Below are 57004 nucleotides of genomic sequence, written 5' to 3'. Positions count from 1 at the left end.
CATGTCGGTATGCAGCCGCAACATCACCAGCATCGGGCCAGTGCCGAGCAGACCGACGGGCTTTGCCGTATAGGCATCGAACGCCTTCACCACCGTGGTCTGCGGATCGGAGGTCACCGACGTGTTGGTGAAGGTCGAGACCATGCCGGGCTCGTCCTTGTCCCAGGCCATATAGAGCAACACACTGCCGCGATGATCCGCGATCGCGGCGCGGCCGATGGCATCCAGGCTGAGCTTCGGCGCGCCGGGCACATGCACATCCATCTTCGGCGCATAGCCGAGCGCCTCGTCGATCTCATGATGAAAGATCAACGGCAGGCCCGTGAGGCACAGCAGCAGCAGAAAGACGGTCGAGACAAGGCTGGTCCATTTGTGGATCAGTGACCAGATGCGGGCCGTACGCGCTTTCAGGGGATCGATCCTTCTTCAGCTACTGAAAATGTCGTCCCCGGCAAGCCGGAGACGACATGGGCAGATCATTTTGACGTGGCGACCGTGCGGCGAGCGGGACGTACGGCGACCTATTGCCGTGCCGTTTCGCTCGCCCGTACCGTTACCACTTGTAGCCGATGCTGCCGGTCACGCGGCGGCGATCGCCGTAGAAACAGGCATTCGCGGTCGAGCAATTCGCGACATAGATTTCGTCGGCGACGTTGTTGGCGTTGACGGCAAAGCGCCAATTCTGCCAGTCGTAGTGAACGGCGAGATCGCCGAGTACGCGCGACGGAACCGAGAGTGTATTGGCCTGATCGGCGAAGGACGAGCCGACGTAGCGCACGCCGCCGCCGAAGCCGAAGCCGCGCAGGATGCCGTCCTGGAAGGTGTAGTCGGCCCAACCCGACGCAAGCTGGCGCGGTGTATTGGTCGGCACCTTGCCGACGATCGTCCCATCGCCGTCCTTGCTCACGAAGAGATTGTAGGTCGTGAACGAGCCAACAACCTTGAGCCCCGGCGCGAGATTAGCGACGGCTTCCAGTTCGAGACCACGCGACGTCTGCTCGCCATTCTGGATCGACTGCAGCGGATTAAGCGGGTCGGCGGTCAGCACGTTTTGACGCTTGAGGTCGAAATAGGCAAAACTGAAGTGACCATCGAAGCCGACCGGCTGATACTTGACGCCGACCTCGGCCTGCCGGCCGGTTTCCGGCAACAACAGCGTGTTGGTGGAGAAATTAAGCCCGATCACCGGATTGTAGCTGGTGGCATACGACACATAGGGCGCCAAACCGTTGTCGAAGTTGTAGATCAGACCGGCTCGGCCACTGAACTTGCTGTCGTCACGCCCCAATACGGCAGCGTTCGGATTGCGACCGACATCGTTGACGTCGACCCAGTCATTGCGGCCGCTCAGCACCAGCGTGAAGCGGTCGAGCTTGATTTGATCCTGCAGATAGACGCCAAGCTGCTGCTGCGTCAGGTTCGAGTTGCGAAACGGCGTCGACGTGATCGGCGGCGCGCCGCTATAGACGGCATTGATCACGTTCAAGTTGCCAGCAGAACCAGAAGCCTGCACGTCGCTGATGGAATAGTATTTCAGATCGAGGCCGAACAGCGCGGTATGGCTGAGGATGCCTGTGGTGAAACGATATTCGACCTGGCTATCCATGTTGGCCTGATCGGCAATGCCCCGCGTGGCGAACGAGAAGCGCGACAAATCTCCGGTCGTTGCGTTTGCAAGACCACCGCCGGTGACACCTGCGTAGTTCACGTCGACATGGGCGAAGCGCGCATTCTGCCGGAAGGTGACGTTGTCGGACAGATGGTGCTCGAACTGGTAGCCGAGCATTTCCTGCTCGCGTTTGAAATGATCGAAGCTCGGCTCACCCGAATAGAAGCTGGTCGGAATCCGCCCAAACGGACCGTTGGTCACCGTGCCCACATAAGGCAGGAAGTTGGCCGGGCGGGTCTCGTTGTAGGAGGCCGAGCCCAGAATGGTCAGCGTGGTATCGACGTTCGGCTTCCAGGTCAGCGACGGCGCGATGAAGTAATTATTGTTCGGCGTGAAATCGGTCTGCGTGCCGCCGTTCTGCACCTGGCCGACGATGCGGGTGTAGAGCTCGCCATTGCCCGGCGCGAGCTTGATCGGCGTATTGATATCAAAGCCGAAATAGGCATTGCCGAAATTATCGACGCCGGTTTCGATGTAACGGATCGGCTGAGCCTGCGGCATCTTGCTGACGACGTTGACGAGACCGCTGGGGCTCGAGCCGCCATAGAGGATCGCTGACGGACCGCGCAGGATTTCGACGCGCTCCATGTTGAATGGCTGCAGCTTCCAGCTCGCATAAGAGGTGTAGAACAGCTGGAGACCGTCGAGGAACACGCTGTTGTCGTCGGACTTGAAGCCGCGGATGAGGAACCAGTCGTTGCGGAAGTCCGCACCGAAGGTGCCAGCCGTAACACCCGGCACATAGCGCAGGACGTCATCGAAGCTGCGCGGTGCCTGATCTCTAATCTGCTCGGCGCCAACCACCGAGATCGACTGCGGCGTTTCGTTGATCGGCGTGTTGGTCTTGGTGCCCGTCGAGCTGCGATTGGCGACATAACCCTGGATCGGACCGCGCGGGCTCTCCACGAATACGTTGCTGCGCGGCGGCTGAGCCACCGGACGCGGCGCAACGGCGGTGCGGGCGCGCGGCGTGCGGCTCGGCGCGGCGGCCGCGCGGCGACGCTGCTGCGGCTGGTTGACGACCACGGGCGGCAAAGGCTGCGCACCGGTCTGCGTGGAACTGGACTGCGCCAGCGACGTATCGAACGTGACGACGCTGAGCGCACAGACCGACGACAGAAGCGCGAGACGCGACAAACGAATGGTGCTGTTCAAGGTGATCCCCAAAATCTCATCCGCATCGACATATTCGATGATGGATGACCTCATATGATGGATCGGGGTTAGAGGGACGGCCGCGTCATCGCCAATAGAAGCGTTCCAAACAACAAGCATTCTGCGGCAGTGTGACATCACTGCCGCAGATTTTAATGGTTCTAAATTCAGCGGGTATTTTTCTCAGCAAGATGCAGTCCAGGCGCGACGGTTATGTCTGCCCGCAAATAGTTGTGGCGCCGTCGCGCGCGATTCTTGTCTTTCCCGGTGGATAGTTACGCGGCGCGCACCGAGCGCAGGAAGTTGCCGACCTCCTGCTTCAGTCGCGTGCTTTCGCTGGACAGCGACTGTGCCGCGGACAGAACCTGCGATGACGCCGAGCCTGCTTCTTCGACGCCGCGCTGCACGTCGGTGATGTTCGCGCTCACCTGCATCGTGCCTGCTGCGGCCTGCTGCACGTTGCGCGAAATCTCCTGTGTGGTGGCGCCCTGCTCTTCAACGGCCGATGCAATGGCGGACGCGATCTCCGACATCTGACCGATAGTCATGGAGATCTCCTTGATGGCCGATACCGAATCCTCGGTCGCCTTCTGGATGCCCGAGACCTGCTGGCTGATTTCACCCGTGGCCTTTGCAGTCTGCTCGGCCAGCGCCTTCACTTCCGCGGCAACCACCGCAAAGCCGCGACCGGCTTCGCCGGCGCGCGCGGCCTCGATGGTCGCGTTGAGCGCCAGCAGATTGGTCTGGCCCGCGATATTGTTGATCAGCTCGACGACATCGCCGATGCGTGCCGCGGCCGTCGCCAGTTCGCCGACGCGGTTGTTGGTATTGTCAGCCTGCGCAACAGCCTCGCTGGCAATGCGCGCGGCGCCCTGCACCTGGCGGCTGATCTCGTGCACGGACGACGACATTTCCTCGGTGGCGGATGCGACCGACTGCACGTTGGTGGCAGCTTCTTCCGATGCCGCCGACACAGCGATCGCCAAAGCCTGCGAGCGATCCGATGTTGCCGTCAATGTGGTGGCCGAACCTTCCAGTTCCTTCGAGGCAGCCGATACGGTCTCGACGATCTGCCCGACGGCGCCTTCGAAATCGGCGGCGAGCTTCATCATATCCGCCTTGCGCTGTTCGGCCGTGCGGCTTTCCGTAGCGATCTGCGCGACCTTCATGCGTTCGACTTCGAGGCCGTTGGCCTTGAACACGCCGAGCGCCGTCATGATCTCGCCAATCTCGTCGGCGCGTCTGCTTGCCGGAACATCAACCGTGAGGTCGCCCTTGGCGAGCTTGTTCATCGTGGTGATGCTGGCCTTCAGCGGACGCACGATGGTGCCGCGCGCCACGAAATAGCTGAGCACGATCGCCAGCAGCATCACCGCAACGGTCGCATAGACGATCGTCCACAGCGTATCATTCGCGGTCTCGAGAAACTCAACCTTCTTGATGCCCACATAGAGAATGCCGATCACGTTGCGGCTGGCGTCGAAGATCGGATCATAGACGGTCATATACGGCTCGCCGAGGATAGCCACTTCACCACGGAACGCGGTCTTGCCGGTGAAGACCGCCTCGTAGGCCGGTCCTTTCGCCAGCTGCGTGCCGATAGCGCGGGTGCCATCCGGCTTCATCACATTGGTCGAGATGCGGGTGTCATTCATGAAGATCGTCACGGTGCCGCCGACCAGCGTCTTGATCTTGTCGACCGCTGCAAAATTGCCGTTCAGCGGCTTGCCATCGGCAAGCAGCTTGCCATCCGCGATGCTGTATTTGTCACCGCTCTCGCGCAGCACGTTCCAGGCGACGCGCATATTGGTCTCGACCCGCTCCGTCGCGGATTTGGCGGCGCCCTGTTCGAGCACATATTTGGCGACTAGCGTGATGCAGATGCCGAGGATGAGAATGCCGGAGACCGTCATCAACATGATGCGCGGGCCAAGACCGAGACCCCGGCGACGGCCGGGTTTGGGTTGGGAGGCGGACAATGGCATTGCGATCTCCTGTCGCGCCGACCCCTCGGTCGTGCGCTCAAAGCCGAACGGCTCCAGACACACTCACTGCACAACGTCGACGAGGTATCCGGACCCGCAATTCAAGAAACAAGTTCCATCATTGTGATTCAGTTCTATCGGCTAGCCGTTCGAAAGCAGTTAATGTTCGCCTGGCGGAAAAGGTATAATCGTCTGATTTTGCGTGTTTTTCGGCATCTAAATACCTGAATCGAGGCTCATTCCTGGCGTCCATTCGACGCATCTACCGATGCGCGCTCCATTGCCGCGCATGGTGCCCGCGCGCCAGCGTGACTTGTGCCACCCGGCGAACTGCCGCCTATGGAAAGCTGCATTGACCATCGAGCCGATGACCCCTTCCGCTCCGCCGCGACCAACGATCGTCGGCTGGTTCGCCAACCAGCCTTATCTCCTGCTCAGCCTCACCTCGCTGTTCTGGGCCGGGAATATCGTGCTCGGCCGCTATGTCGCCGGCCACGTCCCGCCGGTGACACTGGCCTGCGTGCGCTGGATCGGAGCCTTTTTCCTGTTGCTGCCCTTCGCCTGGACGCATCTGCGCACGGACTGGCCGGTCCTCCGCGCGCAGCTTTCTCTCATGACCATGCTGGCGCTGACCGGCTTCGCCGCCAATACGGTGCTCGCCTATTGGGGCCTGAAATACACGCAGGCCCTGAATGCGCTGGTGATCCAGTCGTCGGGCCCGCTCTGTGTCGCGCTGTGGACGCTGATCCTGTTCGGCGTGAGGCTGACGCTGGCGCAACTGCTCGGCATTGTGGTCTCCATGGCCGGCGTGCTGATCATCATCCTGCGCGGCGATCTCACCGCACTGGCCAGTATCCAGATCAACAAGGGCGATGCGATGCTGTTCGCAGCACTCCTGGTGTTCGGCATCTATTCGGCGCTGATGCTGCGGCGACCGGTGACGCACCCGATGTCGCTGATTGCTTTCACCACCGCCGGCGGCGCGATCCTGACCCTGCCGGTCAGCATCTGGGAACTCAACTCCGGTTCACCGCTGATCTTCGACACCGTGACGCTGCTGACGCTCGCCTATGCCATGATCTTTCCGTCGGCGCTGGCCTATCTGTTCTTCAATCGCGGCATCGCGCTGATCGGCCCGAATCGGGCTGCACCATTTCTGCATCTGATGCCGGTGTTCGGCTCCGTATTGGCCATCGCGTTTCTCGGCGAACAGCCGCAACTGTTTCACCTCATCGGCTACGTGCTGGTACTGTCGGGCGTATTTATCGCATCACGGCGATAGACCGAACATCCGCTCCGGCCAGCCTGACATCGGGAGTAGAAACATCACTTGACCGTTTTCTCGCTCGCCCACCTCACCGTGCTATCGCTGGCGCCGCCAGAGATGATCGACGTTGCCGCGCGCTGCGGCTACCGGAGTGTCGGACTGAGACTGATCGCCGTGACCGCGGAAAGCCCTGGCTACCCGCTGATGAACGACAAGGCGATGATGCAGCAAACCAAGGCGCGTCTCGCCGATACCGGACTGCACGTGCTCGATATTGAACTCGTCAAGATCACGCCCGGGATCGACGTCGCGGCGCTTGAGCCGATACTCACCGCTGGCGCGGAGCTCGGAGCCCGCCATGTCATCGTCGCGCCCTATGATCCCGACTTGTCCCGCCTCGCCGACCGACTGGCGGCCATCGCCGATCTTGCGGCGCGATACGGCATCATGCCGGTGATGGAGTTCTTTCCCTGGACCAATGTGTCGAACCTGCACAAGGCGCGCGCCATCGTCGAGACCGCAGGCCGCGCCAATGCGGGTATCCTTGTCGATACGCTGCATTTCGACCGCTCCGATAGCAGCCTCGCCGAACTCGACGACATGCCATCGCGCTTGCTGCCGTTTTTCCATTTTTGCGATGCTCCGGCGGAGAAGCCTGGCACGGTGGAAGGACTGCTGCACACCGCGCGCGCTGAACGGCTGCCACCCGGCGACGGCGGCATCGACCTCTGCGCCATCGCCGCGCACCTGCCGAAGCATATTCCGGTCGCGCTCGAAGTGCCGATGGATGCGCTGACCCGGGAGCGCGGCCCCGAAGAAGTCGCGCGCCGCGCAATCGCCGGCGCGAAGCGCCTGCTGGGAGATTGAGAATCTAGCGAGTAATCTACGCGCACATGCCACCGCCCGGCATAGCACCTGTCTCGCGCGCGTTATGCCAACGTATGAACGATAACCGGCCCGGCTATCGCTGTGGCTGGTCCAATCAGCAAGGGCGCTAGATTCTGTTCGCTCCATGCGAGCCCGCGTCGGTTCGACTCCTCGGCGCCCGCGAAATTGTTGAAGATGCTGATCGCCGTCACCGTATCGTCGGACGCATAGACCACATAATAGGCCATGAAACCTTCGACATCACTGATGATCGGAATGGCACCTTCCTTGATCCTGCGCGTCAGTTCCTCAGCCATGCCGGTCTTTGCCTTGCTCTGACGAATGGCAGCATACATGGGACGCTCCTTTACCCGTAAGCTGCCCGCGATCGCACCTGCCGCGATCATGCATCGCACACACTCATCATCGGCGGGACGAGCAGCAGGGTTTCCCGCGCATAGAACCTACGCCATCCCGCGCAACGACGCCATCTGACGCCTCCCCACCCACTACGCGCCTCCGATCAATATTCCCACCGCCAGAACGATGACGCCGCCAAGCACCACCTGAAAGACGGCCTGCAGGAACGGCGTATCCATATAGCGCGCCCTGATATAGGCGATGGCCCAGAGTTCGAAAAAAACGACAACACCCGCGATGGCCGTCGCGATCCAGAATGCATTCGGCCAGCTGTCCGGCACGAGATAAGGCAGAGTATGGCCGAGACCGCCCAGCGTCGTCATCAGCCCACAGATGCCGCCACGTAGCCACGGCGAGCCGCGTCCGGTCATGGAGCCATCGTCCGACAGTGCTTCGGCGAAACCCATGCTAATGCCGGCGCCGATCGACGCGGCGAGGCCAACAAGGAATGTCTGCCAGTTGTGATGTGTTGCAAACGCGGCCGCAAACAGCGGCGCCAGCGTCGATACGGAGCCGTCCATCAAGCCCGCAAGACCTGGCTGGACATATTGCAGGACGAACATCCGGTGGCGGGTGTTATCCTCGATCGTACGAACGTCGGACGTCAGGATGGCATCCGATAATTTGGCCGCGAGATGCTCGTGTCCTTTTTCCAGCTCGGCCAGATCGCCCAGCAACTTGCGAACGCCGACATCCGTCGCCTGCTCGGCAGCCCTGGCGTAAAAGCGCTCGGCCTCGAACTCCATCCTCTCGGCCTCCTTGCGGATGGTTTCGAGCGACAGGTTACGCGTGAGCCAGATTGGTCGGCGGCGGATGAAGCCCTTGACGTCTTCGCGCCGGATCGGCGGAAGGTTCGGTCCGAAGCGCTCCTCATACATCTGCAACAGCAGATGTCGATGGCCCTTTTCCTCTTCGGCCATCTCGCTGAAGACTTTCGCGGAATCGGAATAGCGCTCTGCCAGATCCTCGGCGAAGCTGAGATAGATCCGGCTGTCCTCTTCCTCGCTGGAGATCGCAACCGCCAGCACCTCGCGTTCGGTAAGCTCCGAAAACGCCTTCATATCAACGCCTTGCTTAGTTTAGAATTATTCTAATTTATATAAGAGCTGCTGTGCATTTGTCAAAGAGCTTTGGGCCTGCGCGGCGCTGAACCTGTCGCTGGTCGGGAAGCAGTAGCAGCGACGAGAAGGACCGCGACGAACCGACCGTGCGTGCTCCGGAGGTCGCCCCGGCATTCGCACCGACCCCGACGTGGAGATGCTGCGGAGATCAGCGGCCGTCTGCAGGTGCTGTCGCTCACGAACGCGAGAAGGTCGACCTGGTGCAGCAGAAGTCGATGCATGGCCTACACCATCGACAGCGCGCTCACCTAAACTGCATACCTTTCCGCTTCCGTGCGTCACCGACCTCCGCTAGTTTGCCCGCAACAAACACGAGCTACCAAGGCCGATTCAGGGAGAAAAGCGGAATGCACGGACTTTCAATTCTTCGCGGTGTGGCGAGCGCATCCTTTATCGGAGCGCTGCTGTTGGCGACCCCGGATGCCATCGCACAAACTGCGAATTATCCAAACCGGGCGATCACGCTGGTGCTCCCTTTCGCCGCAGGCAGCGGCACCGACACCACGACGCGCCTGATCGCCAAGGAACTCGGCACCGCACTGAACGCCAACACCGTGATCGACAACAAGGCCGGCGCCAATGGCTCGATCGCCGCCAGTTTCGTCGCCCGCGCCCCCGCCGATGGTTACACGCTGTTCGTGACCACCAACACGACGCATTCGGCCAATCCTTTTCTGCTCAAGACCATGAGCTATGATCCGATCAAGGATTTCACGCCGATCGCGCGCACCGGCGACCTGCCCTTCATGCTGGTGATCAATCCTGAGATTCCCGCCAACTCCGTGGAAGAGCTGATCGCGCTCGCCAAGAAAGAGCCGGGCAAGTACTCCTACGCATCGGGCAGTTCGTCGGCGATCGTCTCGGGCGCGACCTTTGCCCGCCTCGCCAAGCTCGATCTCCTGCACGTGCCTTACAAGAGCTCACCACCGGCGCTCACCGATGTCATCGCCGGCCGTGTCAGCATGATGTTCGTCGACGTTCCGACCGGCCTGCCGCATGTCAACGCCAAGGCGTTGAAGTCGCTTGCGGTGACCACGAAATATCGCTCCAAGCTTCTGCCGGATCTGCCGACCATGGACGAGGCCGGCGTGAAGGGCTTCGACATCACCTCGTGGCAGGGCTATCTCGGTCCGGCCAACATGCCGAAGGACATCGTCGTCAAGCTCAACGCCGAAATCCGCAAGATCGTCGAACGCCCCGAGATCCAGAAAGACCTTGCCAACCGTGGCATGGAAGCCTTTTCCGGTACGCCGGAAGAATTCGACACCTTCCTGAAGGATCAGCTCAAGGTGTGGGAGAAGCTGATCACGGATGCGGGGATCGAGAAGCAGTAGAGAAGCAGCACCGTTCGCCGTCTCCGCCCCACGCCTGCCTTTGGCGTGCGAGGCGGAGACGATGGCGGAGGGGCTGTGACCTAACCCGCAGCCGCGGCGACCCCATGCCGCAGCTCTTTCCCCCGCTGTCACCCAGTCGTCACGGAACTGTCAGCGCAGCGTAACGCCTGCCCCCCAGAACACCGCGCATGGTCACCACAAAGGAGACAACCATGCGCAGCACATTCCTCTGCTCCGTCGCTTCCCTCGTCATGCTCACCTCCGCCGCTTTCGCCCAGACCGAAGGTGAATTCCCCGCCAAGCTCGCCGGCCATGCCGTGCTGCCGGCGACGTCGACCATCGATGCGCCTGCGGATGCGCCGAACGACCTGAAGACCTCGGGCAAATACACCACCGGCAAGCGCGTCGACGCGCTCGGCACCGTGATGGGCAAGTCCTATGAGCGCGCCACCGGCATCTCGCTGCCGATGAAGGGCCAGCCGCTGCAGGGCCATTCCGGCATCAAGGTGATGCCCGACGGTTCGTTCTGGGTGCTGACCGACAATGGCGCCGGCTCGCGCTACAATTCGGCTGACTACATGATCTATCTCAATCATCACAAGATCGACTGGAAAAACGGCAAGGTCGAGCGTCAGGCCACCGTGTTCCTGCACGATCCCGACAAGAAGGTGCCGTTCCGCATCGTTCATGAAGACACCGCCAAGCGCTATCTGACCGGCGCCGATGTCGACACCGAAGGCTTCCAGATCGTTGGCGACAATTTCTGGATCGGCGAAGAATTCGGCCCCTACATCATCAAGGCCGACAAGACCGGCAAGGTGTTGGCCGTGTTCGACACCGTCGCCGACGGCAAGCCGGTGCGCTCGCCTGACCATTGGTCGGTGCAGTCGCCGGGTGCGCCGGGCGCCACCTACACCACGGTCAATCTGCGCCGCTCCAAGGGCTATGAAGGCTTCGCCTCCTCCAAGGATGGCAAGTTCCTCTACGGCCTGCTCGAAGGCCCCATCTGGGATGCCGAGAAGAAGGACTGGGAAAAGGTCGACGGCAAGGAAGCCTCGCGCATCCTGGAATTCGACGTCGCTAACGAGAAGTTCACCGGTCGCTACTGGCAGTATGTGTTCGAACAGAACGGCAATGCCATCGGCGACTTCAACATGATCACCGCCGACAACGGCCTGATCATCGAGCGCGACAACGGCGAAGGCACCAAGGACAAGGCCTGCGCCGATGGCAAGCGCGGTGAAGACTGCTTCCCGGATCTCGCCAAGTTCAAGAAGGTCTACAAGATCGAACTGAACGACGCCAATGTCGGCAAGCCCGTTCGCAAGATTGGTTTCATCGACCTGATGAAGATCCAGGACCCGAACAAGCTGGCCCGCAAGCCGCTGAATGACGGCGTTCTGACCTTCCCGTTCTTCACCATCGAGAACGTCGACCAGGTTGATGCCACCCACATCATCGTCGGCAACGACAACAACCTGCCGTTCTCGTCGAGCCGCGAGCCGAACAAGGCTGACGACAACGAGTTCGTGCTGCTCGAAGTCGGCGACTTCCTGAAGGCGAAGTAATCAACGCGAGCAGGCCCCCGCCTGAAACGACGAAAGCCCTCCCGCAAGGGAGGGCTTTTTGCGTTAGAGCGTGATCTACTTTCCTCTCCCACAAAGGGAGAGGGGAAGAAGAGCCTCTACGCCGCACGCACCTTGGTCAGGAACTCGTCCACCGCCGTCCGCAACATGCCGGACTGGGTGTCGAGCTCCCTGGCATTCGACAACACCTGCGAGGCCGCCGTCCCGGTCGCTTCTGCTGCACTGCTGACGCCGCCGATATGTTCGCTGATTTCACTGGAGCCCGCCGCGACCGACTGAATGTTGCGCGCGATTTCCCGCGTGGCCTCGCCCTGTTCCTGGACGGCCGAGGAGATGCTGGTGGTGATCTCGCTCATCTGCGCGATGGTCCCCGTAATGGCGCTGATCGAGAGTACGGCTTCGCTGGTCGATGCCTGCATAGCTGCGACCTGGGCGGAGATCTCTTCGGTGGCCTTGGCGGTCTGGCTTGCCAGCGCCTTCACTTCCGAGGCGACGACCGCAAAGCCGCGGCCGGATTCGCCGGCACGCGCCGCTTCGATGGTCGCATTCAGCGCGAGCAAATTGGTCTGGGAGGCGATGCTGTGGATCAACTGAACCACTTCGCCGATCTTCTCCGCGCCGCTGGACAGCAGCTGAACGGTCGCATTGGTGCGTTCCGCATCGCCGACTGCCTTGCTGGCAATTTGGCTCGACTGCGAGACCTGCCGCAGGACTTCGCTGACCGAAGCCGACAATTCCTCGGCGGCGGCTGCAACCGTGCTGACATTGTCCGACGACCGCTCCGACGCGGCGCCGACCGTCGATGCGCGCGAACTCGCATCGCTGGCAGTTGCCGTCATGGATTGCGCGGTGGTCTGCATCCCTGCCGCTGCCGTCGATACCGAGCGAACAATCCCGTTGACGCTGCGTTCGAAATCATCGGCGATGCTCTCCATGGTCGAACGACGCTCGGCAGACGCGCGCGCCTGCGTCTCGGCTTCGATCTTGTCGAGCCCGCGAATCCGGACCGCGTTGTCCTTGAAGACCTGAACGGTCGATGCCATCGCACCGATCTCATCGCCGCGCCCGGTCCCGGGAATGTCGTCTTCAAGCGCACCATCGGCCAGCGTGCGCATCCGCGCACCGAGCTGACCGAGCGGGCGGCTGATGCTGCGACCGATCATCCAGGCGATGCCGCCCGCGACCGCACCAATAGCAAGGATCGCCAAACCGAGCGCCCAGACGATCGGCTTCAACCTGGCGTCGAGGTCTTCCAGATAGGCTCCGGCGCCCACATACATGTTCCATCCCGGGATCGCAGCGGCATAAGCAACCTTACGCAGCGGCTCCGTCTGGCCGGGTTTGACGTAGTCGTAGAACATCGTGTGCTCGCCCTTGGCAGCAACACTGTCGCGCCACTCGCGACCGATCGCCTTGCCATTGGTCACCACATCGAGACGGTTCTGACCGATCTGCTTGGCATCCGGCGACAACACCGTCACGCCGTCCATCATGGAGCCGAACAGGTAGCCCGCGCCGTTGTCGTAGGTCATCGTGTTTGCACGACGACCGAATTCTGCCATCGCGGCTTCCTTGGTGAGCTGGCCGGCGTCGACTTGTTTTTGCAATCCGATCGCCACGCTGCGCGCGGCATCGACGAAGTGGCGAAGCTCCTCGATCCTTGAGGTCATCATCTCGCGCTGAACGAAATATCCCGCGAGAACGCCAGACGCGCACAGACCAAGCAACATGACACCCACCAGAATACCTAGCTTGGGCGTGATCGTCAGATTACTTATCTTCACAATGAGCTCTCCAAAAAAGGTCGCGGGTGCAAATACCAATTGAGGAGAAGAATACCGAACAGACCTTTTTTTGTTCTTTACAAACCAAACCCGCAAATCATCGAGCCTGTGATACTTGATGATGAGCAACGATTGCAGCGCTACAAGAGCTCGCTCTCCGCGAGAGAAGAGGAAAGGCTCTACGCTGCGCGAACCTTCGCGAGGAATTCATCCACCGCCTTGCGCAGGATGCTCGACTGGCCGTCCAGCTCCTTTGCATTCGACAGCACCATGCCTGCCGCCTGCCCCGTTGCTTCCGCCGCTGCGCTGACGCCGCCGATATGAGCGCTGACCTCGCTCGAGCCAGCGGCAACCGACTGGATGTTGCGCGCGATCTCCTGCGTGGCCGAACCCTGCTCTTCCACTGCCGCCGAGATCGTCGTGGTGATCTGGCTCATCTGCGCGATCGTGCCGGTAATGGCGTTGATCGAGTTGACAGCCTCCTGTGTCGACGCCTGCATCGCCGCAACCTGCGCCGAGATTTCCTCGGTCGCCTTGGCTGTCTGGCTCGCCAGCGCCTTCACTTCCGACGCGACGACCGCGAAGCCACGGCCGGACTCACCGGCGCGTGCCGCTTCGATCGTCGCGTTGAGCGCAAGCAGATTGGTCTGCGAGGCGATGTTGTGGATCAGCTGCACGACCTCGCCAATCTTCTCGGCGCCGCTAGAGAGCTGCTGCACCGTCGCATTGGTGCGCTCCGCATCGCCTACGGCCTTGCTGGCGATATCGCTGGAGGCTGCGACCTGACGCAGCACTTCGCTGACCGATGCCGATAGTTCTTCAGCCGCGGCGGCAACCGTGCTGACATTGTCAGATGAACGCGCCGATGCCGCACCGACCGTCGATGCGCGCGAGCTCGCGTCGCTTGCCGTCGCCGTCATCGACTGTGCAGTGCTCTGCATGCCGGCCGCGGCGGTGGAGACGGAACGCACGATGCCGTTGACGCTGCGTTCGAAATCATCGGCGAGGCTTTCCATAGCCGCACGGCGTTCGGCAGCAGCACGGGCCTGCGATTCCACCTCGATCTTGTCGAGCCCGCGAATGCGCACCGCGTTGTCCTTGAACACCTGAACCGTTGCGGCCATGGCGCCGATCTCGTCGCCGCGGTCGACGTCGGGGATCGCTTCATCCAGCGCGCCATCGGCGAGACCGCGCATGCGCGCGCCGAGCCGGCGAAGCGGGATGGTGATGCTGCGGCCAATCATCCAGGCAAGCGCGCCGAGAATGACAATGACCGCGAGTGCCGCGATCATCACGGTGCGCGCACTCTCCCAGAGCTGTACCTGCAAGTCGTCGATATAGACGCCGGTGCCGATCACCCAGCCCCAAGGCTCGAAACCAACGACATAAGACAGCTTCGGCTGCGGTGCGTCCTTGCCGGGCTTGGGCCACAGATAGTCGACGAAGCCGGCCTTCTGCTTCTTCACGACATCGGCGAATTCGACAAACAGCCGCTTTCCGTTCGGGTCCTTGTTGCCGGAGAGATCGCTGCCGTTCATCTCGGGCTTGATCGGATGCATCACCATGCGCGGCTGCAGGTCGTTGATCCAGAAGTAATCGCCATTGCCGTAGCGCAGTTTGCCGATACGCGCCGCTGCGGTCTTGCGCGCGGCCTCGTCCGACACACCGCTACGCTGGATCGTCGCGTATTCTTCCTGCGCGATGCCGAGCGCCAGCTCCGTGAGATGGGTCAATTCGCTCTGGCGCTGCTGCTTGAGGGAGTCGCCGAGGGTGTTCAGCTGCATCCAGGCCAGCCCGGCGAGGCCAAGAAAGCTCAAGCCAATGATGCTGTAGAGGCGAAGGCCGATCGAAATTTTCAAACGATTCATGGGAAGTATCCCTGTAAGGCGCGCTGAAATAAGCGAGTCACCATCGCAGGGTGTAGTTTCGAGTTCGTGAAGTGGTGTGTAGTTCCGTTTTTGCAACCGCGGTTATGGGTTACCTCGAATGCACCAAAAGTCGCGCTACAGGTAGCTGCGCACCACTATGAACTATCATTGTGCAGATTTAAATTCGGTGGTGCAGCGATACGACGCAGCGGCCGAAACTCAATAGTTCAGGCAAGTCCCAGCCCGGTAGCTCCCCGAGCGCAGCTAAGCCGCGCTCGGGGAAGGATTTGACTCAGGCTGCTCTCACCTTGGCGAGGAATTCATCCACGGCGGTGCGCAGCATGCCGGACTGGCTCTCCAGCTCCTTTGCATTCGACAGCACCTGTGACGCCGCGGAGCCGGTGGCCTCGGCTGCGCTGCTGACGCCGCCGATATGATTGCTGATCTCATTCGCGCCGGCCGACACCGACTGAATGTTGCGCGCGATTTCCTGCGTCGCCGTGCCCTGCTGCTCCACCGCCACAGAGATCGTGTTGGTGATCTGGCTCATCTGGGCGATGGTGCCGGTGATGGCGCCGATCGATGCAACGGCCTCGCTGGTCGACGCCTGCATGGCGGCAACCTGCGCCGAAATTTCCTCGGTGGCCTTGGCGGTCTGGCTGGCCAGCGCCTTCACCTCGGATGCCACCACCGCAAAACCGCGGCCGGACTCGCCGGCACGTGCGGCTTCGATGGTCGCGTTCAGCGCCAGCAGATTGGTCTGGGAGGCAATGCTGTGGATCAGCTGCACGACTTCGCCGATCTTCTCAGCGCCGCTCGACAGGATCTGAACAGTCGCATTGGTGCGCTCGGCATCGCCCACCGCCTTGCTGGCGATCTCGCTGGAGGCCGATACCTGACGCAGCACTTCACTGACTGACGCCGACAATTCCTCCGCAGCCGCCGCGACCGTGCTGACATTATCGGACGAGCGCGTCGAAGCTGCGCTGACCGTCGCGGCGCGCGAGCTTGCATCGCTTGCCGTCGCCGTCATCGACTGCGCGGTGCTCTGCATACCGACTGCGGCGGTGGAGACCGAGCGGACGATACCCGTCACGCTGCGCTCGAAATCCGTGGCCATCGCCTCCATGGCGGCTCGGCGCTCCGCGGCGATACGGCCCTGCGCATCCGCCTCGACCTGTTCGAGCGAGCGGATACGCAGCGCATTGTCCTTGAACACCTGAACCGTCTTGGCCATCGCACCGACTTCATCGCTACGGCCAACGCCGGGAATTTCCTCATCCAGCGCACCATTGGCGAGCGACCCCATGCGCGATCCCAGCATGCCGAGCGGCTTGGTGATGCTACGGCCGATCAGCCACGCGATCGCACCCGCCACTGCGGCAATGGCCAGCATGGCCAGGCCGAGCGCCCAGATGATCGGTTTCAGATGAGCGTCGAGGTCATCGAGATAGGCGCCGGTGGCAATGAACATGTTCCAGCCGGGAAGCGCCGCGGCATAACCCATCTTGCGCGACGGGACCTGCTCATTGGGCTTCTGGAATTCGTAGGTCAGAATCTTCGTGCCGTTGGCTGCGACGCCGTCGCGGAATTCACGCGTAATGGCAACGCCACTGACCTTGACGTCCAGCCGGTTGGATCCCGGCTTGAAGCCCGGCAGATGAACCACCTCACCGTCCATCGTGTAGATGAACAGATAGTTGCCGTTGTCATAGGTCATCGGCTCGATGCGGCGTACCAGCTCGGCGGTCGCAGCTTCCTTGGTGAGCTTGCCTGCTGCGACATCCTTCTGGATGCTGGCCGCTACGTTGGTCCCGATTTCGACGATCGATTTCAGCTGCTCGGTTCGCGCGGAGAGCATCTCGCTCTTGACCATATAGGCGGCCAGAATGCCCGCGGCGCAGAGGCCGATCATGGTGACGGCCACCAGAACGACGAGCTTGTACGTAATACGGATATTGGCGAGCTTCACGGCTGTATTCCCCCGGGCGTGCGATTTTCGATCGCTGATTCCTCGGAGTAAAATGTATCGGGGTAGTGTTCCCAAATCCTTACACGTGCGGGGCGGGGGCAAACGTGCCGCGCCGACCTGAATGTGAACATTTTCCGCAAAACGAAAAAATCCCCGCCTTTCGGACGGGGATTTCGGCAATGTCAGTTCGGGTAAGAGACACTCAGAATGTCAGCGCCTTAGCCTGTTTCACCTGCGGCAGCGCCTGCACCTTGCTCAGCACATCGGCCGGCACAACGCCGTCGATCTCCACCAGCGCGATGGCGTCACCGCCCTGTTCGTTGCGGCCGAGATGGAAGGTTGCGATGTTGACCTTGGCATCGCCGAGCAGCGAGGCGAACTTTCCGATAAAGCCCGGCTTGTCCTCGTTGGTGACATAGATCATCGACTTCCCGAATTCGGCATCGACGCGGATACCCTTGATATCAACCAGCCGCGGCTTGCCGTCATGATAGACAGTGCCGGACACCGAGCGTTCCTGCCGTTCGGTGATAACCGTAACGGTGATCAGGCTTTCGTAATCGCTCTGCGCCGCGCGCACCACTTCATCGACTACCATGCCGCGCTCCTTGGCAACGGCCGGCGCGGAGACGACGTTGACGTCGCCGAGCATCGGCCGCAGCAATCCGCTCAATGCAGCAGACGTCAGGGCCTTGATCTTCATTTCGGCCACCGCGCCTTCATAGGTGATCTGCACCTTGGCAATGCCGGTCTCGGTGAGCTGGCCCGCGAACGAGCCAAGCTTCTCGGCGAGTTCGATGAACGGCTTCAGCTTCGGTGCTTCTTCCGCGGTGATCGACGGGAAGTTGACCGCGTTGGAGATCGCGCCCGACAGCAGATAATCCGACATCTGCTCGGCGACCTGCAGCGCGACATTCTCCTGCGCTTCGGTTGTCGATGCGCCCAAATGCGGCGTGCAGATCACATTGGGATGGCCGAACAGCACGTTCTTGGTGGCCGGCTCCTCGACGAACACGTCGAAGGCAGCGCCGGCGACATGCTTGCTATTCAGCGCATCGACCAGCGCCTGCTCGTCGACCAGACCGCCGCGCGCGCAGTTGATGATGCGCACGCCGGGCTTCATCTTGGCGATGGCAGCGGCATCGATGATGTTCTTCGTCTTCTCGGTAAGCGGCGTATGCAGCGTGATGAAGTCGGCACGCTTGAGGAGGTCGTCAAGTTCGACCTTCTCGACGCCGATGTCCTTGGCGCGTTCCGGTGACAGGAACGGATCGAAGGCAATGACCTTCATACGCAGGCCGAGCGCGCGGTCGGCGGCAATGGCGCCGATGTTGCCGCAACCGATCACGCCCAGCGTCTTGCCGGTGATCTCGACACCCATGAAGCGGTTCTTCTCCCACTTGCCGGCCTGCGTCGACGCATCGGCCTGCGGGATCTCGCGGGCGAGCGACAGCATCAAAGTGATCGCATGTTCGGCGGTCGTGATCGAATTGCCGAACGGCGTGTTCATCACGATGATGCCCTTGGCGGTCGCCGCGGGAATTTCGACATTGTCGACGCCGATGCCGGCGCGGCCGATCACCTTCAGGCGCGTCGCCTTTTCGAGGATCTTCGCGGTCGCCTTGGTGGCCGAGCGGATGGCGAGGCCGTCATAGTTGCCGATGATCTCGGCGAGCTTGTCCTTGTCCTTGCCGAGGTTCGGCTGGAAGTCGACGTCGATGCCGCGATCCCGAAAGATCTGCACGGCAGCGGGAGAGAGAGCGTCGGAAATGAGAACTTTGGGGGCGGTCATGATGAGGCTCCTTCACCCTCCCCTTGAGGGGGAGGGTCGGCGCGAAGCGCCGGGGTGGGGTGAAGCAACGGGCTGATCATTGAATGAGAGGACGGGGAGAGGATGTCACCCCACCCCGCCGAATCCTGACGACGCTGCGCGTCGCCAGTCCTCGTCGACCCTCCCCCTCCAGGGGAGGGTAAGAAGCCGCCTTACGCCGCCTTGGCGAGCGAAGCCTTGGTCTCGGCAAAGGCCCAGTCGATCCACTGCGTGAGGATTTCGACGTCCTTGGCTTCGACCGTAGCACCACACCAGATGCGCAGACCGGCCGGCGCATCGCGATAATGCGCGAAGTCGAAACCGGCATTTTCCTTCTCAACAGCCGCGACCAGCTTCTTGGCGAAGTCAGCCTGCGCGTCCGGCGATAGCGCGGTGATCGCGGGATCGATCACCTTCATGCACACCGACGTGTTGGAGCGGATCGCGGGATCGGCTGCGAGGAAGTCGATCCACGGCGTCTTCGCTTTCCAGTCAGCGAGCGCCTTGGTGTTGGCGTCCGCACGCGCGATCAGCGCCTTGAGACCTCCGACCGACTTGGCCCAGCCGAGCGCATCGAGATAGTCCTCGACGCACAGCATCGACGGCGTGTTGATGGTCTCGCCGACGAAGATGCCTTCGTTGAGCTTGCCGCCCTTGGTCATGCGGAAGATCTTCGGCAGCGGCCATGGCGGCGTGTAGCTCTCCAGACGCGCCACGGCGCGCGGCGACAGCACGAGCATGCCATGTGCGGCTTCGCCGCCGAGCGCCTTCTGCCAGGAGAAGGTGACGACATCGAGCTTCGCCCAGTCGAGCGGCTGCGCGAAAGCGGCCGAGGTCGCGTCGCAGATGGTCAGGCCTTCGCGGTCAGCCTTGATCCAGTCGGCATTCGGTACGCGCACGCCGGAAGTGGTACCGTTCCAGGTGAAGACGATGTCCGAGTTCGGATCGGCCTTCGACAGGTCGGGGAGTTCGCCATAGCCGGTATGCAGCTTGGTGACGTCCTTGAGCTTCAGCTCCTTGACGATGTCCGAGACCCAGCCCTCGCCGAAGGATTCCCAGGCGATGGTGGTGACGGGACGCGGCCCGAGCAGCGACCACAGCGCCATCTCGACAGCGCCCGTATCCGATGCCGGCACGATACCGATGCGGTAATCTGCGGGCACTTCAAGCACTTCACGCGTCAGATCGATCGCGAGTTTGAGCTTGTTCTTGCCGATCTTCGCACGGTGCGAACGGCCAAGGGCTGCGTCGGTGAGTTTTTCGGGGGTCCAGCCGGGGCGCTTGGCGCAGGGGCCAGAGGAGAAATGCGGCACGTTAGGCCGCGAAGCGGGCTTCGCTGCAGTCATATTCTATCCTTCCAGATAGCTAGCCTCCCGTTGGGGGGAGGTGTCCCGCTGGCGTGGATATGGGAACCGGCCCGGAGCGTCAAGCGACTTCCGGGCTATCACGCGTCATTGATGGCCGGATGACGTCGCCCGTCCCCGGCGTACCACCACCGGTTTTGCTGATGCCTTGCAATAAATGGCGCCGCGCAGCGTCCGCCCGACGACATGATGATGACGCGTTCTAGAACCGCAACGTCATACCCACATGACTGCCAGCGAAACCGAGCCGTTTATAGAATCGCTGGGCATCGACCCGGGTCTGATGCGTCAGCAGCTCGACGAGTTTGCATCCCCTCGCCTGTGCCTCGCCAATGGCCCATCGCACCAGTTGTTCGCCGATACCCTGGCTGCGCAGCGTCGTCGAAACACGAACATCCTCGATGAGCGCTCGCGAAGCGCCCTGCGAACTCAAGCCCGGCAGGATGCAGAGCTGCAGGCATCCGACCACGCTGCCGTCGCCGCCTTCTGCAACCATCAACCGGATATTTGGGTCATGCGCGAGTTTATCGAAGGCCTCGTAATAAGATTGCGGCAGTGGGTCCTCGATACGCTCGCGGCCACGGCCGAGCGCATCATCGGCCAGCATTACCACGATCGCGACGACGTCCTCGCGGCGCGCAGGCCGTAGCTTGATCTGCGTATTCACGAAATACCCAATGCCTTCTCGCTGTCGGCGATCCAGCGCCTGATCGACGCGTAACCATCGAGATGGAAGCCCCCCTCATGGGCGACGCGCGTATAGGCCAGCAACGACGCGTCGGCCAGCGAGACGCGATCTCCGACAAGGAAACGCGATGTCGTCAGGTGATGCTCCATGCGCACCAGCGCGAAATAGCCGCGCTTCAGCTTTTCGGGATCGAGATCCGAAATCGCCTTGCCGAGATAGACGATCTGATAGCGGCACACCGCGATATAGGGCTCGTGGCTGTATTGTTCCCAGAACAGCCATTCATCCATCCTGGCGGCCTCATAGGCATCGGTCGGAATCAGATCGCTGCCACGGGCGAGATAGCGGATGATGGCATTGGATTGCGCGAGCGGGCGGCCGTCGTCGAGCACGACGGTCGGCACCTGGCCGGCGCCGTTAAGCGCCAGAAACTCCGGCGTCCGGCTCTCGCCCTTGCTCGTGTCGATATCAATCCACGTATAGGGAAGTTTGAGGTGATCGCTCACCCACTTCACCTTCAGGCAATTGCTGGAATTCAGATCGCCGTAGATTTTCATGATGACTGCCCCGCATCCTCAGACACGGTAAGGCAGCATTCGTGAAACGGCATGTCAACAGAGATCAAACTCGTGCCAAACGTACGCGACCTTGGCTGGTCAGAACTTGTAGCCGACGCCGGCTCGCACCGTGTTGATGTTGGTATCGACCGATGAGGTGAAGCGGACGTATTCCCATTCGGCGCGTGCGAACAATCCGCCGATCAGATTGATGTCGACACCGAGACCGGCAGTGTAGCCGTAGATGAGATGGCTGTATTGGCCTTCGGTCCTGCTGTAGTCGAACGGGATGTTCTGGAAGCCCGGCGCTGCGGCTACATTGACGGCAACGCCGTGAATGCGTGCGGACCGAACGATATCGGCCTGTCCGAGCGCGAGACCTCCGAACATGTAAGGCAAGAACGCTCCCACGGCATAGCCGGCGCGGGCGCGCAGCGTGCCCATATCCGTAATCGACATCTTCGCAGCGGCATCATAGGTGACGCCGTTGGTATAGCCGAGAGCATCAATGAAAGAGCGCGCCATCGAGCCGGTTGTGTCTCCGCCAAACTTGCCGTGCAGATAACTCATTTCGACGCCAATCACGACGTCGTCCCACTGGCTGTTGTAGCCGATGAAGCCACCCCAGCCATCGCCTCGCCGCGACGTCTTGCCGAGCAATGGCCATTGCGAGACCTGACCGGCCGATTCCATTGCGAGGCCATCCAGCAGGCTGCCTGCGAGGGTACGCGTTGCACCGGTGAAATTCATGTCGGACTGCCCGACGCCCGCCTGGGCGCCGATGTAGAAGCCATCCCAGTCGGATCGCCCCATGGTTCTGCCTTCGGAAAGCGAGCCGCGCAGAATGGGCAGGTCGGCTGCATGAGCCGCTGACGCTGTGATCGAAAGCACTGCGGCAAAGATAAACTTACGCATCACGACAATTCCTCAACTCACCGAACTGTCCCGATCATCCGCTGTTAACCTTAATCATTGGTTGCGATGATACTACCCGTGCAAAACAAAACGGCGCGGGAAGCTCCCGCGCCGTTAAGGTCTCTTAAGATAGTTGAGGCGATCGGCGCTTGCCTTAGCCCTTGCGGATCAACGGCGGCGGCGCATAGGCCGGCGGGCTGTCGAGGTTCCAGCGCACGCCGAGCTTCAGGTCATGCGAGGTGATGTCTTTGAACTGCATCGCCACGCCACGGGTGAAGCCGTCATAAGTCGAGACCGGCCCGGTCTGGCCATCGCCGAGATTCATGTAGCTGTAGCCGAGTTCGACGGTCATTGCCGGATTGACCTTGTAAGCCAGGCCCGTGTGCAGGGCCCATGCGAAGTTCCACTTCGATGCTGCCGGTGCGCTGGCATAGCTCGGGAACGGGCCGCCGATGAAGGGCACGCCGCCGGCGGAGCCGACATTGATCGCACCGTTATCCGTGTAGTTCCCGATATTGACGCGAGCCATACCGACGCCGGCGCCGACGAACGGGGTCACGCACCACCAGGTACCGAGATCGACGTAACCATTGGCCATCACCACCCATTCGGACTTGGTGGCGTTATAGTTGTTCACGCCGGTACCAACGAGGCCGCTCGACGGGAACGTTACGTGATCGGTGCCCTTGAAATTCGAATTGCCGCGATACTGGCCGGTGATGTCACCGCGGAACCAGTTGTTGAACTGATAACCGACACCGAGCTGGAAGATGCCAGCCGTATCGAAGGCAGTGGTCTGCTGAAGCGAGAGGAGATTGGCGTTGCGACCGTCACCCATCTCGATGTTCTTGACGCGCTGGTTGCTGAAACCAATATCGCCGCGCAGGTACCAACCGCCGAAGTCTTCGACCGGCGGCGGCGCATACATCTGAGGCGGTGGAGCAATGGGCATGTCGGCAGCGAGAACGGCGGTCGACATCAGGGAAGCCGCGCCCGCGGCCAGAATGAATTTAACGCTACGCATTGGCTTCGTCCTTTTGGGCCAAAGAGGCAACTAATGGAGGCCTCACACTCGGAAACTCACAAACGGACGATGACACCAACTCCTTAAGCGGCGCTTAACCCTAACTTTTAAGGTTGATATTTGGTGACGAAAATGCACACAAATTCCATCACGCCACTGCGTCGCCACAGTTACTAACAATGTCTTGCTATCAAAACGCGCTGCAATGCGCCGCGGCGTCGCCAGGTGTTAACGAGGACTTACCTGCCCGGAGCCTTCGGCTCTGACCGGATCAGAGCCGAGGCTCCGGCTTTTTGTTGAGACGCGTTTCCTTGATGCGAACCGGTGCCCACTTCGCTCGAAAGCGCTCCAACGCGAACTATCAAAATGCAAAAGAGCCGCCTCGCCCGGTAAATATTCGGACAAGACAGCTCTTCATGTTCGGCAGTGATCGCGCGCTGGCGCCTCGGCCAGAGCGAATGAACAGGAACCTTACGCCGCGGCTGCGTGGCCCAGCGCGTCAACGATGGAATCCACCACTTCCTCGACCATCACGCGGTCATCGCCCTCTCCCATCACGCGGATGACTGGCTCCGTGCCCGACGGGCGGATCAGGAGACGACCATGGCCGTTGAGGCGCTGTTCACCGGCAGCGATGGTGGATTTCACTTCCGCATCATCGAGCGGCTTGCCGCTGCGATAACGCACATTCTTCAGAATCTGCGGCAACGGATCGAACAGGTGGCAGACTTCCGACACCGGCCGACCGAGCTTGGTCACCACGGCCAGCACCTGCAGCGCGGCTACGAAACCGTCGCCTGTCGTCGCATGGTCCGACATGATGATATGGCCGGAGGGTTCGCCGCCGACATTGTAGCCGTGCTGCAGCATCTGCTCGAGCACATAGCGATCACCCACTGCCGTGCGGATGAGATCGATGCCCTGCCCCTTCAGGAAGCGCTCCAGACCGAGATTTGACATCACGGTGGAGACAATGCCTGGCTTGGCAAGCCGCCCGTCTTCCTTCCAGCTCTGCGCGATAACGGCGAGCAACTGATCGCCATCGACCAGATGGCCACGCTCGTCGACCATGATCAGCCGATCGGCGTCGCCATCCAGCGCAATGCCAATATCGGCGCGCATCTCGCGCACCTTGCGACTCAGCGCTTCCGGTGCGGTCGATCCGCATTCCTTGTTGATGTTGAAACCATCCGGCTCGACGCCGATGGAGATGACGTCCGCGCCGAGTTCCCAGAGCGCCTCCGGCGCCACCTTGTAGGCGGCGCCATGGGCGCAATCGATGACGACGCGCAAACCATCGAGGCTGAGATTTCGCGGCAGCGTGCGTTTGGCAAATTCGATGTAACGATCATGCACCCCGTCGATGCGGCGCGCCCGACCGAGGCTGGCGCTCTGCGACAGTCTCTTGTCGAGATTCTCGTCGAGCAATTCCTCGATCTGCTTCTCGACATCGTCCGACAGCTTGTAGCCGAGCGGTCCGAACAGCTTGATGCCGTTGTCCTCGAACAGATTGTGCGATGCGGAAATCATCACGCCGAGATCGGCGCGCATCGACTTGGTCAGCATCGCCACGGCGGGCGTCGGCATCGGCCCGACCAGTAGCACATCCATGCCGACCGACGTGAAGCCTGCCACCATCGCATTTTCGATCATGTAGCCGGACAACCGGGTGTCCTTGCCAATCACGACACGATGACGGTGTTCGCCGCGTTGAAACACAAGACCTGCCGCCTGCCCGACTTTCAGTGCCAGTTCCGGCGTGATCAAACCATTGGCGCGGCCGCGAATGCCGTCTGTCCCGAAATATTTACGGCTCATGGTAACCCCCAATGCCCTCGCGCCTTGCGCGAGGGCTCAAAACCCTGTCTCAGGCGACTGACCCATTGGCAGCGCCATATATGTGACGGACTTATAAGGCTACGGCCCCTAAAATCGCTTCAAAAAATATGATGAATCATTACCAAGGCCCGGAGCACGCGATCGACGACAAGCCATTGATATTACTTATATACCTTACCTTTCATGTAATGCCTTCGATGGAGCATCGGCTGACCGGAACCCGGTCCGCTCAGCCCTTTCGCTTGATATGCGCGTCCGCCTTTGAATGGGCAGGCTGGGTCACACTGACCGGATCGGAGCCCGGAAAAGTCTCCTCCAACCCTTCGTCCAGCGCAACTTCCAGCTGTCGCTTTTCTTCGTCCTCGGCTGCCTTGCCGGGAGCCTTGCCGGCCCCGTGGCCTGCTGGATTTGTCTTGGAGCCGGACATTCTGGCCTCCTTCAATTTCGACGACATTCCAATGACAAGGATGATATGGCGGACCGCCTAACCATGCTAGATGACACCGAAACAAGCAAATACAAGCAAAGACAAGAACGGCTGGGACATCTCATGAAGCATATCACCTGCATCGAAGATCTTCGCCTCGAGCACAAGCGCAACGTGCCGAAGGCGTTCTTCGATTATGTCGACCATGGCTCCTATAGCGAAGACACGTTCCGTGCGAATTGCGAGGATCTGCAGAAGCTGAAGTTCCGCCAGCGTATTCTGGTCGACATCGCCAATCGCGACACCTCGACGACCATCCTCGGTGCGAAGGCCACCATGCCGCTGATCTGCGCGCCGGTCGGCTCAACCGGCTTGCAATATGGCGACGGCGAAATTCACGCCTGCCGGGCGGCGCAGGCGGCGGGCATTCCCTATACGCTCTCGACGATGTCGATCAATTCGATCGAAGACGTCGCCGAGAATGTCGAAAAGCCGTTCTGGTTTCAGCTCTATGTCATGAAGGATCGCGGCTTCATCAAGGAATTGATCGAGCGCGCCATCAAGGCGAAGTGCAGCGCGCTGGTGCTGACCGTCGATCTGCAGGTGATCGGCCAGCGTCATGCCGACATCAAGAATGGCCTGTCGGTGCCGCCTCAGATCTTGAATGTGAAGAACCTGATCGATTTCATGAGCAAGCCCGGCTGGCTAGTGCGGACGCTGAAAGCCAAGCGGCGCAACTTCGGCAACATCGCCGGCTTCGTGAAGAACACCAACGATCTCGGCTCAGTGGCGGAGTGGACGGCATCGCAATTCGATGCGTCGCTGAACTGGAAGGATCTCGACTGGATCCGCAGCATCTGGCCCGGCAAGATCGTGATCAAGGGCATTCACGATATCGAGGATGCCCGCGAAGCCGTGAAGGTCGGCGCGCAGGCGATGGTCGTCTCCAACCACGGCGGACGTCAGCTCGACGGCGCGCCATCGTCAATCTCGGTGCTGCCAGGGATCGCCGATGCCGTCGGCTCGGAGATCGAAGTGATGTTCGACAGCGGCATCCGCTCGGGGCAGGACGTGATGCGTGCGCTCGCCCTCGGCGCCAAGTCCTGCATGATCGGCCGCGCCTATATCTACGGTCTCGGCGCCTATGGCGGCCCCGGCGTAACCAAGGCGCTGGACATCCTGCGCAACGAACTCAGCGTGACCATGGGCCTGTGCGGCGTGAATTCGATCGCCGAGATCGACAGGCACGTGCTGGTGCAGTGAGGACTCGTCAGATCGCCGCGTCGATCCACGCGGCGATCGTATCGACGACTTTTTGCTCGATGCCGTAATAGCCGTGCGGAGACAGCGATCCGCAATCCGTGGACGAGCGCTGATCTCCGCCTCTGACCCTGAGGACCTTGACGCGCGGCGCGCCACTCATCGCTGCTGCGATCTTGTCGGCGTCTTCCGGCGGTGCGACATTGCAGCGATCGTCTGAATTGGCAACGACGAGTGCGGGCACATTGACTCGTTCAGGATGCGCGTCGAACACCGTCTCGTGGCTGCCACCAAGGCGCGACACCGACTCAGTGAGCACGATACCTGCGATCTGACCGTCACGCAGATTCGCGGCGCCGTTCATCGCCGCAATCGAGCCTTGGCTGGTCCCGAGCAGGAAGACCGGTCCCGGCGCCTGCGCATGAGCTGCAGCGACGAGATCGCCCACAAGTGCTGCATATTGCGGTGAGCTGCGCAGCCCGCGCAAGTTCTGACTATTGACGGCGTCGGGGATCAGCACCGCGAAACCCGCAGCATTCCAGAGCACGCGCGAACGGACGACGAAGTTGTTACCGTGCGCTATTTCGCCATCCCGGGCGATGCCTACATCGCCTGCTCCGCCGGGCAGCATCACGATGGTCGCGCGTGGATGCGATGGACTGGCGTAGAGCGCGCGCTGCCGATCGTCGCCATGAACAGGCAGGTTCAGCACCCGCTCCGTCGTGGAGGGCGCTGTCTGCGCAGCAGCGAAGTGCGGCGCAGACAACAACAGAGATGCGAGAATGAGGCACGGTGCGAGCAATGGTCTGCGCAAGAGCTTCTCCGCTGTTTCGAATTTCTCACATCGGCGGCGTCAACCCATCCAGCCCAACATTGACCCGCGCCGTCTCGAAGGTGCCATCATCCTTCTTGGTAGCGCCCATGATGATGATCTTGGCGCCAGGCTTGAGTTCATCCTTGTTGCCCGGCACGAATGTCACGATGGGCGTGTCGGGCGTCACGGTCACTTTCTTTTCCCCGTCCTTGTACTTCACCGTCACCGTCTGGCCATCGGAGGCCTGGACCTTCTGATCGACGGTGGCGTTGGTCATGCTGCTGTTGGGGCGCAGATCCCAGGGGCGCGAGCCTTCGCCGGTGCCGCGCATCGCTTCCGGAAAGATATGGATCGCGATGGCCTTCTGCGACCCATCGGCCTGCGGCATGCCGGTCACGCCGATATAGGAGCCGGGCTTCACCTCGGCCATTGTCGTTCTGGCAATGCCGGTGACGGTGACATTGTCCGTCATCTTCACTTTGCGCTCATCGCCTTCGCGCGTCTTGATCGTCAGCACAGCGCCATCGACGGCTTCAATGGCACCACGGATGCGCAGGGGTTGCGGCTGCTGCGCTGATGCAGCGGAAATCAGCAATGAACCAGCGAGAATTGAGCCCACGAACAAGCGAGCCGAAGTCGATACAATCTGAACCATAGGGGAATTTCCTTTGAAGGCGGCGCCCACCGCTGCAGATGGAAACCCCAAGGCCAAATAGCTATTCCCCGCTCACGCCACTGTGAGATCGGCTTCGACGAGGCGACGCAGTTCCGGCGTTACGTCGGGGCGCTGCCCGAACCACAGCTCGAAGCCACGCACGGCCTGATACAACAGCATGCCGAGACCATCCGCGGTGCGGAGGCCCCTTGCGCGGGCGCCGGCGAGCAGCGGGGTGTCGAGTGGCACGTAAACGAGATCGGCGACGACCGCCTGGTCAGGCAACAGATCGAGGTCGATGATCAATGGCGGCTGGCCGCCCATGCCGAGCGACGTGGTGTTCACCAGCAAGGATGCGCGCGGCAACATGCTGGCGACATTCTCCCACGCCAACGGCACCACCTGCGAACCGAATTGCGCGGCCATCGCCTCGGCGCGATCGAGACTGCGATTGGCGACATAGACATGTTTGATGCCGCGTTCGAGCAATCCGAACACCACTGCACGCGACGAACCGCCCGCGCCGAGCACCAGCGCGTCGTCGGCGTGGTCCCAGTCGGGCGCGCAATGATCGAGATTGTCGATGAAGCCCTCGATATCCGTATTGGTCGCGCGTAGCGTACCGTGGTCATACCATAACGTGTTGGCGGCCCCGACCGCGCGCGCGCGGCGATCCGGTGAGGTCAGCTTCAGCACACGCTCCTTGTGCGGGATCGTGACATTGGCGCCGATGTAACCGTGCTTGGAGAGGTTCATCACGAATTCGGCCACGCCTTCCGGCGGGATCGACTCGATGCTGTAACCGCCCGGAATATCCATGCTGCGCAGCCAGTGATGGTGGATCAGCGGCGAGCGCGAATGCGCGGCAGGCCAGCCGATCAAACAGGCGGCGCGGGGCGTGGTCTCGTTCGGCATCATTCATCCTTCGCTTCAAGCGGAAGCGTGCGTAGCATAAAAATCATGCAGGGGCTCTTAATCATCAGACAGTTTGCAGCGCACAGCAAGTCCGACAACCATGCAGACGATCAATACTGCAGCTGCGAGCAATTGCCGATGCCATCAGCTCGACGCCTCCTGGATCGCTGCAGCGCGTCGGGTCTTGATCTCGCTGACGGCCGCTGCAACATCAGCACGGTATTTGACCAGTGGCGGTCGCGCGCCGTGGGTCAGCAGCGCCCGGCGCACGCCCTGCGAGGTGCCGGTGAGAATGACGCGGACGCCTTGTCGCTTTGCCTTCTCGGCAATGCCCTTGATCGCATTCGCAGCAGTCGAATCCAGGAAGGGGACCGCGGCAAAATCGATCACAAAAGCCTTGTGGCGATCCGAGAAGCCCTCGAGCACAGATCCGATGGTGGAGGCCGCGCCGAAGAAAAATGCGCCGGTGATGCGATAGACAACGACGTCGGGATCGGCAGCGAGACCGGGATCATAGGGTTTTCGGTCGCCATTGGCGTCGTCGGCCTTGTCGGCCACGACCAGCGGCTTATCCGCCTCAATGCCGGTTGTTTGCGCCATGCGGTTGATGAACAGAATCGCGCCAAGCGCGAAGCCGACCACAATGCCTTCGGTAAGATCGCGGAAGATCGTTAGCAGGAAAGTCGCCGACAGCACGGCAGCATCGCCCCATGATGACCGCAGTAACGTCGCGAATTCATGCTTCTCCGCCATGTTCCAGGCGACCACGGCAAGCACCGCGGCGAGCGCCGCCAGCGGAATGTAACTTGCCAATGGCGCCGCGACGAGAATGAATACCAGCAGGAATACCGCATGCAGCATGCCCGAGATCGGGCCGTGCGCGCCGGCGCGGACATTGGTGGCGGTTCGCGCGATGGTGCCGGTCACGCAGATTCCACCGAACAGCGCCGAGCCGATATTGGCGATGCCCTGCGCCACCAGTTCGCAATTGGAGCGATGCCGCCGGCCGGTCATGCCGTCAGCGACGACAGCTGAGAGCAAAGATTCAATCGCGCCCAGCAGCGCAAAGGAGATGGCGTCCGGCAGAATGGCCTGCAGCTTTGCCAGGGAAATCGCGGGAAGCGACGGCAGCGGAAAGGATTGCGGAATGCCGCCGAACTTGGTGCCGATGGTTTCAACCGGCAGCGCAAAGAACCATGCCGCGACCGCGCTTGCGGCAACCGCGATCAGAATGCCCGGCCAGGAGGGCCGCAGCTTCTTGAGCAGAAGGATGATCGCAATGGTCGCGATGGTGATCGCGGCGGCCGACAGGTTGACGGTGTGGATCGCACTTCCGAGCACCTGCAGCTTCGGGATCAGTTCGCCAGGCTCCTTGCCGGTGAGTGTGAGCCCGAGGAGATCCCTGATCTGGCTGGCGAAGATGATGACGGCAATGCCCGCTGTGAAGCCGACCGTGACCGGATAGGGAATGAACTTGATGTAGGTGCCAAGCCGGAGATAGCCGGCCGCCATCAGAAAAACGCCCGACATCATGGTCGCGAGGATCAGTCCGTCGATGCCATGGCGGCTCACGGTGGCAGCCACCAGCACGATGAAGGCGCCGGCTGGACCGCCGATCTGAAAGCGGCTTCCACCCAGCGCAGACACGAGGAAGCCGCCGATCACAGCGGTGATGAGGCCACGATCCGGCGACGTCCCCGAGGCTATGGCAATCGCCATGGACAACGGAAGCGCGACGATTGCCACCGTCAAGCCGGACAAGATGTCGGCGCGCAGATCGGCGATGCCGTAGCCTTCGCGCAACACCGTGATCAATTTCGGCGTGAACAGTTCGGCGAAGGTCGGCTGATGCGGCCCCCACGCGCGATTTCTGGACATGTCCATTCCCGACTCGCCCCTGTCACCTGCCGCGGATCTCGATCGAGGCCGCGGCCCGTTCTCAATCCGTCAGCTTTGGCTCTTCAAGTTTCGGTGGTGGACCGGGCTGTTTCAGCCTCACCCCTCGTCCGCCGGAATCGCTGCGGACGTTCTCGCCGATCAAATCGACGCCTGAGCGATCGAGGGCATCGACAACCTTGATCAGCGAATCCACCACGCCCCTGACATTGCCTTCGCTCGCTTCCATGCGCTGGATGGTCGGTAGCGACACGCCGGCCATTTCGGCCAGCCGCTTTTGATCGATACCCAGCAGCGCACGGGCGGCCCGCATCTGAAACGATGTAATCAAGGGCGGTTTCCAGTTTCACGAGTCTTATATCATATGTGAGATATCTTCAATGATGTATAAAACATCACTCGATCGGCGAAGCCGCCATGGTCGCCACGAACTGGGCGACAGCGGCGCGCGATGTCAGGCGTCGTTTGACGCCGCCGAAGTCGTCGAACAGCGCCAGGTGGCCAGCGAACGAACTCGACGTTTTGCGCTGCCAGTAGGCCTCGGCCCAAGCCAGAAAATCTGCATGTTCCTCGGCCGTCGCGCCACGCCAAGGGCCCCGGAGAGCGAGGCTATCACGACAAACCTCCGGGCTCATGTCGAGCCAGATCAATGCTGTGGCGCGCGGCAATGCCGCTTCGACCAGCCAACCGTAAACGCCTTCGATGATCCAGTTCGACTTCACGGCAAGGGCGGCCACCAGTTCTTTGGCCTGCCCCTCGTCGCGCTTCACACCGACCCTGTCCAGCCAATGGATATGATCGAGATCTGTGCGTTCGCCGCCGACGCGGCTTTCAAGCTGCCGCGCCAGCGTGCTCTTGCCCGAGCCGCTATTGCCAATGATTACAACCCGCGGTCCAAGCGTCATGGGCCACTGTACTAAGCCGCCACCCGATGCGCCGCAACGATCTGGTCGGCGGCGCGGCCCGAGACTTCGGCCATGTGGTCGAAACTGCGGGTGAAGCTGCCGGCACCGGCGGTGGCCGAGCGCAGTTCAACGATCAGGTCGCCGATCTCCGCTTCCGGCAACATCGCCCGCACCGTGTCCCAGCCCGGCCAGTTGTCACGGGTATCGAAGCCGAGGATCTGGCCGCGCCGTCCTGACAGGATGGCGTTGACCTTGGCCGTGGCCTCGGTGGGACAGACGATCTCCACCGTATGGATCGGCTCCAGCAGCACCGGCTGGCATTGCGGCAGCGCCTCGGTGAAACCGATGCGGGCAGCGGTCCGGAACGCCTGATCGGATGAATCGACGCTGTGATACGACCCATCGGTGAGCGTCACCTGCACGTCGATGACAGGAAAACCGAGCGGACCACGCTGCAACCCGTCGACGACGCCCTCCTGCACCGCGGGAATGTAGTTGCGCGGCACCGCGCCGCCGACCACCTTTTCCTGGAATGCAAAGCCCTCGCCGCGCGGCAACGGGCCTATCTCCAGCACAACGTCGCCAAACTGGCCGTGACCGCCGGACTGCTTCTTGTGCCTGCCGCGCTGGGTGATCGGTTTACGGATGGTCTCCTGATAGCCGATCACCGGCGCATGCGATTTGACGTTGATGCCGAAGCGTTCGTGCAGGCGCTCCATCGCCACGCGCAGATGCATCTCGCCCTGCCCCCACAACACCACGTCATGGGTCTGCGCGTTATTGACCACCGCAAGCGACGGATCTTCTTCGGTCAGCCGCAACAGCGCCTGGCCGAGCTTGACGTCGTCCTTGCGATCGGCGGACGCTAGCGCCATCGCCAGCACGGGCGATGCAGCTATGACACTCACGACAGAGGCCGGCGCAGTCTTGCCGGTCGAGATCGTATCGCCGGTCCTGACATGATCGAGCTTGCCGAGCGCGACGGTCTCGCCCGCTTCGGCCGATGCGCGCTTGCTGTCATGTCCGCCGCTCGCCGCAAGAATGCCGGAGACACGCCCGCTTTCGCCCGACGAGGACAGCAATGTTGCGCCATCATCGAGATGACCACTCAGCACGCGCGCGTAAGACAGCTTGCCGCCATGCTGTAGATGGCTGCTCTTGAACACGTAACCGATCGCATCCTTGCTGTCAGGCACGCCGAGGCGCTTGGCCGTCTCGGCCACGCCGGGTGCCTCGTGGCGTAGCGCCTTCATCAGCCGCAGCACGCCATTCTCGCGCATTGCCGAGCCCAGCAGCACCGGACAGATCAGACCTTCGCGCAATTCGCGCGCGAGATCGTCGAACACGGCGTCGGCCGGCGGCGCGATGTCGTCAAGCAACTGCTCCATCAGCGCGTCGTCATGATCCGCAAGCTTCTCCAGCATGGAGAAACGCGCCTCCTTCTCCCGATCGAGATCGCCGCCTTCGAGCTTGATGACTTCGGACGCCTTGTGCTCGCGATAGACGAAAGCGCGCTCCAGCGCGAGATCGACGAAACCGGCGACCAGATCGCCGTTCCAGATCGGGATCTGCCGCAGCACCAGCGGCACGCGCGAGGCCGGCTGCAATGTCGCCAGCGTCTCGCGCACGCGCTTGTGGGCGCGGTCGATCTTGTTGAGAAACAGAAATCTGGGAATGCCGAGGTCTTCGAGTTCGCGCAGGATCAATTGCAGCTGCGGCAATTTTCGCGCATCCGCCTCGCAAACCACGATGGCTGCATCGACGGCGGGTAATGCCGCGCGCATGTCATGCGCGAATTCCACCGAACCCGGACAGTCGATGAACGTGTAGCTGTCGCCCATGAAGGTGGTGGTCGCAGCCGTCAGGCCGACGCCCATCTTGTGGGCTCTGGCTTCCGCATTGGCATCGCCGATGCTGGTGCCGTTGTCGACGCTGCCGGCCCGCGGGATCGCCCCGGTGCGGGCCATGATCGCTTCAAGCAGTGTGGTTTTTCCGCTCTGGAAAGGGCCCACCAGCGCAATGCACTTTGCGGCATTGCCTTGTGGACCGCGGGGACTTCTCAGGTCTTGTCCCATTGCCGCCTCCTCATGTGGAGCTCGGCCCATGATTGGGTCGGCGGTCAATGCTCCGCCCGGTCCGGATATTTGGCAAGATGGAAAAGTTGCTGCGCTGCGATGAACGTGATCGGATTGCGCCATAAAAAATCCGGCTCCGCCATGGGCGAAGCCGGATGAATTTTTACGAGCGATCGCCGCGGGATCAGCGACCGGGGCGCAACTCCAGGCTCTGCAGGCCGGCGGCGACATTCAGTCCCACCGACCCCTGCAGACTGAGCGGCTGCAGGGAGAAGGCGTTTTGCGAACCGCCAACCAGGACATTCGCGCCGACGCCGACACCAACCGACGCGCTGCCCTGCGCGCCCGCATAGTTGCCGGACAGATCGCCGGGACCGCTATAGTTCACCGGCACGAACACGGCCCAGGATAGCGCGGTCTGTTCGGTAATACCAAGATCGATGCCCACCTTGCGGATCGTGGCGACATAAGGCTGATCCGGACGACCGGTACCGGTGAGCACGCAGCCGAGATTGGTCACCGAGCCCACGACGAATCCGACGCTGGCTCCGCCCCGGCAATTCAAGACACCGACCTGCACGCCTTGCTGCGACTGCGCTTGCGATGCAGTGAAAAAGGCGGCGGCAGCGATACCGAGAACGAGCGATGAGAGGCGGACCATCAGGAATCTCCGGGTGATGAACGGAAGTAAGGATGTGGATCGACTATCCATAGCTAATGATACCGCCCAATGACAGCGGCGCACGCGTAGCGCGCGCAACAAAAAAGGCCCGCTCGCGCGGGCCTTTTCGTTAACCTTGCCGGATCGCTTACGCGATCACAGCGATCGCTGGCGATCGTAGCGATCGCTTAGCGATGGCTGCGATGACGGCGCTTCTTGTTGTAGCGATGACCGCTGACCGGACCGGTCGCTTCCAGTTCGAGCTGAACGATGCCGCTGGCGACGTTCAGACCGGTCTGGCCCTGCACCGAGATCGGCTGCAGCGAATAGGTGTTGCCCGGACCGCCAACGAGGAAGTTGCCGCCGAAACCGAGGCCAACCGATGCGTTGGTACCGACGCCGCCGTAGCTGCCGGCCAGTGCGCCGCGCGGCACGCGGGTGGTCGGAGCGAATGCAGCCCACTGCACCGTGGTGTTTTCGGTGAAGCCGAGATCAAGGCCGAAACGGCGGATGTTGGCGACGTAACCTTCGGCGCGGCCACCGGCGCTCTGGAAGACGCAGTTGAGGTGCGCATTCGAACCGACCACGTAGCCGACGTTCTGGCCGCCACGGCACTCCAGCACGCCAACCTGAACGCTGCCAGGCTGCTGTGCATTTGCGGTCGCAACCGACGCCGCAAAGGCCACGGCCGTCAGGCCGAACATCTTGGAAAGTCGCATAGTGTTACTCCACCTTGGGGATTTTGATAGCGAGGGGACAAGAAGGAAGCGCCGTGTCGAAAACAAGGCGCTTCCCGAAATAAGCCCCGAAACCGTCAAAAGTTTCGGAGCGGGTTTTGTTACCGAAGATTTCCGCAGAAGCGCTGGATGCGCTTGCAGGCATCTTCGAGATCGGACGTCTTCGTCGCGTAGGAGATGCGGAATGCCGGGCCAAGGCCGAAGGCCGACCCCTGCACCACCGCCACGCCTTCGGTTTCCAACAGTTCTGTGACGAAGTCTTCGTCATTGGCGATAACCTTGCCCGAAGGCGCAGTCTTGCCGATGGTGCCGGCGCAGGACGGATAGACGTAGAATGCGCCTTCCGGACGCGGGCAGTTGATGCCCGAGGCCTGATTCAGCATTGCCACCACGAGATCGCGGCGCTCCTTGAACACGGCATTGTTCTTCGGGATGAAATCTTGCGGACCGTTCAAGGCTTCCACCGCCGCCCACTGCGCGATCGACGACGGGTTCGAGGTCGACTGCGACTGGATCGTCGCCATTGCCTTGATGAGCTCGGCGGGACCACCGGCGTAACCGATGCGCCAGCCGGTCATGCAGTAAGCCTTGGAGACGCCGTTCACGGTCAGCGTGCGATTGAACAGGGACGGCTCGATCTGTGCCGGCGTGGTGAATTCGAAGTCGTCATAGACGAGGTGCTCATACATATCGTCGGTCATCACCCAAACGTGAGGATGTTTCACGAGGACATCGGTGAGCGCCTTGAGCTCCGACTTCTTGTAGGCGGCGCCCGTCGGGTTCGACGGCGAGCACAGGATGATCCACTTGGTCTTCGGCGTGATCGCTGCTTCCAGCGCGGAAGCCTGCAGTTTGAAGCCGAATTCTGCGGTGCAGACCACGGACACGGGCGTGCCGCCGGCCAGCGCCACCATTTCCGGATAGCTCACCCAATACGGCGCCGGGATGATGACTTCGTCACCCGGGTTCAACGTCGCCATCAGCGCGTTGTAGAGCACCTGCTTGCCGCCGGTGCCGACGATGATCTGGTTCGGCTTGTAGGTCAGGCCATTCTCGCGCTGAAACTTGCCGATAATGGCTTCCTTCAGTTCGGGAATACCGTCCACGGCGGTGTACTTGGTCTTGCCGGCCTCGATGGCGTGAATCGCTGCCAGCTTGATGTTCGCCGGGGTGTCGAAATCGGGCTCGCCCGAACCAAGACCGATGACGTTGCGGCCGGCTGCTTTCAGCGCACGTGCTTTATCCGTCACCGCGATCGTCGCGGACGGCTTCACACGGTCGAGCGCAGCGGACAAAAACGACATCATCTTCTCCTGAGAAAGGTCGCGGACCCGCGGTCGGCGACGTCAAAATGGCTGATCCTGCTGGGATCGGCGCACCCTAGTGCGTGCGACGTTGCATCGCAAGAAGCTTGGGCAAAAACACATCTGGAAGTGATGCAATTCAGCAAGCGTTAAACGGGGGACGGTAGCGTCAACCGCACGTCGCAATCGACGATTTGGGCCAAAATGCACCCTTAAAATGATCTGGATCTGGCAGCACATTGAAAGCGGCGCATGGCTGCCCCTCGAACGCGTGCGGGCTTACAGCCTGATCGTGCTCGCTTTGGGCACATTGGCCTTCGCCGGCTGGATTGCGGTCTCGGACGGCGTGATCGACCGCAATGGCAAGCCGATCGGGACGGACTTTTCCAACATCTATGCGGCGGGCCGGCTCACCCTCGAAGGCAACCCCGCCGACGCGTATGATCCCGCCCTGCAACACGCCGCGGAACAGCGGGTGTTTGGCCGCGACGTGCCGTTCTACGGCTGGCACTATCCGCCGTTCTTTCTCGGAATTGCCGCGCTGGTGGCCACGGTGCCCTATGGATGGGGGCTCGGTCTGTGGCTCGTCGCCAGCTTCGCCGCCTACCTCGCCGCGATCCGCACGATCCTGCCCCGCCGGGAAACGCTGCTGGTGGCCGCCGCCTTTCCTGCCGTCTTCATCAATGTCGGTCACGGCCATAACGGATTTCTAACCACCGCACTGCTGGGCGGCGCATTGCTTCTGCTACATCGCCGGCCGTGGCTGGCCGGCGTGTTGATCGGGCTATTGGCCTACAAGCCGCAATTCGGTGTGCTGATTCCTCTCGCCCTGCTCGCCGACAGACGCTGGATCACGATGGTATCGGCCGCACTCACCGTCGCTGTCCTCATCGTATTGAGCACGGGGTTGTTCGGCGCCGGCATCTGGCAGGCCTTTGCCGACTCCACTGCTTTCACTCGCGATGTCGTACTCGAACAAGGCGGCACCGGGTGGCAGAAAATCCAGTCGATCTTCGCCGCGACACGGATGTGGGGCGCCGGTCTTCCTGTCGCTTATGTCGCACAGTTCAGTCTCGCAGCCGGCATTGCCATCAGTCTGATGTGGCTATGGCGCAGCCATGCAGCGTTCGAACTCAAGGCAACAGCGCTCGCGGTCGGCAGTCTGCTGGCGACGCCCTATGTGCTCGACTACGATCTCATGGTGCTCGCCATCGCCATCGCCTTCTTCGCGCGGCATGGACTCGATCATGGCTTTCGCGCGGGCGAGATCAGCCTGCTCGCATTGACCTGGATCACGCCGCTGCTGACGCGCAGCATCGCTGGCGCCATCGAACTGCCGCTCGGCTTTCTGGTGATGGTCGCTTTCTATATCATCGTGCTGCGGCGCGCACTCGCTGATAACAGCACATCGCGGCACCTTCACACACTGATCGCGGCAGCGTGATCTTCCATTGCCGAATGCTGCCTGACATACATTTTTCTCAATCCAGACTGCCGCAGCCGTTTTCGACTTTTTCCATTCCGTGGGCCTTGCGACAGGCTCGCATCAGCATCATTGTCTAACCGCGATCTGCGCTGGCCAATCGCGCAGTTGCCTTGACCTGAAATGAATTGAACATCTGCGAATGTACAAACTCTATTCGATGCAGCGCTCTGGCAATAGCTACAAGGTTCGCCTTGCGCTGGCGTTCCTGGACGCGCCTTATCGCGCCATCGAAGTGGACATTCTGCGCGGCGAGAGCCGTACCCCGGAATTTCTGGCCAAGAACCCCAGCGGTCAGGTGCCGCTGCTCGAGATCGCCGAAGGCCGCTATCTCGCCGAATCCAACGCCATCCTGTGGTATGTCGCCATCGGTACATCTCTGGCGCCGGAATCGCGGATGGACCGTGCCGAAGCCATGCAGTGGATGTTCTTCGAGCAGCACGCGCTGGAGCCGAATCTCGGCGCCGCCTATTTCTGGCTGTGCCTGGTGCGCGGTGGCCGCGACCTGCAGACCCACGCGCTGGAAGACTGGATGGAGCGTGGCTATGCCGCGCTGCAGGTGATGGAGAATCACCTCAAGATCCATGACTTCTTCGCCGCGGGCCAGCTGACCATCGCCGACATCGCGCTATACGGTTACACCCACGTCGCCGAGAAGTGCGATTTCGACCTCTCTAGCTTTCCGTCGATCCGCCGCTGGCTGCGTCTGGTGGAAACCCAGCCGGGTTTTATCTCCATGGACTGGCACCCGACCTCGTCGGAATACGATACTTTGGACGTAGTCGCCGACGCTTAAGTCCTGAAATAGCGGGCATAACCGCTGTGAATGCCATTTTCCCGCCATAGTTACGGCCAATCCCGCCCAAATCTCGCCTGCCGCAGCTGCGAATTTATAGCACGCGGGTGATTCGCCCGCGATTTGAAGGATTTACGGCCATGATACGGTCGCTTCGCGTGGGTGCAGGATTTCAGGCGCGCCCCACGTCCATCGCATCCACCCGGTTGACCCACGCCGTCGCGGCGTCGCTCGCGGTTGGCTGTCTGTCGCTCTGCGTCATCCTCGCCCTCACCGTGATGTCGATCCCGGTGGCGAGTGCGATGCCGCTCTGACGGTCCCCACAACTCATAAACACTCAGCCGCGATGCCGCGCATCGCTTATGCAACCTGCGACTCCGTGATGGAGCCATTTCGATGAAAAGGCCCGTGATCTGGGTCACTGTCACGTTGACGGCGGCTATCGTCGTGACCGCGACCCTTCTGATCGCCACGACCACCCGCGGCGAAAACACCTCGTTCGGCTCGTCGGCCGGCAGGCTCGAAGTACAGACTGTCGCCTCCGGTCTCGCTTATCCATGGGCATTGGCCTTCCTGCCCGAGGGCCGCATGCTGGTCACCGAACGGCCCGGCCGCATCCGTATCGTCTCGCCGCAGGGACAGTTGTCGCCTGCGGTGAAAGGCGTGCCCGAGGTGATGGCCATCGGCCAGGGCGGTTTGCTCGACGTCATCACCGACAAGAACTACGCGCAGAACAACACGATCTACTTCTGCTACTCGGAACGTTCGGGCAGCGGCGGTCGCACCGCCGTGGCGCGCGGCAAGCTCATCGACGGCACTGCGCCGCGTCTCGACGACATGAAGGTGATCTTTCGCCAGGACGGCCCGCTGTCGTCGGGCAATCACCACGGCTGCCGTATTGTTCAGGCGCCTGACAGCAACCTGTTTGTTACGCTCGGCGAACACTATAGCGGCCGCGATCAGGCACAGAATCTCGATAATCATCTCGGCAAGCTGATCCGCATCGCGCCGGATGGATCTGTGCCGAAAGACAATCCGTTTGTCGGCCGCGACGGTGCCAGGCCGGAGATCTGGAGCTACGGTCATCGCAACCAGCAAGGCCTCGCCATCAATCCGGCGACCGGTGAGTTGTGGGAGACCGAGCACGGGCCGCGCGGCGGCGATGAAGTGAACATCATCGGCAAGGGCAAGAATTACGGCTGGCCGGTGATCGGCTATGGCGTCGATTATTCCGGCGCCAAACTGCACGACACGACGTCGAAGGCAGGCATGGAGCAGCCGGTGAAATACTGGGTGCCGTCGATCGCCCCGTCCGGCATGACGTTCTACACCGGCGATCTCTTCCCGCGCTGGCGCGGCAGCCTGTTCACCGGCGCGCTCGCCGGCCAGATGCTGGTGCGGCTGCAGCTCAACGGCAATACCGTGAGCTCTGAAGAACGCATCCTGCAGAATCTCAACGAACGCATCCGCGACGTCCGGCAAGGACCGGACGGCGCACTGTGGCTGCTGACGGATAGTTCGGCAGGACGAATCTTGCGGATTACGCCAGCCGGGAAGTAAGCGGTCGCTGCTACGACCACTTGTGGAAAATGAAGAACGCCCCGAGCGCGATGAAGGCAAAGCCCAGCGCGTGATTCCAGCCGAGCGGCTCCTTCAGATACAGCACCGAAAATGCAGCAAACACGACCAGCGTGATGACTTCCTGCATCGTCTTCAACTGGGCGGCATTGTAGACTTCGCTGCCCCAGCGATTGGCGGGCACCGCCAGCCAATATTCGAAGAAGGCAATGCCCCAGCTCACCATGATGACGAGGGGCAACGAGTGATCCTTGAATTTGAGATGGCCATACCATGCGAAGGTCATGAAGATATTCGAGGCCAGCAGCATCAAAATCGGCAGCAGCAGCGGCGGAATGGTGAAGGGCATTCGATCGGGGTCCTTTTTAAATCCCGGCGCTAACATTCAGGGGCCGGCGCCGGTTCCGGTGGCATCGATAGCATTTGAAGCGAACAAGGGGAAAATGATGCCGGGCTCTTCACGCGCCGTTAGCTATACCGCCGGGAAATTGTGGGCCTTTTTGCAACCAGAGGCCAACCTGCGTTTCTTACCTCTGTACGGACACAGGTACAGCCGATGCAGTACGATTGGCGACTGATTCTCGATCCGGGAATTGAAACGGCGATCATTGTGATCGCAGCCGTCGGGATTACTTTGGCAATCCGCCTCTTCCGGCTGCGACGCGCGGCCCGGGCCCGCGAGAACGAGCAGCACGCCACTGCCCAGCGCCTTTCGGCTGCACTTGACCAGATCGATATCGGTGTCGTGCTTCTCAATGCCGACACCCGCGCCGAATTCATCAACCGCGCCTTCCGCGACTACTTCACGCTCCCCGACGAGAAGGCTGACAGCAAGCCGCCGCTGATCGCGCTGATGTATCACGCGCGCGATATCCACGCTTACGCCCTCCCCGACGACGAGGTCGACAGCTTCATCGCCAGGCGCGTCGAGATGATCCGCGCCGGCACTTCCACGCCGACGACGTTGCGCCTCGCCAATGGCCGGGTGCTGCGGATGAGTTGCGCCGTGCTGCCCGATGGCGGGCGGATGCTGAGCTACACTCCGGTGACCGACCTCATTCGTCACACCGACGAGCTCTCCGAGCGCGACTATTATCTGGCGCTGCGCGAGGGCGATGTGTTCAGCTCCCACCGGCTGGATGCGGCCGAATAGGGCACAACGCCGCCTGTGGATATCCCGGGTTGTCATGGCGATGTCACTCGCCCCGGCTAGGCTCCTCATGCAGCCGGTTGCTTCCCCCCGTCGCCAATCGGGTGCTTCCCCAGCGGTCTCCGTCAGTTGCCGCGCTGACCGGGACCGCTTCTTTTTGCCTTGGTTTCTCTTAGTTCATGCAACTGACTTTGCCTGCGGAAGACGGCCCCGGTATAACAAACTCATGATCCGTTTCGCCGCCGTCCTGATCTCCTTGACCATGCTGACGCTGCTGCTGGCGCCGTTTCAGCTGATCGCACTGGCCTTCGGCCTGCGCTGGCAGCGGAGTATTCCGCATCTGTTTCATCGCATCCTTTGCGCGCTGATCGGCGTGCGCATTCACGAAGTCGGCAAGCGGACGACGGACACGCCGGTCCTGATCCTCTCCAATCACGTCTCATGGCTCGACATCATCATCATCGGCGCCAGGGCGCCCGTGGTGTTCGTCGCCAAGAGCGAAGTTGCCAAATGGCCCGTGTTCGGCTGGCTCGCCAAACTGCAGCGCACGATTTTTGTCGAGCGCGAACGCCGGCAGAAGACCGGCGCGACGGCGCAGGAAATCGGCGACCGCATGCTGTCCGGCGACGCGGTGGTCCTGTTCGCGGAGGGTACCTCCAGCGACGGCATGCGCGTGCTGCCGTTTCGCTCGGCACTGGTCGGCTCGGTGCATCACGCGCTCGGCGATTCCACGCATCACAAAGAGATCACGGTGCAGCCGATGTCGATCGCCTATGTCGGCTTCGGTGGATTGCCGGTCGGCCGCGCCTTTCGCGAAAACGTGGCGTGGTATGGCGACATCGATCTGATCCCGCATTTCATCGGCATCCTGTCGTCGGGCGCCATCGACGTCGTCGTAAGCTGGGGCGAAGCCGTCGCCTATGACATGTCCGCTGATCGCAAGACCATCACGCGTAACGCGGAAAACGCTGTACGGCGCATGACATCCGCAGCCCTGCGCGCCGGCCCGCCGCGGAAGACCCCGACCGCCCTGCCCGCGCCCGAAGTTCAACCGCCCGAGTCCGCTTCCGCCATCGCCTGAGCGCCCGCGCGACTCCCATGATGCAGCGCGTCTTGCTGCGCGACGAGGTGCGCGCCATAACCTTGGTCCGCGCTTCCCTCACAAGGCACACTCATCATGGAAACCCGCAATCTCGGCCGCTCCGGCCTTCGCGTCTCCGCCGTCGGTCTCGGCTGCAACAATTTCGGCCAGCGCACCGATCTGGAGACCGCGCGCAAGGTCATCCACAAGGCGATCGATCTCGGCATCACGCTTTTCGACACCGCCGACATCTATGCCGGCATGGGTGGCTCCGAGACGGTGCTGGGCGAAGTGCTGGGCGATCGCCGCAAAGACATCGTGCTGGCGACGAAATACGGTAAGCCGATGAGCAATGACGGCAGCAAGCAGGGCGCCTCGCGCCGCTACATCATGAGCGCCGTCGAAGCCAGCCTGAAGCGGTTGAAGACCGACTATATCGATCTGTATCAGCAGCACGATTACGATGCGCTGACGCCCATCGAGGAGACGCTGCGCACGCTCGACGACCTCGTGCGCCAGGGCAAGGTGCGCTATATCGGCAATTCCAACTTCCCGGCTTGGCGCATCGCCGAAGCCGAGATGGCCGCGCGCCAGATGGGCGTCGCGCCCTTCGTGTCGTGCCAGGACGAATACAGTCTCGTCGTCCGCGACATCGAGAAGGACCTGCTGCCGGCCGCGCAGCATTTCAATCTCGGCCTGCTGCCGTTCTTCCCGCTCGCCGGCGGCATGCTGACCGGTAAATATGCCGGCCTGAAGAACGTCCCTGCCGATACGCGCTTCGGCAAGACCCCCTATATGCAAGAGCGCTATCTGAACCCGCGCAACATCGCCTTGGTCGATCAACTGCAGGCCTTCGTCGGCGCGCGCGGTCATTCGATGCTTGAGCTCGCCTTCTCGTGGCTCGCCGCCCGCCCGCAAGTCTCCAGCGTCATCGCCGGCGCATCATCGCCCGAGCAGATCGAGCAAAATGTGAAGGCGGCGCAGTGGAAGCTGACGACGGACGAGATGAAGGAAATCGACGGGATTACATTGGGGTAGTTAAAACGCGCAGGTTCTTCCCCTCTCCCCCAGCGCGAGGGCTCTATCGTGCTTGCGGCTAGACCCTCTCCCGCCTTCGCTTCGCTCAGGCACCCTCTCCCACTGCGCGGAGCTTCGCTCCGCTGCGGGAGAGGGGAAGCAAGAAAGCTACCCCACCAATCCCTTCGCCGGCTTCACCAGCGCACTGTCAGGAAACACCTGCTCGGCCAGTGCACGCTCGCTGATGCCGAGGTGATCGTGCAGCACGCCCTTGAAGATCGCGCGCAGGTCGGTCGTCGGGGCGAGATCGCGGGCTTCATAGAGCTTGCCATTCGCAAGGCCGGGCCAGTCCGCAATCACGCGGCCGCCTTTGATCGCGCCACCCGCAAGCAACGCAATCGTGCCGGTCCCGTGGTCGGTGCCGGCAGTGCCGTTGATCTTGGCGGTGCGGCCGAACTCCGTGGCCACCATTACCACCGTGTCACGCCAATGCGGCCCAAGCCCGCTCTCGAATTCCGCCAGTGCGCCATCGAGACCGCCGAGCAATTGCGCGAGGCGCCCGACCGGCCCGCCTTCCTGCGCATGGGTGTCCCATCCATCGAAGGCGAGCGCCGCGATGCGCGGGCCATCATCGGCGGCCATCAGCTTCGCCGCGCCGCGTGCGACCTGGCGCATCGCCGCTACGGCATTGCCGCCGCCCTTCGGTTTCATCTCGTCGCCAACGGCAATCTTGTCGAGCTTCAGGCCCTGCGACAGTGCCGTCGCCAAAGCGGGATCGCGATCCTGATAGAGTTGCATCAGCCGCATCGCCGTATCATCGGCCGCGTTGGGCAGATTGACCGGCGCCCAGCCAACCGTCGGCGCGGCGCCGCGGAGCACCAGCGGCGTGGTCGGTCCGATCGCAAGACCGGACGAGACGCGTTCGCCACGCGGTAGCGCTTCGATGGCGCGGTTGAGCCAGCCCGACTGCACGCGGCCGGGGCCGGCATAGCCGCTCTCCAGCACGTCCTGGCCGTCGAAATGCGAACGTTCGCGATAGGACGTCGCCACCGCATGGACCACGGCAGCTTTCTTGTCGCCATACATCCGCGCAAATTCCGGCATCGCTGGATGCATGCCGAAGAACGAGTCCAGCGCGATGGCTGCGTTCGGGCCGTCCTTCGCCAGCGCAATCGAGCCGTGCAGACCGGCATAATCGGGATCGCCGAGCGGCGCGACGGTGGCCAGACCATCGAGCGCGCCGCGCAGGATCACCACGATCAGGCGCGGATCGCGCGCGTCGGCGGCCCTAGCGAATCTCGGCAGATAGGCCCAGGCGGCAAAGGCCGCGCCTGATAACAGAAGCGAGCGGCGTGTGGGGCCGAGCATGCGGCTTTCACAGCAGTCCATCGTCATCTCCTCTGAAATTCCGGCGACATCAGCAGCAGCGTCAGTGCCTGCTGCCGCGTCTCCGCGCGCGCGATCGTCTGTCGTGTTTCCGATGAGGCCGCCTCGCCGGCGACCACGTCGAGCATCTCACGCGGATCGATACTGTCGGGGATGCGCGACGAAACCTGTGCGGCGAGATCGAGCCGCAGCTTCATGCCTTCGGGGACGGCCCAGGCGGCATTGCCGTCCGGAAAACCGTTCGGCCCCGGCGGTGTCCACAGCGGCTGACCAAGCGTCTGCAGCCCCGCAAAGTAACGGCCGGGATCTTCCGGGATGCGCGCCAGCAGGCGGCCGGTGGAGATCAGATATTCATAGGGCGTGCGCAGCTTGGCCATCGGCATCTGCCAGGCTTCACTGGAATCGAGCAGCGCCAGCGCCAGCGCCTTCAGATCGCCGTCGGTCTTTTTGAACACCCCTTCCAGCCGCGCCAGCAGTGCCGGCGGCGGCGCATCAGCCACGAAATGCTGCGCGAATTTCCTGGCGATGAATGTCGCCGCCGATGGATGGCGTGCGAGATCGGCGAGCGCGGCTTCGCCTTGCGCGACGCCGCTGTCGTCATAGGTCTTGCCCAGCAATTGCTGCGGCCCCGGTTCATGCGCATTGGCGTTGAAGGCAAAACTGCCGGGCGTGCCGATCTTTCCTTCGCGTCCGGCAAAGGTCCAGCCGGTGATGATGCGCGCCAGCGACGTCACATCGGCCTGCGTGTAACCACCGCCGACGCCGAGCGTATGCAGCTCCATGATCTCGCGTGCGAGATTTTCATTGAGGCCGCGCTTGCCCCTCTCACCGGCTTTCGAATTCGGGCCGATCGATTGCTGGTTGTCGAGAAAGAACAGCATCGCCGGATGCTGTTCGACGGCCTTCAGCATGTCGGCAAACTTGCCAAGCACATAAGGGCGGATCGCCTCGCGCTCGAACGAGCCAGCCCACATCCGCGCCGGATCGCCCTTGCTGGCCGAGATGCAGAAATGGTTCGACCAGAACACGACGAGGCGTTCGACGAAGCCACCCTCGGCAATGGTCGCGCGCTGGATCCGCGCCAACGCTTCTGCGCGATAGGTTTTCTGTACCACATTGGGCGGCAGCGCGATGGCCGGCGGCGGCTTCGCCGCATCCGGTTGTACGGTCATGGTGGTGTTGCCGGTCATCGCGGGAGCTTCCGGCTTCCTGTCCATCGCAGCCGGCGGGGCTTCGACCGGCACCAGCCCCGGCGTCTTCAGCGCCGCCTCGCGTGCCGTTTTCACTTCGAGCTGATAGGCGAACATCGCCTGCCCCAGCTCGGTCGTCGATTGCAGGCCGGGCAATTCCAGCAGCGCCGCATTGGGGCGCGCCAGCTCGGCCTTCACGAAGCCGCGAGGATCGGAGGCCGCATTGACGATATCGCCGGAGGCGCCGCCGCGCGCGCCGAAGCCGAAGCGATTCAGCGCGATCAGCGCACCTTGCGGGTCGCGGGCCATCGGGTTTCCCTCACTCTGCCTTCGTCCTATGATGCATCTGGCCGTCACAGGCGCCACACCCGATATACGGGTGGAACAGATGAACCCGGCATGAAAATCGCGCTGAAATTTGGGCTGCTTTCATGAATTATCGGACAGAAACTGTACAGCCGCTCAGCCGCCGCCTCACCTGTTCGGACTGCGGGACTGAATTCGGCTGCGACCTGTCCGGCAATTGCTGGTGCGCCGAGGAGACCGCGAAACTGCCGATGCCGACCGCAGGCGGCGATTGCCTGTGCCGCGACTGCCTGCGCGCGAAGGCAGCGGCAGCGCACGCCACGACCTGACGGACGTGCTGATCCGCATGGCGCGCGATTGCGCATCGGCTCCCGCAGCCTGCTTACACCATGCCCGCGCTGCGCCGGTCACGATCGGGTTGCGCATAGTAGCTGCGCTTGGCTTGCAGCATTTCCATATCGGCGCGCTTGACCACGGCTTCGAGCCGCTCGCCCGTCCGGCTGGTGGCAATCCCGGTGGAGAGGCTCAGCGTCAGATCCGGATAGTACTGGTTGTTGACCTCGATCAGCCGCGCCAGCGAGGCAAGTACAGCTTCGCCGCCGGCAGCATCGACTCCGGGCAGCAAGATGGCGAATTCGTCGCCGCCTATGCGCGACACCGTCGCCGGCTTTTCGACCAGTTCGCCAAACACTTCACCGGCCCGGCGCAGCAACCCGTCGCCGGCGGCATGGCCAAGATCGTCGTTGGCAGTCTTCAGCGCGTTAAGATCGGCAACGATCACGGTGACCGGTTGCGATCCCTTGCGTTCGAGCCGGTTGAGTTCGTCCACGAAGAACGAGCGGTTCGTGGTGCGCGTCAATACGTCGTGGGTGCCGAGATATTCCAGATAGGCTTCCGCCTTCTTGCGCGCGGTGATGTCGGTCAGCGCGACCTGCACCTGTGACCAGTCGCGCTCATGCCCGGGTAACACCGAGAACTGCAGCAGCAGATGAAGCTTGGTGCCGTCGAGCGCGTAGTTGACGACCTCACGCTGCTGGAACAGCTTGCCCTCCCACAGGTCGATCAACTGTTCGCGGAAATGCGGCTCCATCTCGTCGCGAAACACATCCGACAACTGACGGAGCAACGTGTCCTTGTCGGGCGCGCCGAACAGTTCGAGCGTGCGGCTGTTGACGTCGAGCACACGGATCTCGCTCATGCAGCGCAAAACGAATTCCTCGTGCACATCCGTGAACACGCGAAAATCCTCGATGCCGCGCGCGCGGACCTCGTCCACCAGGCGCTTGACGCCGCTGAAATCCTCGACCCACAGCGACACCGGCGAATGCGCGAACAGGCCGAACGCATAATTCTCGCTCTCCGCGAGGCGACGACGCGCGCCTTCACGTTCGGTCACATCCTCAATGGCGATCATCACGCGATCCCAGCGCTCTTCATGCCCGGGCAGAACAATGCCGTGCAGCTGGATGTCGAGGCGCTCACCCTTCAGCGTGTAGTTGACCGTATGGCTGGAAAAATGATTCCGGCCGCTCCAGAGCTGGGCCAGTTCCGACACATGACTCTTGAACGTATCGTCGCGCATCACCAGGCCGAGACTGAGCGTCAGGTGAGACAGGTCGCGCGCGCCGAACAGTGACAGCGTCTTGCGATTGACCTTGAGAATGCGGATGTGCTGCGAGCACTCACGGACCCGTTCGGGATTGGCGAGCAGGAATGTCTCGATGTCGTCGACGCCCTGCGCCTGCCACTGTTCGAACAGCCCCTTCACATCGCTGTAGTCCTCGATCCAGAGCGAGACCGGGGCAAGATCGAACATCACGGCATCGTCGGCGAGATTGGTAGGCGGAACGGACATAGAGACCTTGGCGCGTGAGACAGCGTGAATCGTTGAGGTATTCCCTTATAGCGAGAGTTACAGGGAATATCCTCGGATTTTCACGAAGGCACCAAGCACCATCGAGAACAACGCTGGTATGCGGACATGAATACCAGCGATTGCTCAATTCATCGCCCGTAGAGAGTGGAACTCAGACCGGATAGCCCGCCGAGTTCCGCGCCATGCCGTTAAAAGCATCAAGCATTTTTTCGCGCCATGCATAGATCGCGTCGTCTTCCGCCAGCAGCTTGAACGGCGAGATCGCACGCGCCCACTGGAACGGGCCGAACACGATGTAGTCGGCATAGTTCGGCGCGGCACCACCAAGGAACGGCTGCGTCTTCAGGGTGAGGCGCATCGGATCAAGCGACTTGCGGAAGGCATCTACGCCCGTGTCGCGATTGGATGCGACCTCTTCCAGCGACTTCTTGAACCGCGCTTCGCGGCTCTCGCGGAAATAGGCCTGATCGACCGGACGCAGATGACCATGAATATCCGCGACGATGAACGGAAACATGCCGGCAACCACGACCGTGTCGCCCCACCAGTTCAGCATCCGCGCCATGGCGCGGCCGCCCTCGCCGCCGAACAGTGACGGACGATCCGGATAGGTGTCTTCGAGATAATTGGCTATCGCCCAGGAGTCGTTGACCGCGCGCTCACCATCGAGCAGCACCGGCACCTTGTCGGATTTGTGCTTGTTGATCGCGTCCTTCTCGGTGAAGCGCCAAGGGATCGATGTGGCGTCGAGGCCCTTATGTGCCAGCGCCATCCGGATGCGCCAGCAGAACGGGCTGAAGGGACGATCTTCTTCGGTGCCGACCAGTTCGAACAGTTGCAGCGCCATGATTGCTTCTCGTAACTCTGAGCTAACTCTTCACCACAGCCGAGGTCTGGCCGAACAGCAGCTTGCGCTCTTCGTCGGTCCGGATCGGCGGCTGGCCGAAATTGGGGTTGACCTCTTTGGCGATCTCGTAAGCACGCTTGACCGCCGGCCGCTCGGCGATGGTTTCGAGCCAGCGCTTGAGATGCGGGAAGTCGTTGATGTCCTGGCCCTGGTTCTTGTAGGGCACGATCCAGGGATAGCTCGCCATATCGGCAATCGAATAGTCGCCGGCGATGAACTTGCGATCTGCAAGGCGCTTGTTGAGCACGCCATAGAGCCGGTTGGTCTCGTTCACATAGCGATCGATGGCGTAAGTGATCTTTTCCTGCGCGTAGTTGCGGAAGTGATGGTTCTGTCCGGCCATCGGGCCGAGGCCGCCCATCTGCCAGAACACCCACTGGATCGCATCATAGCGCACAGCGAGATCATCGGACAGGAACTTCCCGGTCTTCTCGGCAAGATACAGCAGCATCGCGCCGGACTCGAACACCGAGATCGGTTTCGAGCCGCTCTTGGGCGCATGATCGAGCAGCGCCGGAATGCGGTTGTTCGGCGCGATGGCCAGAAACTCGTCCTTGAACTGGTCACCCTTGCTGATATTCACCGGAATGATCTTGTAGGGGAGCCCCGTCTCCTCAAGAAAGATCGTGATCTTGTGGCCGTTCGGCGTGCTCCAGTAATAGAGATCGATCATCGTTCAATCCGTTTTGCGTGATGAGGCAACCCGCAAACCCGACCGAGGGCCGATTGAATGCGACTGCATGAAATGTTGCCGGATCATCGGATCAAGTCAATGCAATTTGCTCCGCCTCCGATGATCTTCGAAAAATCATTCCCTGCCAGTGGCGCATCCGGTCTGTTATCAAACGGAAACTCCGCACAGGCGGATGATGTCCGGGAGACATGCCATGACCGCAGATATCCGCCGCCGCGACTTTCTCAAGACCTCGGCCGCCTTTGCTGGCATGGCTGCGGCCGGATTTTCCTGCGTGGAGGTTGCCAACGCGGCGCCGATCCAGGTGCCGACCGTCGATCGGCTCTCGATCCGCGTGCTCGTCGATCAGCAGCACGATCAATTCCTGCGCGGCAGCACGGTGAATGGCGTGGTGCATGAGGGGCCAGGACCGGCCCGCAGCGCCGATGCGCGCAACGTGCTGCACAATGAGTGGGGCCTGTCGCTGTTTCTGGAATCGCAGCGTGAGCAGGACAAGCGTAATATCCTGCTCGATTTCGGCTATACCTCGCCGGCGATCATCAACAATATCGGGCTGCTCAAGGTCGACCCGGCCTCGCTCAACGCGCTGATCGTCAGCCACGGTCATATCGACCATTACGGTGGACTGATCGGCTTCCTCGAGCAATATCGCAGCGTATTGCCACCCGACATCAAGCTCTATGCCGGCGGCGAGGATAATTTCTGCCACCGCGTCAGCCGCGCATCGACCGGCCAGTTCGGCGAAGGCGGCATCCTCGACCGCAAGCAGATCGCCGCGCAGAAGGTGCAGACCGTACTCTGCGAAACCCCGACGGTGATCGAGGGCCATGCTTTCACAACAGGCAAGATCAAGCGTAACAGCGTCGAGCGCGTGCTGCCGAACACCTTCGTGGACTACAAGCCGGACAGCGCAGGCTGCGACTACGGCCACTATACGGCTGCCGAACTGCAGGGCAATTTTGCACCGGACGAACACGTCCACGAACACGCCACCTGCTTCAACATCCGCGGCAAGGGGCTGGTGGTGATCAGCTCCTGCGGCCATGTCGGCATCGTCAATTCGGTCCGGCAGGCGCAGGAGATATCGGGCGTGCAGAAGGTACACGCCGTCGTCGGCGGCTTTCACCTCGGTCCTGCCCCTGCCGACTACCTCAAGCAGATCGTCGGCGAGATCAAGAAGCTCGAGCCCGATGTGGTCATCCCGATGCATTGCAGCGGCCTGAACTTCCTGCTCGAGGCGCGCGCGCAGATGCCGGACAACGTCATCAACGTCTCGACTGGCAGCCGCCTGACCTTCAGCGCGTGACCTCGCGCGCCGCACGCGCCTTCTGGTATCGGACCGGCATAGCTGCCATGGCCGCGCTGTGGCTCGGGTGCTGGAGTGCGGCGCCCGCCTCAGCGCAGGGGTCGTCCCGTTCCGCAGCCGAATTGATGGACGCAGTGATGTGGAATCGCGAGCCGATCGGCGGCGCGTTCCAGCTTATCGACCAGTCGGGCCAAGCCCGCAGCGAGCGCGACTATCGCGGCCAGCTGTTGCTGGTGTATTTCGGTTTCACCTATTGTCCGGACATCTGCCCGACCGACCTGCAGGCCATCGGACTGGCGATGGACCGGCTTGGCGCTGACGCCGCTCATGTGCAGCCGCTCTTCATCACTCTGGATCCCGAGCGCGACACCCGGGAGCAACTGGCGCAATATGTGCCGATGTTTCACCCGAAGCTGATCGGCCTGACCGGCAGCACTACCGCGATTCATGCCGCCGCCGAAGCCTATCGCGTCTACTACAAGCGCGTCGATTTCGACGACAGACCGGCCGACTACACTGTCGATCACTCCGCCTTCGTCTATCTGATGGACCGCGACGGAAAATATCTCGGCTTCTTTCCGCCCGGCACCTCTGCCGAGAAGATGGTCGATATGATCCGGCCGTATCTGGGAATCGGAAAATAGAGATGCCGCGCCCTTGCGAGCGCAGCATCGTAATAGAAGCGATCGACTGAAGCTTACATGCCCATGATCGCGATATCCGTCACCTTGCCGGTGACGCCCGAGATCCTGGCGGCTTCGGTGGCCTTGCCGGTGGCGAGATCGACCGAGTAGAGCGTGCCGTCGGCCATCAGCCAGGCTTCGTTCTTGCTGCCATCCGACCAGATGTCGAAGGCGACGGCCGCCGGCTTGATGCCGAGTTTGCCGACCGCGCCGAGGATGCCGTCATTCGGCGGCGCCTGCTTGACCAGCGCGCCGATGGTGCCATCGATGTTGAACAGCGCGGTCTCCTTGGTGCCCTTCACCGAATTGGTATAGGCGCCGGCGATGACATTCGACTTCTCGCCCTTGTGCATGTCGGTCTCGGCATATTTGTGATCGCCGTCCTTCGTCACCTTGCCGTCGTCGACATTGGCGCGCAGGCTCGTGCCGTCCGAACCCATCACACGCAGACGATCGGCCACGGGGTTGAAGTCGACGGTAGCGATGACGCCCTTGGCCAGCATGGTATCGAGCTTCGACTTCACCGTCGCCTTGCCGTCGGCGGCAATGGTGACCACGGTGCCGTCATCGACCAACCCATAGAGCATGCCGTCGGCCGGACGGACGTCGATGCCGACCAGCGCACCGGATATACCAGTGACCTTGACGGACCCGGTCGCCTTCTTCTGCGCGGTATCGACCGTCGCAATGGTGTCGCCGCCGACGAGGGCTGCAACCTGGGCGGCATTGGCGACGGCCGCGGGGATCAGCAGCAGCGCGGTGGAGGCGGCGAAAAGCGAACGAAATGACATGAGTGGCTCCCTGTGTTTCCGCGATCCCCTCGGGACCGACACAAGGACTACCGGCGAGCCCTCCCGACTGGATGCACGCCCCTGAAAATAAATTCATTTGGGTGCATCCAATTGCGCGCGGCAAAGGTAGACTGACCATGCAAGGGCATGGACATGACTGGGAATGGCACCATCACCGAGACCCGGCGCGACGAAGCGGGCCTTGACCACGTGCGCGAGGCGCAGCTGTCGGCTGCGCTGGCGCGCTGCGCAGCCGGCGATCGTGCGGCTCTGCAGATGATCTACAACAGCGAAGCCCCGAAGATGATCGGGGTCGCCCGCCGCATCCTGTTCCGGCAGGATCTGGCGGAGGAAGCCGTGCACGATGCCTTCGTGCGGATCTGGGGTGCCGCCGCTTCGTTCGACCCGCATCGCGGCAGTGCTCGCGGCTGGCTCTATGCGGTCGTGCGCAACCGCGCGCTCAGCATTCACCGCAACGAGCATCGCTATGATGCATCCGACGACAGCGCGCTCGATATCGACTGCGAGGGGACCGTGACCCGGATGCCCGAGACATCGGCGCTGCGCAAATGCCTCGAGCGTATCGACCGGCCGCGCCGCGATGTCGTGGTGCTTGCCTATGTCCATGGCATGAGCCATGGCGAACTGGCCGGACGACTGAAGGTGCCCTTGGGCACCGTGAAGAGCTGGGTCCGCCGCAGCCTGTTCGCACTGCAGGAGTGCATGGGATGAGCATGCACGACGACAATACGCATCCCACCGATGATCTCGCCGCCGACTATGTGATGGGCCTGCTCGAAGGCGCGGAGCTTGCCGCTGCCGAAGCGCGCATGACCGACGATGCCGATTTCGCCAGGGCCGTCAGCACCTGGCGCGAGCGATTGGCCGATCTCGACGCCACGGCCGAAGCGCTCGCCCCCAGCGCCGCACTCTGGGACCGCATCGCCGACTCCACAAAGATCAAACCCGCGATCCCGCTGCCCGGCGCCCGCGCTGCGCTGCGCGGCGCAACGCTGTGGGACAATATCGGCTTCTGGCGCAGCACCGGGATCGGCGGGGTGTTCGCGGCCTTAATGCTTGTGGTGATCCTGATCGGCGCACTCGCAACGTCGCGCCAGCTGCGCCGCGAACTGATCGCGCTGGCACAGCGCAAGCCGATCTATGTCGCCGTGCTGGTCAACGATGTCACCAGGGAAACCGGGGCCATCGTCAACACCTTCTCCGACGGCCGCGTCGAACTGATCCCGCTGCGCCCGATCGACGTCCCCGCCGGCCGCACGCTGCAGGTCTGGACCCTGTGGGATCGCGACATCGGCCCGAAGTCCATCGGTCTCACCGGACAGTCGCGGACATTGCAGCTCGATCTGGAAGCATTGCCGGATACTGTGGCAGATCAGTTGTTCGAGATCACGCTGGAGCCCGAAGGCGGCTCACCGATCGGAAGACCGACGGGGCCGATTTTGTTTAAGGGCAATGCGGCGCGAGCGCTTTAACAACAGCACCTCAGCGACGTCGCAAGCGGTCCAAGGCTCTGAGCGCCCGTCCCCTTCGCCGTCATCTCGGCGTTGGAACAGAGCCTGTCGATTCCGGTCCACGATCTGGCGACTGGATAGTCCGCTCGGGTGACTGGACGGACCGTACTGGTGAAGGATTGGACACGCTATAGCTTCGCTTCCTGCGCGTTACCCCTCGCTCATCAATGTAGACCTCAGCTATCAATGCTCGATCGTTTGCCATATTGAATGCATCCGTCAGGATTTTGCTGCAATCTGGTCCGATCAGATTGAGACAGGAACGCCAGATGTGGCGTGAAACCAAAGCAAAATGCGGTTGAAAAGCTTCGATGGAAGTCGCGGAGTAATTCATCTGCCAGACAAAATCGCGCCAGTTTCCGATATTGCCGTTTCCGTTGCTCAGAATGTAAGTCGCATAAGCTTTGGTCTGGCAATCGAGAGTGTACGCCGGCTTCGTCGAACCATCAGCCAGCAACAGAATGGTAGGCTGAGACGATCGATCTTCCCAACATGCCCGTGTGAGCGTATCCACGATCACCCACATGTTCATCTCCAAAGCGTCACGATAGAGCGGCAGCAAGGTAACTACTGGACCCAAACTGGCGAAGCTTAAGTTAAGCAAATCATCTACGATCGTCGTTGCCTGATTGATCGCCTTGACACCGAAAATGGCGGCTTTTGCAGAGGCTGAAATAACCGGCACTTCGCCGATCAGCTTGTCACGTATTGTAGAAAGTTGAGAGTTAGCACTCTCGTTGAACAGCGAGCTGAGAGCCAATCGATATAGTGCGTAATCAAGACGTGCCATTTTTTCATCGAAGAACTGGCAGATGCGCGGTGCTACGAAATCAATGGCATTGACCGTTCCTACCTCTTCCTTTGTGACTTTATCCATCCAGTTCGGAGCTGCCGGGGCACCCTTTGCATCGGGGTAGAGACATTGGTAGCTCTCGAAGGCGACCGCGAGTGCAGCCTTGAGATTTCCTTCGATAGCATTGATATCGGTTCGATTGTGCGAGCCCTGCCGCGCGGCTGCCATTAACACGCCGATCAACATGTACGATCTGAATAGCCGATGACTCTTGGTCTGAGCCGTGAACAGGACAACGTCTTCGGCTTGTGCTACAACGCCACCGCGACGATTGAACTCCGCACACCCCGTCAGCATCGACGCCACCAGAACAAGCGCCGTCATTCGCGCAGTAAAGCGCGTCGCGAATCCTGAAAACATGATCGCCCCCAAGCAAATCTTTGATTTGTAATGAGGTGAAGCTCGCCAGATTCGTGGCACATCCCGTAGTTGATATTTATCAGGGCATTTCCTTTGATTGATTTATCCACATCAATCGCTTTTGGGTTGAGTGTCCATTCGCGCACCTGGCGCAGCACGGCGGCGCCCGTCGCTTCGTCGAGGTCCCGACTGTCGCCGGAAATCGTCGCCGACCAGCTGTTCGAGATCACCCTGGAGCCCGAAGTCGACTCGCCGGCCGGCCGGCCGACCGGGCCTGTACTGTTCAAGGGCAATGCCGCGCGGGCGTTGTAGTGTCGCGGCGATCGGTTTTGGCACTTGAACGCTTCGGCCCGTGTAAGCGACAAAGGGCCAGTGTTCGGCGTCGAATGGCGCGTTGCGGAGAGAGTGCATGCGATATTCGACCGATGATCTGCGCGCGGCTGTCACAGCCGGCGTGCTTCCTTCCACGCAGCTCGACGCCCTGCTGACTTTCCTCACGGCGCGGGTGCCGGAGCAGCCGGCGGCCGGTCCCAAATTCGATGTCGTGCATTTGCTCTGGTATGCAGGCGCGCTGGTGGTGATATCAGCCATGGGGCTGTTCTCGACGCTGGCGTTTTCGCAGATGGGCGGACCGGCGCTGACCGCCACTGCCCTGGTCTATGCCGGCCTGTTCACCGCAGCCGGTCACTATCTCTGGACGGTCAAGAAGCTGCGCACGCCGGGCGGACTGCTGATTGCGGTGGCCGTGGCGATGACGCCGCTAGCCGTGTTCGGCATACAGGACGCCTACGGTGCCTGGACCGAATTCGGCAAGCCGGCGGCGATGCGCGATTTCTATGTCTGGATCAAAGGCAGCTTCGTCTTCATGGAGCTGGCGACCATCGCCGCGGCAATCGTGGCGCTGCGGTTCTATCGCTTTCCGTTCATCGTGTTCATCATGGCGGTGGCGCTGTGGTTTCTGTCGATGGACGTCGTGCCGTGGATCGCGGGCGCGAGCTACGGCAACTGGGAACTATCGCGCAAGGTGTCCATCTGGTTCGGCCTTGGCATTCTGGTTGCTGCGGTGATCGTCAACCTGCGCCAGCGCAGCGGCGATTTCGCATTCTGGCTTTATCTGTTCGGCATGCTGACATTCTGGGGC

Annotated in this window: 52 protein-coding genes and 1 pseudogene (1 of these 53 cut by a window edge); 19 read left to right on the top strand and 34 right to left on the bottom strand. The window is 61.7% G+C overall.

Features of this window, described 5'->3' with window-relative positions:
- The 3 genes from AB7783_RS00265 to AB7783_RS00255 all read right to left on the bottom strand — a co-directional run.
- Positions 1 to 378: the 5' end (the start) of a PepSY-associated TM helix domain-containing protein gene (locus AB7783_RS00265; protein WP_441279619.1), read on the bottom strand. 735 nt of this gene lie to the left of the window's left edge; the window shows 378 of its 1113 coding nt (coding positions 1-378); the start codon lies at positions 376 to 378; the stop codon falls past the left edge of the window.
- 175 nt (positions 379 to 553) lie between these two features.
- Positions 554 to 2878 (bottom strand): TonB-dependent siderophore receptor, encoded by a 2325-nt coding sequence (locus AB7783_RS00260; RefSeq protein ID WP_441276464.1) that lies wholly within the window; start codon positions 2876 to 2878, stop codon positions 554 to 556.
- A 221-nt stretch (positions 2879 to 3099) separates the two neighbouring features.
- Positions 3100 to 4809 (bottom strand): methyl-accepting chemotaxis protein, encoded by a 1710-nt coding sequence (locus tag AB7783_RS00255; RefSeq protein ID WP_441276463.1) that lies wholly within the window; start codon positions 4807 to 4809, stop codon positions 3100 to 3102.
- A gap of 367 nt (positions 4810 to 5176) precedes the next feature.
- Between AB7783_RS00255 and AB7783_RS00250 the strand changes: the two genes are divergently transcribed.
- Together AB7783_RS00250 and AB7783_RS00245 are read left to right on the top strand one after the other, a co-directional pair.
- Complete coding sequence (locus tag AB7783_RS00250; RefSeq protein ID WP_441279618.1) at positions 5177 to 6091, top strand: DMT family transporter; 915 nt, start codon at positions 5177 to 5179, stop codon at positions 6089 to 6091.
- Between the two features lie 48 nt (positions 6092 to 6139).
- On the top strand, positions 6140 to 6943 hold the full coding sequence (locus AB7783_RS00245; protein ID WP_441228795.1) for a sugar phosphate isomerase/epimerase family protein: 804 nt from the start codon (positions 6140 to 6142) through the stop codon (positions 6941 to 6943).
- 62 nt (positions 6944 to 7005) lie between these two features.
- On the opposite strand, the gene AB7783_RS00240 is transcribed toward AB7783_RS00245, so the two are convergent.
- Together AB7783_RS00240 and mbfA are read right to left on the bottom strand one after the other, a co-directional pair.
- Complete coding sequence (locus AB7783_RS00240; protein ID WP_089263582.1) at positions 7006 to 7299, bottom strand: antibiotic biosynthesis monooxygenase; 294 nt, start codon at positions 7297 to 7299, stop codon at positions 7006 to 7008.
- 153 nt (positions 7300 to 7452) lie between these two features.
- Positions 7453 to 8424: an iron exporter MbfA gene (mbfA, locus tag AB7783_RS00235; RefSeq protein ID WP_441276462.1), complete on the bottom strand. Its 972-nt coding sequence runs from the start codon at positions 8422 to 8424 to the stop codon at positions 7453 to 7455.
- A 407-nt stretch (positions 8425 to 8831) separates the two neighbouring features.
- Here mbfA and AB7783_RS00230 point away from each other — a divergent pair, with 407 nt between their 5' ends.
- Both AB7783_RS00230 and AB7783_RS00225 read left to right on the top strand, forming a co-directional pair.
- On the top strand, positions 8832 to 9818 hold the full coding sequence (locus tag AB7783_RS00230; protein ID WP_441276461.1) for a Bug family tripartite tricarboxylate transporter substrate binding protein: 987 nt from the start codon (positions 8832 to 8834) through the stop codon (positions 9816 to 9818).
- Positions 9819 to 10030: 212 nt separating this feature from the next.
- Positions 10031 to 11386: an esterase-like activity of phytase family protein gene (locus AB7783_RS00225; RefSeq protein WP_441276460.1), complete on the top strand. Its 1356-nt coding sequence runs from the start codon at positions 10031 to 10033 to the stop codon at positions 11384 to 11386.
- 116 nt (positions 11387 to 11502) lie between these two features.
- Here the strand turns inward: AB7783_RS00225 and AB7783_RS00220 are convergent, their stop codons facing one another.
- The 11 genes from AB7783_RS00220 to AB7783_RS00170 form a co-directional block, all read right to left on the bottom strand.
- Entirely contained in the window at positions 11503 to 13188 is a 1686-nt protein-coding gene (locus tag AB7783_RS00220; protein WP_441276459.1) for a methyl-accepting chemotaxis protein, read from the bottom strand.
- A gap of 179 nt (positions 13189 to 13367) precedes the next feature.
- The gene (locus AB7783_RS00215) at positions 13368 to 15056 is read right to left on the bottom strand and encodes a cache domain-containing protein (protein ID WP_439057388.1); all 1689 of its coding nucleotides are present in this window, start codon (positions 15054 to 15056) and stop codon (positions 13368 to 13370) included.
- Positions 15057 to 15348: 292 nt separating this feature from the next.
- The gene (locus AB7783_RS00210; protein ID WP_441276458.1) at positions 15349 to 17028 is read right to left on the bottom strand and encodes a methyl-accepting chemotaxis protein; all 1680 of its coding nucleotides are present in this window, start codon (positions 17026 to 17028) and stop codon (positions 15349 to 15351) included.
- 202 nt (positions 17029 to 17230) lie between these two features.
- Positions 17231 to 18820, bottom strand: coding sequence for a phosphoglycerate dehydrogenase (gene serA / locus AB7783_RS00205; RefSeq protein ID WP_089261694.1), 1590 nt, complete (start codon positions 18818 to 18820; stop codon positions 17231 to 17233).
- A 191-nt stretch (positions 18821 to 19011) separates the two neighbouring features.
- Positions 19012 to 20184, bottom strand: a complete 1173-nt coding sequence (locus AB7783_RS00200; RefSeq protein ID WP_441276457.1) for a phosphoserine transaminase — start codon at positions 20182 to 20184, stop codon at positions 19012 to 19014.
- A gap of 220 nt (positions 20185 to 20404) precedes the next feature.
- Positions 20405 to 20809, bottom strand: a complete 405-nt coding sequence (locus AB7783_RS00195; RefSeq protein ID WP_120289146.1) for a GNAT family N-acetyltransferase — start codon at positions 20807 to 20809, stop codon at positions 20405 to 20407.
- 56 nt (positions 20810 to 20865) lie between these two features.
- Positions 20866 to 21447 carry a glutathione S-transferase family protein gene (locus AB7783_RS00190; protein ID WP_441276456.1) on the bottom strand — a complete coding sequence of 194 codons (582 nt, stop codon included), beginning with the start codon at positions 21445 to 21447 and terminating at the stop codon, positions 20866 to 20868.
- 99 nt (positions 21448 to 21546) lie between these two features.
- On the bottom strand, positions 21547 to 22362 hold the full coding sequence (locus AB7783_RS00185; RefSeq protein WP_441276455.1) for an outer membrane protein: 816 nt from the start codon (positions 22360 to 22362) through the stop codon (positions 21547 to 21549).
- A gap of 154 nt (positions 22363 to 22516) precedes the next feature.
- Positions 22517 to 23386 carry an outer membrane protein gene (locus AB7783_RS00180; RefSeq protein ID WP_068731233.1) on the bottom strand — a complete coding sequence of 290 codons (870 nt, stop codon included), beginning with the start codon at positions 23384 to 23386 and terminating at the stop codon, positions 22517 to 22519.
- A gap of 471 nt (positions 23387 to 23857) precedes the next feature.
- Entirely contained in the window at positions 23858 to 25204 is a 1347-nt protein-coding gene (gene glmM, locus AB7783_RS00175; RefSeq protein ID WP_089261706.1) for a phosphoglucosamine mutase, read from the bottom strand.
- A gap of 250 nt (positions 25205 to 25454) precedes the next feature.
- Positions 25455 to 25652: a hypothetical protein gene (locus tag AB7783_RS00170; protein ID WP_141137017.1), complete on the bottom strand. Its 198-nt coding sequence runs from the start codon at positions 25650 to 25652 to the stop codon at positions 25455 to 25457.
- A gap of 123 nt (positions 25653 to 25775) precedes the next feature.
- Between AB7783_RS00170 and AB7783_RS00165 the strand changes: the two genes are divergently transcribed.
- Positions 25776 to 26915, top strand: a complete 1140-nt coding sequence (locus tag AB7783_RS00165) for an alpha-hydroxy acid oxidase (RefSeq protein ID WP_441276454.1) — start codon at positions 25776 to 25778, stop codon at positions 26913 to 26915.
- Between the two features lie 7 nt (positions 26916 to 26922).
- On the opposite strand, the gene AB7783_RS00160 is transcribed toward AB7783_RS00165, so the two are convergent.
- From AB7783_RS00160 to AB7783_RS00115, 10 genes are all read right to left on the bottom strand, one after another.
- Positions 26923 to 27726, bottom strand: a complete 804-nt coding sequence (locus tag AB7783_RS00160; RefSeq protein ID WP_441276453.1) for an alpha/beta hydrolase — start codon at positions 27724 to 27726, stop codon at positions 26923 to 26925.
- 25 nt (positions 27727 to 27751) lie between these two features.
- Complete coding sequence (locus AB7783_RS00155) at positions 27752 to 28381, bottom strand: hypothetical protein (RefSeq protein WP_441276452.1); 630 nt, start codon at positions 28379 to 28381, stop codon at positions 27752 to 27754.
- A 72-nt stretch (positions 28382 to 28453) separates the two neighbouring features.
- The gene (locus tag AB7783_RS00150) at positions 28454 to 29299 is read right to left on the bottom strand and encodes a shikimate dehydrogenase (RefSeq protein ID WP_441276451.1); all 846 of its coding nucleotides are present in this window, start codon (positions 29297 to 29299) and stop codon (positions 28454 to 28456) included.
- 141 nt (positions 29300 to 29440) lie between these two features.
- Entirely contained in the window at positions 29441 to 31180 is a 1740-nt protein-coding gene (locus tag AB7783_RS00145; protein WP_441276450.1) for a SulP family inorganic anion transporter, read from the bottom strand.
- 55 nt (positions 31181 to 31235) lie between these two features.
- Positions 31236 to 31523: a helix-turn-helix domain-containing protein gene (locus tag AB7783_RS00140; RefSeq protein WP_089261718.1), complete on the bottom strand. Its 288-nt coding sequence runs from the start codon at positions 31521 to 31523 to the stop codon at positions 31236 to 31238.
- A 64-nt stretch (positions 31524 to 31587) separates the two neighbouring features.
- On the bottom strand, positions 31588 to 32097 hold the full coding sequence (locus AB7783_RS00135) for a hypothetical protein (RefSeq protein ID WP_441276449.1): 510 nt from the start codon (positions 32095 to 32097) through the stop codon (positions 31588 to 31590).
- Between the two features lie 11 nt (positions 32098 to 32108).
- On the bottom strand, positions 32109 to 34172 hold the full coding sequence (locus tag AB7783_RS00130; protein WP_175367574.1) for an elongation factor G: 2064 nt from the start codon (positions 34170 to 34172) through the stop codon (positions 32109 to 32111).
- 184 nt (positions 34173 to 34356) lie between these two features.
- The gene (locus tag AB7783_RS00125) at positions 34357 to 34833 is read right to left on the bottom strand and encodes a DUF992 domain-containing protein (RefSeq protein ID WP_068731211.1); all 477 of its coding nucleotides are present in this window, start codon (positions 34831 to 34833) and stop codon (positions 34357 to 34359) included.
- A gap of 188 nt (positions 34834 to 35021) precedes the next feature.
- Positions 35022 to 35552, bottom strand: coding sequence for a DUF992 domain-containing protein (locus AB7783_RS00120; protein ID WP_068731210.1), 531 nt, complete (start codon positions 35550 to 35552; stop codon positions 35022 to 35024).
- Between the two features lie 119 nt (positions 35553 to 35671).
- On the bottom strand, positions 35672 to 36874 hold the full coding sequence (locus AB7783_RS00115; RefSeq protein WP_068731379.1) for a pyridoxal phosphate-dependent aminotransferase: 1203 nt from the start codon (positions 36872 to 36874) through the stop codon (positions 35672 to 35674).
- A 217-nt stretch (positions 36875 to 37091) separates the two neighbouring features.
- Here AB7783_RS00115 and AB7783_RS00110 point away from each other — a divergent pair, with 217 nt between their 5' ends.
- The 4 genes from AB7783_RS00110 (at position 37092) to AB7783_RS00095 (ending at position 40713) form a co-directional block, all read left to right on the top strand.
- The gene (locus AB7783_RS00110) at positions 37092 to 38318 is read left to right on the top strand and encodes a glycosyltransferase family 87 protein (RefSeq protein WP_441276448.1); all 1227 of its coding nucleotides are present in this window, start codon (positions 37092 to 37094) and stop codon (positions 38316 to 38318) included.
- 181 nt (positions 38319 to 38499) lie between these two features.
- Positions 38500 to 39153, top strand: a complete 654-nt coding sequence (locus AB7783_RS00105; RefSeq protein WP_089261726.1) for a glutathione S-transferase family protein — start codon at positions 38500 to 38502, stop codon at positions 39151 to 39153.
- 140 nt (positions 39154 to 39293) lie between these two features.
- Entirely contained in the window at positions 39294 to 39467 is a 174-nt protein-coding gene (locus AB7783_RS00100; protein ID WP_175367576.1) for a hypothetical protein, read from the top strand.
- 82 nt (positions 39468 to 39549) lie between these two features.
- Positions 39550 to 40713: a PQQ-dependent sugar dehydrogenase gene (locus AB7783_RS00095; RefSeq protein WP_441228780.1), complete on the top strand. Its 1164-nt coding sequence runs from the start codon at positions 39550 to 39552 to the stop codon at positions 40711 to 40713.
- A gap of 10 nt (positions 40714 to 40723) precedes the next feature.
- Here AB7783_RS00095 and AB7783_RS00090 read toward each other — a convergent pair whose 3' ends face one another.
- On the bottom strand, positions 40724 to 41080 hold the full coding sequence (locus AB7783_RS00090; protein WP_068731204.1) for a DMT family protein: 357 nt from the start codon (positions 41078 to 41080) through the stop codon (positions 40724 to 40726).
- Positions 41081 to 41341: 261 nt separating this feature from the next.
- Here AB7783_RS00090 and AB7783_RS00085 point away from each other — a divergent pair, with 261 nt between their 5' ends.
- The 3 genes from AB7783_RS00085 (at position 41342) to AB7783_RS00075 (ending at position 44000) form a co-directional block, all read left to right on the top strand.
- The gene (locus tag AB7783_RS00085; RefSeq protein WP_374725693.1) at positions 41342 to 41884 is read left to right on the top strand and encodes a PAS-domain containing protein; all 543 of its coding nucleotides are present in this window, start codon (positions 41342 to 41344) and stop codon (positions 41882 to 41884) included.
- Positions 41885 to 42107: 223 nt separating this feature from the next.
- Positions 42108 to 42962 (top strand): lysophospholipid acyltransferase family protein, encoded by an 855-nt coding sequence (locus AB7783_RS00080; protein WP_441276447.1) that lies wholly within the window; start codon positions 42108 to 42110, stop codon positions 42960 to 42962.
- Between the two features lie 96 nt (positions 42963 to 43058).
- Positions 43059 to 44000, top strand: coding sequence for an aldo/keto reductase (locus AB7783_RS00075; protein ID WP_441276446.1), 942 nt, complete (start codon positions 43059 to 43061; stop codon positions 43998 to 44000).
- Between the two features lie 147 nt (positions 44001 to 44147).
- On the opposite strand, the gene AB7783_RS00070 is transcribed toward AB7783_RS00075, so the two are convergent.
- On the bottom strand, positions 44148 to 45374 hold the full coding sequence (locus AB7783_RS00070) for a DUF1501 domain-containing protein (RefSeq protein ID WP_441276445.1): 1227 nt from the start codon (positions 45372 to 45374) through the stop codon (positions 44148 to 44150).
- Positions 45371 to 46864 (bottom strand): DUF1800 domain-containing protein, encoded by a 1494-nt coding sequence (locus AB7783_RS00065; protein ID WP_441276444.1) that lies wholly within the window; start codon positions 46862 to 46864, stop codon positions 45371 to 45373. The genes AB7783_RS00070 and AB7783_RS00065 overlap by 4 nt, the downstream gene beginning before the upstream one ends.
- A gap of 122 nt (positions 46865 to 46986) precedes the next feature.
- On the opposite strand from AB7783_RS00065, the gene AB7783_RS00060 reads away from it, so the two are divergent.
- Positions 46987 to 47190 (top strand): cysteine-rich CWC family protein, encoded by a 204-nt coding sequence (locus AB7783_RS00060; RefSeq protein ID WP_441276443.1) that lies wholly within the window; start codon positions 46987 to 46989, stop codon positions 47188 to 47190.
- A gap of 53 nt (positions 47191 to 47243) precedes the next feature.
- Here the strand turns inward: AB7783_RS00060 and AB7783_RS00055 are convergent, their stop codons facing one another.
- The 3 genes from AB7783_RS00055 to AB7783_RS00045 form a co-directional block, all read right to left on the bottom strand.
- Positions 47244 to 48716, bottom strand: a complete 1473-nt coding sequence (locus AB7783_RS00055; protein ID WP_441276442.1) for a diguanylate cyclase domain-containing protein — start codon at positions 48714 to 48716, stop codon at positions 47244 to 47246.
- A 172-nt stretch (positions 48717 to 48888) separates the two neighbouring features.
- Entirely contained in the window at positions 48889 to 49584 is a 696-nt protein-coding gene (locus tag AB7783_RS00050; protein WP_309947282.1) for a glutathione S-transferase family protein, read from the bottom strand.
- A 22-nt stretch (positions 49585 to 49606) separates the two neighbouring features.
- Entirely contained in the window at positions 49607 to 50317 is a 711-nt protein-coding gene (locus AB7783_RS00045; RefSeq protein WP_439062952.1) for a glutathione binding-like protein, read from the bottom strand.
- Positions 50318 to 50531: 214 nt separating this feature from the next.
- Here AB7783_RS00045 and AB7783_RS00040 point away from each other — a divergent pair, with 214 nt between their 5' ends.
- Positions 50532 to 51644 (top strand): MBL fold metallo-hydrolase, encoded by a 1113-nt coding sequence (locus AB7783_RS00040; protein WP_089261748.1) that lies wholly within the window; start codon positions 50532 to 50534, stop codon positions 51642 to 51644.
- 47 nt (positions 51645 to 51691) lie between these two features.
- Positions 51692 to 52288: an SCO family protein gene (locus tag AB7783_RS00035; protein ID WP_441279617.1), complete on the top strand. Its 597-nt coding sequence runs from the start codon at positions 51692 to 51694 to the stop codon at positions 52286 to 52288.
- Positions 52289 to 52341: 53 nt separating this feature from the next.
- On the opposite strand, the gene AB7783_RS00030 is transcribed toward AB7783_RS00035, so the two are convergent.
- On the bottom strand, positions 52342 to 53118 hold the full coding sequence (locus AB7783_RS00030) for a DUF4394 domain-containing protein (RefSeq protein WP_441276441.1): 777 nt from the start codon (positions 53116 to 53118) through the stop codon (positions 52342 to 52344).
- A 153-nt stretch (positions 53119 to 53271) separates the two neighbouring features.
- Here AB7783_RS00030 and AB7783_RS00025 point away from each other — a divergent pair, with 153 nt between their 5' ends.
- Complete coding sequence (locus AB7783_RS00025; protein WP_441276440.1) at positions 53272 to 53850, top strand: sigma-70 family RNA polymerase sigma factor; 579 nt, start codon at positions 53272 to 53274, stop codon at positions 53848 to 53850.
- Positions 53847 to 54611, top strand: coding sequence for an anti-sigma factor (locus AB7783_RS00020; protein WP_441276439.1), 765 nt, complete (start codon positions 53847 to 53849; stop codon positions 54609 to 54611). Before AB7783_RS00025 ends, AB7783_RS00020 begins: the two co-directional genes overlap by 4 nt.
- 61 nt (positions 54612 to 54672) lie before the next feature.
- Here the strand turns inward: AB7783_RS00020 and AB7783_RS00015 are convergent, their stop codons facing one another.
- Positions 54673 to 55863 carry a hypothetical protein gene (locus AB7783_RS00015; RefSeq protein ID WP_441276438.1) on the bottom strand — a complete coding sequence of 397 codons (1191 nt, stop codon included), beginning with the start codon at positions 55861 to 55863 and terminating at the stop codon, positions 54673 to 54675.
- 207 nt (positions 55864 to 56070) lie between these two features.
- Between AB7783_RS00015 and AB7783_RS00010 the strand changes: the two are divergent.
- Together AB7783_RS00010 and AB7783_RS00005 are read left to right on the top strand one after the other, a co-directional pair.
- Positions 56071 to 56175, top strand: a pseudogene (locus AB7783_RS00010) (anti-sigma factor); the annotation flags it as partial.
- 97 nt (positions 56176 to 56272) lie between these two features.
- A partial coding sequence (locus tag AB7783_RS00005; protein WP_441276437.1) for a hypothetical protein occupies positions 56273 to 57004 on the top strand: 732 nt, incomplete at its 3' end.

Source organism: Tardiphaga sp. 172_B4_N1_3 (assembly GCF_052076035.1).
Classification (GTDB): Bacteria; Pseudomonadota; Alphaproteobacteria; order Rhizobiales; family Xanthobacteraceae; genus Tardiphaga; species Tardiphaga robiniae.
Note: the sequence above shows the minus strand (reverse complement) of the source record. Positions and strands in the feature narration are given on the sequence as shown.

What these genes read in the sequence shown, in the direction of transcription:
- AB7783_RS00105 (WP_089261726.1), top strand. Translation starts at nt 38,500, where the DNA reads ATGTACAAACTCTATTCGATGCAGCGCTCTGGCAATAGCTACAAGGTT.
- serA (WP_089261694.1), bottom strand. Translation starts at nt 18,820, where the DNA reads ATGACCGCCCCCAAAGTTCTCATTTCCGACGCTCTCTCTCCCGCTGCC.
- AB7783_RS00135 (WP_441276449.1), bottom strand. Translation starts at nt 32,097, where the DNA reads ATGACGCTTGGACCGCGGGTTGTAATCATTGGCAATAGCGGCTCGGGC.
- AB7783_RS00050 (WP_309947282.1), bottom strand. Translation starts at nt 49,584, where the DNA reads ATGGCGCTGCAACTGTTCGAACTGGTCGGCACCGAAGAAGATCGTCCC.
- AB7783_RS00075 (WP_441276446.1), top strand. Translation starts at nt 43,059, where the DNA reads ATGGAAACCCGCAATCTCGGCCGCTCCGGCCTTCGCGTCTCCGCCGTC.
- AB7783_RS00080 (WP_441276447.1), top strand. Translation starts at nt 42,108, where the DNA reads ATGATCCGTTTCGCCGCCGTCCTGATCTCCTTGACCATGCTGACGCTG.
- AB7783_RS00150 (WP_441276451.1), bottom strand. Translation starts at nt 29,299, where the DNA reads ATGATGCCGAACGAGACCACGCCCCGCGCCGCCTGTTTGATCGGCTGG.
- AB7783_RS00165 (WP_441276454.1), top strand. Translation starts at nt 25,776, where the DNA reads ATGAAGCATATCACCTGCATCGAAGATCTTCGCCTCGAGCACAAGCGC.
- AB7783_RS00200 (WP_441276457.1), bottom strand. Translation starts at nt 20,184, where the DNA reads ATGACTGCAGCGAAGCCCGCTTCGCGGCCTAACGTGCCGCATTTCTCC.
- AB7783_RS00215 (WP_439057388.1), bottom strand. Translation starts at nt 15,056, where the DNA reads ATGAATCGTTTGAAAATTTCGATCGGCCTTCGCCTCTACAGCATCATT.
- AB7783_RS00095 (WP_441228780.1), top strand. Translation starts at nt 39,550, where the DNA reads ATGAAAAGGCCCGTGATCTGGGTCACTGTCACGTTGACGGCGGCTATC.
- mbfA (WP_441276462.1), bottom strand. Translation starts at nt 8,424, where the DNA reads ATGAAGGCGTTTTCGGAGCTTACCGAACGCGAGGTGCTGGCGGTTGCG.
- AB7783_RS00035 (WP_441279617.1), top strand. Translation starts at nt 51,692, where the DNA reads ATGGCCGCGCTGTGGCTCGGGTGCTGGAGTGCGGCGCCCGCCTCAGCG.
- AB7783_RS00130 (WP_175367574.1), bottom strand. Translation starts at nt 34,172, where the DNA reads ATGGGACAAGACCTGAGAAGTCCCCGCGGTCCACAAGGCAATGCCGCA.
- AB7783_RS00060 (WP_441276443.1), top strand. Translation starts at nt 46,987, where the DNA reads ATGAATTATCGGACAGAAACTGTACAGCCGCTCAGCCGCCGCCTCACC.
- glmM (WP_089261706.1), bottom strand. Translation starts at nt 25,204, where the DNA reads ATGAGCCGTAAATATTTCGGGACAGACGGCATTCGCGGCCGCGCCAAT.
- AB7783_RS00070 (WP_441276445.1), bottom strand. Translation starts at nt 45,374, where the DNA reads ATGACGATGGACTGCTGTGAAAGCCGCATGCTCGGCCCCACACGCCGC.
- AB7783_RS00225 (WP_441276460.1), top strand. Translation starts at nt 10,031, where the DNA reads ATGCGCAGCACATTCCTCTGCTCCGTCGCTTCCCTCGTCATGCTCACC.
- AB7783_RS00125 (WP_068731211.1), bottom strand. Translation starts at nt 34,833, where the DNA reads ATGGTCCGCCTCTCATCGCTCGTTCTCGGTATCGCTGCCGCCGCCTTT.
- AB7783_RS00040 (WP_089261748.1), top strand. Translation starts at nt 50,532, where the DNA reads ATGACCGCAGATATCCGCCGCCGCGACTTTCTCAAGACCTCGGCCGCC.
- AB7783_RS00100 (WP_175367576.1), top strand. Translation starts at nt 39,294, where the DNA reads ATGATACGGTCGCTTCGCGTGGGTGCAGGATTTCAGGCGCGCCCCACG.
- AB7783_RS00020 (WP_441276439.1), top strand. Translation starts at nt 53,847, where the DNA reads ATGAGCATGCACGACGACAATACGCATCCCACCGATGATCTCGCCGCC.
- AB7783_RS00015 (WP_441276438.1), bottom strand. Translation starts at nt 55,863, where the DNA reads ATGTTTTCAGGATTCGCGACGCGCTTTACTGCGCGAATGACGGCGCTT.
- AB7783_RS00115 (WP_068731379.1), bottom strand. Translation starts at nt 36,874, where the DNA reads ATGTCGTTTTTGTCCGCTGCGCTCGACCGTGTGAAGCCGTCCGCGACG.
- AB7783_RS00250 (WP_441279618.1), top strand. Translation starts at nt 5,177, where the DNA reads ATGACCCCTTCCGCTCCGCCGCGACCAACGATCGTCGGCTGGTTCGCC.
- AB7783_RS00120 (WP_068731210.1), bottom strand. Translation starts at nt 35,552, where the DNA reads ATGCGACTTTCCAAGATGTTCGGCCTGACGGCCGTGGCCTTTGCGGCG.
- AB7783_RS00240 (WP_089263582.1), bottom strand. Translation starts at nt 7,299, where the DNA reads ATGTATGCTGCCATTCGTCAGAGCAAGGCAAAGACCGGCATGGCTGAG.
- AB7783_RS00025 (WP_441276440.1), top strand. Translation starts at nt 53,272, where the DNA reads ATGACTGGGAATGGCACCATCACCGAGACCCGGCGCGACGAAGCGGGC.
- AB7783_RS00260 (WP_441276464.1), bottom strand. Translation starts at nt 2,878, where the DNA reads ATGAGGTCATCCATCATCGAATATGTCGATGCGGATGAGATTTTGGGG.
- AB7783_RS00195 (WP_120289146.1), bottom strand. Translation starts at nt 20,809, where the DNA reads ATGCTGGCCGATGATGCGCTCGGCCGTGGCCGCGAGCGTATCGAGGAC.
- AB7783_RS00185 (WP_441276455.1), bottom strand. Translation starts at nt 22,362, where the DNA reads ATGCGTAAGTTTATCTTTGCCGCAGTGCTTTCGATCACAGCGTCAGCG.
- AB7783_RS00055 (WP_441276442.1), bottom strand. Translation starts at nt 48,716, where the DNA reads ATGTCCGTTCCGCCTACCAATCTCGCCGACGATGCCGTGATGTTCGAT.
- AB7783_RS00170 (WP_141137017.1), bottom strand. Translation starts at nt 25,652, where the DNA reads ATGTCCGGCTCCAAGACAAATCCAGCAGGCCACGGGGCCGGCAAGGCT.
- AB7783_RS00110 (WP_441276448.1), top strand. Translation starts at nt 37,092, where the DNA reads ATGATCTGGATCTGGCAGCACATTGAAAGCGGCGCATGGCTGCCCCTC.
- AB7783_RS00065 (WP_441276444.1), bottom strand. Translation starts at nt 46,864, where the DNA reads ATGGCCCGCGACCCGCAAGGTGCGCTGATCGCGCTGAATCGCTTCGGC.
- AB7783_RS00090 (WP_068731204.1), bottom strand. Translation starts at nt 41,080, where the DNA reads ATGCCCTTCACCATTCCGCCGCTGCTGCTGCCGATTTTGATGCTGCTG.
- AB7783_RS00230 (WP_441276461.1), top strand. Translation starts at nt 8,832, where the DNA reads ATGCACGGACTTTCAATTCTTCGCGGTGTGGCGAGCGCATCCTTTATC.
- AB7783_RS00155 (WP_441276452.1), bottom strand. Translation starts at nt 28,381, where the DNA reads ATGGTTCAGATTGTATCGACTTCGGCTCGCTTGTTCGTGGGCTCAATT.
- AB7783_RS00045 (WP_439062952.1), bottom strand. Translation starts at nt 50,317, where the DNA reads ATGATCGATCTCTATTACTGGAGCACGCCGAACGGCCACAAGATCACG.
- AB7783_RS00190 (WP_441276456.1), bottom strand. Translation starts at nt 21,447, where the DNA reads ATGAAAATCTACGGCGATCTGAATTCCAGCAATTGCCTGAAGGTGAAG.
- AB7783_RS00030 (WP_441276441.1), bottom strand. Translation starts at nt 53,118, where the DNA reads ATGTCATTTCGTTCGCTTTTCGCCGCCTCCACCGCGCTGCTGCTGATC.
- AB7783_RS00180 (WP_068731233.1), bottom strand. Translation starts at nt 23,386, where the DNA reads ATGCGTAGCGTTAAATTCATTCTGGCCGCGGGCGCGGCTTCCCTGATG.
- AB7783_RS00145 (WP_441276450.1), bottom strand. Translation starts at nt 31,180, where the DNA reads ATGGACATGTCCAGAAATCGCGCGTGGGGGCCGCATCAGCCGACCTTC.
- AB7783_RS00255 (WP_441276463.1), bottom strand. Translation starts at nt 4,809, where the DNA reads ATGCCATTGTCCGCCTCCCAACCCAAACCCGGCCGTCGCCGGGGTCTC.